Source organism: Micromonospora sp. NPDC005220, assembly GCF_040607895.1.
Taxonomy (GTDB): Bacteria; Actinomycetota; Actinomycetes; order Mycobacteriales; family Micromonosporaceae; genus Micromonospora.
This window is the reverse complement of the sequence record NZ_JBEXHP010000023.1, coordinates 1-57,671: the sequence shown is the minus strand read 5'-3', so window position 1 is coordinate 57,671 and position 57,671 is coordinate 1. Positions and strand designations below refer to the sequence as shown.

Genomic DNA, 57,671 nt, shown 5'->3' with positions numbered 1-57,671 from the left:
AGCGGTCGGTGGGCCGGTACAACCCCCACACCTCGCGCAGCGTCCCGCAGACCTCACCGACGGTCGCCCGGGCCCGCAGCGCCTCCTTCATCGGATACAGAACGTTCTCCGTGCCCTCGGCGGCGGCGCGAAGATCGGCGAGCGCTCGCGCCACCGCGTCCGCATCCCGCTCGGAGCGCAGCCGGGCCAGCCGGTCAGCCTGGGCCGCCTCGATCGCCGGGTCGACCCGGAGCGGCTCGTACGGCTCCTCCTCGTCCACGGTGAACCGGTTGAGCCCGACCACCACCCGCTCCCCCGAGTCGATCTCCTGGGCGATCCGGTACGCGGACTGCTCGATCTCCCGCTTCTGGAACCCGGCCTCGATCGCGTCCACCGCCGAGCCGTGGTCGGCCACCCGCTCCATCAACTCGACGGCGGCGGCCTCGATCTCGGCGGTCATCGCCTCCACCACGTACGAGCCGGCGAACGGGTCGACGGTGCTGGTCAGGTCCGTCTCGTAGGCCAGCACCTGCTGGGTACGCAGCGCGAGCCGGGCCGCCTTCTCGGTGGGCAGCGCGATCGCCTCGTCGAAGCTGTTGGTGTGCAGCGACTGGGTGCCGCCGAGCACGGCGGCCAACCCCTGCACCGCCACCCGGACCAGGTTCACCTCCGGCTGCTGGGCGGTGAGCTGCACGCCAGCGGTCTGGGTGTGGAACCGCAGCATCATCGACTTTGGATCCTTGGCGCCGAAGTCGTCCCGCATCAGCCGGGCCCAGATCCGCCGGGCGGCGCGGAACTTGGCCACCTCCTCCAGCAGGGTGGTGCGGGCCACGAAGAAGAACGACAGCCGGGGCGCGAAGTCGTCGACGGCCAGCCCGGCGGCCAACGCCGCCCGCACGTACTCCACCCCGTTGGCCAGGGTGAACGCGATCTCCTGCGCGGGCGTCGCGCCGGCCTCCGCCATGTGGTAGCCGGAGATGGAGATCGTGTTCCACTTCGGCACCTCCTTGCGGCAGTACGCGAACGTGTCGGCCACCAGGCGCAGCGACGGCTTCGGCGGGAAGATGTACGTCCCCCGGGCGATGTACTCCTTGAGGATGTCGTTCTGGATGGTGCCGTTGAGCGCCGTCCCCGGCACCCCGTTCTCCTCGGCGACCAGTTGGTAGAGCAGCAGCAGCACCGAGCCGGGCGCGTTGATGGTCATCGAGGTGGACACCTTGTCCAGTGGGATGTCGGCGAAGAGCAGCCGCATGTCCTCGATGGAGTCGATCGCGACACCCACCTTGCCGACCTCACCGTGCGCGATCGGCTCGTCGGAGTCGTAGCCCATCTGGGTCGGCAGGTCGAACGCGACCGAGAGGCCCATCGTGCCGGCCCGCAACAGCTGGTGGTACCGCGCGTTGGACTCGGTGGCGGTGCCGAAGCCGGCGTACTGGCGCATGGTCCACGGACGGGAGGTGTACATGGTGGGGTAGACACCCCGGGTGTACGGGAACTCGCCGGGGCTGCCGAGCCGGGAGTCCAGGTCTTCCGGAAGGTCGGCCTCCGTGTAGACGCCGTTGATCGGGAAACCGGACTCGCTTGACCGCCGTTGGTTCATCCCCGGATGGTAGGACGCCTGGCCACGTCGTCGGGTGAGGGATACCGCACAGTGCGTCCCGACCGGTCGACACCAGGTGAACGACAGGGCACGTTCTGTCGACTTCGATAAACGTCCGTCGCGTCGGCTTTCGCATCGGGCGTCGGAACCAGCAAGATAGGGGGGTTGTGTCCCAGCCCCCCTCGATTTCCCCGGTGGCTTTTCTGTGACTCAGATCCCGACGTGGAGCGGCGGACCAGTCAGTCCCGCCAACGGACGAGCGGCGCCCGGCACCACCATTGGTGGCCGGTACTCGCTGCGGTCCTCGGTGGGCAACGGCGGCATGGGCACGGTGTGGCGCGCCACAGACACCCTGCTGCGCCGTGACGTGGCGGTGAAGGAGGTCGTCCTGCCCCCGGGGCTGGCCCCCAGCGACCGCGACGCGATGTACGAACGCACCCTGCGCGAGGCCCGCGCCGCCGCCGCCATCCAGCACCCGGCGGTGGTGCAGGTGTACGACGTGGTCACCGAGGCCGGCCGACCGTGGATCGTGATGGAGCTGCTGGACGCCCGCAGCCTCGCCGACATGGTGATCGAGGACGGGCCGGTCGCGCCCCGCACCGTCGCCAAGATCGGCATCGCGCTGCTCGGCGCGTTGGAGGTCGCGCACGCGATCGGCGTGCTGCACCGCGACGTCAAACCCGCCAACGTGCTGATCTGCACCGACGGGCGCTGTGTGCTGACCGACTTCGGGGTCGCCCGGATGCCCACCGACGTGCAGCTCACCACCCCCGGCATGGTGCTCGGCTCGCCGCACTTCATCTCGCCCGAGCGGGCCATGGGCCAGGAGTTCGGCCCGCCGAGCGACCTCTTCTCGCTGGGCGTGACGCTCTACACAGCGGTCGAAGGTCGGCCCCCGTTCGACAAGGGCGACCCGATCGAGACCATGCACGCCGTGGTGGAGGACCCGCCCGCCCCGCCGCAGCGCAGCGGCCCGCTGACCCGGGTGCTGATGGGTCTGCTGGAGAAGGACCCGGCGCGCCGGCTGGACGTGCACACCTCCCGGGCCATGCTGCGCGAGCTGCTCGCCGGCCCGCTGGGCAGCACGGCGACGGCTGTGCACTCGGTCACCGACCCGTACGCCGTGGTGCCTGTGCAGCAGCGCCCCGTGCCCGTCCTCCCGCCGCCCCAGCCGGAGCCGAAGCCGGACAGCCAGATCGGTGGCCCGGCGATGCTGGCCGCGGGTGAGTCGCTGACCGACCGGCTGGCCGCGCTGCGCCGGGGCGAGCGCCCCCAGGCAGCTCGCCCGGACGGCACCACCGGTGGGCTCGACGAGACCAGCGCCGACGCGTTGGCCGGTCCGCTGCACACGCCGACCGGCGCGATGCCGGCACCGGGCCGACCGGCGGCCGGGCGCACCTACGGCGGCAACGCGGACGCCACCCAGCGGGTGGATGCCGGCGGCCAACCCGACGCCACCCAGCGGGTCAGCTACGGCAGCCCGGCCGACGCCACCCAGCAGGTCGGGTACGGCGGCGCACCGGAGGCCACCCAGCGCATCGGCGGCACCTACGGCGGCGGCAACCAGTGGTCGGTGCCGGGCACCGGCCAGCCCTGGGCCTCCCCGCCCGCCGCTTCGGGCGGCAGCGCTCTGGACAAGGCCCGGGCCACCGGGGGTCAGCTCGTCACCACGGTCAAGGGCTGGCCGCGCAAGGTGCAGCTCGCCGCGGCCGGCGGGTTGGTCGTCGTGCTGCTGCTCACCGCGGTGGCGCTCTCCGGCGGCGACGACAAGACCCCGCCGAACACCCCGGCGGCGCAGCCCACCGCCTCCACCCCGGCGACCTCCACCGTCGAGATGCAGGAGCACACGGCCCGCGGGATCCAGGTCATGGTGCCGAAGGGCTGGAAGAAGGCCACCGGCGGCTCGTACACCGACTACATCGACCCGGAGGACAGCGGCCGCAAGGTTCGCATCATCACCGAGAAGTGGACCAGCAGCTCAGCCCGGTGGGCGGAGACGGCCGAGAACGGTCTCAAGACCCGGAGCACCTCCTGCGTCAAGCCGTACGCGCAGGTCAGCGCCACGGAGACGGAGCTGGCCAGCAAGCCCGCCGCGGAATTCGAGTACACCTGCGGCGAGGGCGAGGCCATGCGGCACGGCGTCTGGCGGGGCGTGGCGGAGGGCGGCAAGGCGTACTCGTTCTACCTGACCGCCACCGACGCCAAGTTCGCCGAGAGCAAGCCGATCTTCGACGAGATGGCGCGGACGTTCCAGCTCACCGGGGACGGCTGAGCCGGAGGGAACCGCCAGGGGTGATCCGCCGCCGTGCTATCAAGGGGCATGGCGGCGGACACCACTGACATCGACGACATTCGCGAACAAGCCCGGCGCTGGCTGGCCGACGACCCCGACCCGGCCAGCCGGGACGAGCTGACGGCGGTGCTGGACGGGCTGCCGGGGAGCGCCCCGGAGCTTGCCGACCGGTTCGCCGGCCCGCTGACCTTCGGCACGGCGGGGCTGCGCGGCCCGCTGCGCGCCGGCCCGAACGGCATGAACCTCGCCGTGGTCACCCAGGCCGCTGCCGGCCTGGTCACCTGGCTCGCGGCCCAGGGTGGCACCGGCCCGCTGGTGATCGGGTACGACGCTCGGCACGGCTCCCGGCAGTTCGCCGAGCGCACCGCCCAGGTGGCCACCGGCGCTGGCCGTCCGGCGCTGCTGCTGCCCCGCCCACTGCCCACCCCGGTGCTGGCGTACGCCGTGCGTCACCTCGGCGGGGTCGCCGGAGTGATGGTCACGGCCAGCCACAACCCGCCGCAGGACAACGGCTACAAGGTCTACCTCGGCGCGGAGCTGGGTGGCGAGCTGGGCGCCGGCGCGCAGATCGTGCCGCCCGCCGACGCCGGGATCGAGGCGGCCATCCGGTCGGTCGGGCCGCTGACCCAGGTGCCGCTCGGCGAGCCCGGTCAGGTGCTCGGCGACGACCTGGCCGCCTCGTACGTCGAACGGGCCGCCGCGGTGATCGACCCGGACGGGCCACGGGACCTGACTGTGGCGTACACCCCGCTGCACGGGGTGGGCGCGGCGGTGCTCACCGCCGCCTTCGCCCGCGCGGGTTTCCCAACCCCCGGTGTGGTGCCCGACCAGGCCGAGCCGGACCCGGCGTTCCCCACCGTGTCGTTCCCCAACCCGGAGGAGCCGGGTGCGGTGGACCGGCTGATCGCGCTGGCCGACTCGACCGGCGCGGACCTCGCCATCGCCAACGACCCGGACGCCGACCGTTGCGCGGTGGTCGTCCGGGACGACCGCGACGGCTGGCGGATGCTGCGCGGCGACGAGGTGGGTGTCCTGCTCGCCGATCACCTGATGCGCAGGGGGGTGACCGGGCTCTACGCCACCACCATCGTGTCGTCGTCGCTGCTGCGGGCGATGTGCGCGGCCCGGGGCCTGCCGTACGACGAGACGCTGACCGGCTTCAAGTGGATCGTGCGGGCCGGCGGCGGGAGCGCGCCGCTGGTCTTCGGCTACGAGGAGGCGCTCGGCTACTGCGTCGCCCCGGAGCACGTCCGGGACAAGGACGGCATCACCGCCGCGCTGACCGTGGCGGAGTTGGCCGCCGGCCTGAAGACGCAGGGTCGTACGTTGACCGACCGGCTGGACGAGCTGGCCGCCGAGTTCGGCGTGCACCACACCGATCAGCTCTCCGCCCGGGTGGACGACCTGCGGATCATCGCCGACGCGATGGCCCGGATCCGGGCGGCCACCCCGGCCACCCTGCTCGGGCAGCCGGTGGACAGCGTCCGGGACCTACTGCCCGAGTCGGACGTGGTGATCCTGCGTACCGCGATGGCCCGGGTGGTGATCCGCCCGTCCGGGACCGAGCCGAAGCTCAAGGCGTACCTGGAGGTGGTGGAACCGGTCGCGGACGGTGACGTGCGGACGGCCCGCAGCCGGGCGGCGTCGGCCGTCGCCGAACTGCGCGCTGAGGTCAGCGCTGCCCTGGGCATCTGAACCCCGCGGCCCCACCCCCACCCCACCCCCACCCCCACCCGCGACAAGTCCGCCCTTTGCTCTGCACCCGCGGAAGCGCCATTCACCTGTCGGTGGGTGGCGCATCGGTGGGGTGCGTCGGTGGGGTGCGTCGGTGGGGTGCGTCGGTGGGTGGTGCCTGGGCGGGTGCAGAGCAAAGGGCACGCCGAGCGAGGTGCGACCCAGCCGGCGGCGCGGACCGAGCGAGGTGCGACCCAGCCGGCGGCGCGGACCGAGCGAGGTGCGACCCAGCCGGCGGCGCGGACCGAACGGGATGCGACCCGACGATCAGCGGCGCGGGCCGAGAGCCTGGTCGACGGCGGTGGCCAGGGCGGCGACGACCAGGCCGACCGACGGGCGCACCACCGAGTCGTCGGTGCTCACCTCGCCGGAGAACCCGGCGCCGGTGGCGATCTCCGTCAACCGGCGGCGGGCGTCGGCGGCTGCCTCGCCGCTCACCCCGAGCGCGGACTCCATCCGGAGCACCACGACCAGGGTGGCCAGCGCGGCGGTCCGCTCGTCCGGGGCGGCCGCACCGGTCAGCGCTTCGGCCAGCCGCTGCCGGGTCTCCGCCTCGACGGAGGAGTCCACCACCGGGTAACGGTGCACGTGGATGAAGCCCAGTTCGGTCTCGTCGATGTCCCGGACGACGCCCTGCCGGCACAGGTCGGCGAGGATCCGGTCACGCAGGCCGTGCCGCAGACGCTGCACCCAGGACGCCGGGGTGTGCGGAGTGTCGGCGGCGATCCGGCTGAGAACGTCGTCGCTGAACGGCTCGCCGGTCGGCGTCGAGTCGATCACCGTCAGGGAGCCGTCGGCGTACGCGATCCGGCCGGCCAGGGCCAGCTCGACCAGCACCGCGGCGGCCATGCCCAGGTCCAGGCTGATCCGCGGCATGGTCGCCTTGCCGGTCGTGTCGTCGTAGGCGAGGAGCAGCAGCTCCTCGGCGAGCGCAACACCAGTCATGGCCGAGAACGGTAGCGGGTCCGCGCACCAGCGCGCGCGGACCCGCCGGATCCGGCACCGACCGGGCAACGCCTCAGAAGCGGGGCATGCCACCGAACTGGCGGTCGCCGGCGTCGCCGAGCCCGGGGACGATGAACATGCGGTCGTTGAGCCCCTCGTCGATCGAGGCGGTGACCAGGCGCAACGGGAGGCCGGAGCGCTCCAGCCGCGCGATGCCGACCGGGGCGGCGAGCACACAGAGCACGGTGATGTCGGTGCAGCCCCGGTCGGCCAGCAGCTGGCAGCAGTGCTCCAGCGAGCCGCCGGTGGCCAGCATCGGGTCGAGCACCAGCACCGGCAGCCCGGCCAGGTCGCGCGGCAGCGACTCCATGTACGCCCGAGGCTCGTAGGTGGCCTCGTCACGGGCCAGGCCCACGAAGCCCATCGAGGACTCGGGCAGCAGGCCCAGCGCGGCGTCCGCCATGCCCAGCCCGGCGCGCAGCACCGGGACCAGCAGCGGCGGGTTGGCCAGCCGGGTGCCCTCGGTGCCGGTGACCGGCGTCTCCACCGGGTACCGCTCGACGGGGAAGGAGCGCGCCGCCTCGTACACCAGCATGGTGGTCAGTTCGTGCAGCGCCGCCCGGAACGTCGAGGAATCGGTGCGCGCGTCCCGCATGGCGGTCAACCTGGACTGGGCCAGCGGGTGGTCAATGACGTGTACGTCCACGATCGCTCAACCTACCGGTCCGTAGCGCGCGGCGGTGCGGGTGCGGTCGGACCAGGGACGCCGCTCACGTCGGCGGGTCACCGAGCGGTCGTGACCAAGATCACTCGGCGGTTCCGTGCGTAGACTTCTCGGCATGACGGCGACAACGACGTCGGCCCGGTCGGAGCTCTCCGAGCTGGGACGATCCGAGACCGCTCTGCGGACCTTCCTGCACGGCCTGCCCGGCGTGGACCAGGTCGGCGCGGAGCAACGGGCGGCACAGCTCGGCACCCGATCCATCAAGACCACCGCCAAGGCCCAGGCGATCGACCTGGCGATCCGGATGGTCGACCTGACAACCCTGGAGGGGGCGGACACCCCCGGCAAGGTGCGCGCGCTAGCCGCGAAGGCGCTGCGCCCGGACCCGGCCGACCCGTCCTGCCCGCACGTCGGCGCGGTCTGCGTCTACCCGGCGATGGTCCCGCACGTGGCCGAGGTGCTGGCCGGCAGCGGCGTGCACCTGGCCAGCGTGGCGACGGCGTTCCCGTCGGGTCAGGCGCCGTTGGAGATCAAGCTGGCCGACACCCGGGCCGCCGTCGCGGCCGGCGCCGACGAGATCGACATGGTGATCAACCGGGGCGCGTTCCTGGCCGGGCGGTACAAGGAGGTCTACGACGAGATCGTGGCCACCAAGGAAGCTTCCGGGGATGCCCACCTCAAGGTGATCCTGGAGACCGGCGAGCTGGCCACCTACGACAACGTGCGCCGGGCCTCCTGGCTGGCCATGCTGGCCGGCGGTGACTTCATCAAGACCTCCACCGGCAAGGTTCCGGTCGCGGCGACGCTGCCGGTGACGCTGGTCATGCTGGAGGCCGTCCGCGACTTCCGCGCGGCGACCGGACGACAGGTGGGCGTGAAGCCGGCCGGCGGCATCAAGACCACCAAGGACGCGATCAAGTACCTGGTGATGGTCAACGAGACCGTCGGCCCGGACTGGCTCGACCCGGACTGGTTCCGCTTCGGCGCGTCCAGCCTGCTCAACGACCTGCTGATGCAGCGCACCAAGCTGACGACCGGCACCTACTCCGGTCCCGACTACTTCACCCTGGACTGATAGCCGATGTTCGAATACGCCCCCGCCCCCGAGTCCCGCTCGGTGGTGGACCTCAAACCCTCGTACGGGCTGTTCATCGACGGTACGTTCGTCGACCCGACCGACGGCGGTAGCTTCAAGTCGATCAACCCCGCCTCCGAGGAGGTGCTGGCCGAGATCGCCGAGGCCGGCGCCCAGGACGTGGAACGCGCGGTGCGCGCCGCCCGGAAGGCGTACGACAAGGTCTGGGGTCCGATGCCGGGCCGGGACCGGGCGAAGTACCTGTACCGCATCGCCCGGCTCATCCAGGAACGCTCCCGCGAGCTGGCCGTCCTGGAGTCGCTGGACAACGGCAAGCCGATCAAGGAGTCCCGCGACGTCGACCTGCCGCTGGTCGCCGCGCACTTCTTCTACTACGCCGGCTGGGCCGACAAGCTGGGCCATGCCGGCTTCGGGCCGAACCCGCAGCCGATCGGCGTGGCCGCGCAGGTCATCCCGTGGAACTTCCCGCTACTCATGCTCGCGTGGAAGATCGCCCCGGCGCTCGCCGCGGGCAACACGGTGGTGCTGAAGCCCGCCGAGACCACCCCGTTGACCGCGCTGCTGTTTGCCGAGATCTGCCAGCAGGCCGAGCTGCCCGCCGGCGTGGTCAACATCGTCACCGGCGCCGGCGACACCGGCCGGGCGCTGGTCGAGCACCCCGGCGTGGACAAGGTCGCCTTCACCGGCTCCACCGAGGTGGGCCGGGCCATCGCCCGGTCCGTCGCCGGCACCCGCAAGAAGCTGACCCTGGAGCTGGGCGGCAAGGCCGCCAACATCGTCTTCGACGACGCGCCCATCGACCAGGCCGTCGAGGGCATCGTCAACGGCATCTTCTTCAACCAGGGGCACGTCTGCTGCGCCGGCTCCCGACTGCTCGTTCAGGAGAACGTCGCCGACCGCGTGCTGGAGTCGCTCAAGCGACGGATGGCCCAGCTCCGGGTCGGCGACCCGCTGGACAAGAACACCGACGTCGGCGCGATCAACTCGGCCGCCCAGCTGGAGCGGATCCGGGAACTCTCCGACGCCGGCTCGGCCGAGGGCGCCGAGCGCTGGTCACCGCCGTGTGAGCTGCCCGACCGGGGCTTCTGGTTCGCGCCGACCATCTTCACCGGCGTCACCCAGGCGCACCGGATCGCCCGCGAGGAGATCTTCGGCCCGGTGCTGTCGGTGCTCACCTTCCGCACGCCGGCCGAGGCCGTGGAGAAGGCCAACAACACGCCGTACGGGCTGTCGGCGGGCATCTGGACCGACAAGGGCTCGCGCATCCTGTGGATGGCCGACCGGCTGCGCGCCGGCGTCGTCTGGGCCAACACGTTCAACAAGTTCGACCCCACCTCGCCGTTCGGTGGGTACAAGGAGTCGGGCTACGGTCGCGAGGGCGGCCGGCACGGGCTGGAGGGCTACCTCAATGTCTGAGCGGGTCGCGGTACGCAAGACGTACAAGCTCTTCATCGGCGGGAAGTTCCCGCGCAGCGAGTCGGGACGGTCGTATCTCGTGCAGTCCTCGAATGTGTCACTGGCCTCCCGCAAGGACGCCCGGGACGCGGTGGTCGCCGCCCGCGCCGCCGTGAAGGGCTGGGCCGGCGCGACCGCGTACAACCGGGGTCAGATCCTCTACCGCGCCGCCGAGATGCTGGAGGGCCGCCGCGAGCAGTTCGTCGCCCTGGGCATCCCCGGCGACGAGGTGGACGCCGCGGTCGACCGCTGGGTCTGGTACGCCGGCTGGGCCGACAAGCTCGCCCAGGTGTACGGCGGCGCGAACCCGGTCGCCGGCCCGTACTTCAACATCTCCGCGCCGGAGCCGACCGGCGTGGTCGCCGTGGTCGCCCCGGAGCGTCCGGCGCTGCTCGGTCTGGTCAGCGTGATCGCACCGGCGATCGTCACCGGCAACACGGTGGTGGTGGCGGCGTCGCCGTCCGAGCCGCTGGCGGCGGTGACGCTGGCCGAGGTGCTGGCCACCTCCGACCTGCCCGGCGGTGTGGTCAACATCCTCACCGGCGCGATCACCGAGACCGCGCCGACGTTGGCCGCGCACATGGACGTCAACGCGATCGACCTGACCGGGGTCACCGACGCCGCGCTCGCCACCGACCTGGAGGTCAAGGCGGCCGAGAACCTCAAGCGGGTGCTCCGACCGGCCCCGGCCGACCACGACTGGACCGCCGACCCCGGGGTGGCGCCGATGACCGCGCTGCTGGAGACCAAGACGGTGTGGCACCCCAAGGGGGTGTGATCGTCTGTCCCCGGCCTCTTGGTTGTCCAGGTTGCGCCGGGCGGTTTTCCGGGGGAGCCCGCCCACTCCGGGCGGTCAGGCTTGATCCCTGCGTGGGCGGGCTCCCCCGGAAAACCTGACGTGGGCCGGGTCCGTCGGGTGGGGTCGGCTCACGGGTCCTGCCCGACGTCGCGTCGCCGGTCAACGGGGTCTGCGGTCGGTGCGGCCGAGATCTGCGCAACTTCCGGGATGTTGCTGTCTCCAAAGCGCTGGAGGCAGCAACATCCCTGTTCTTGTGCGGATCTTGCGCCAGTCCGGCACCCTCATGATCGACATGGAGGGGTGGGTGGGGGGTCTACTACCGGGGGTAGGATTGGTTCGTGACTCGGTTGGGCGATCTTGAGCGTGCGGTGATGGACGTGCTGTGGGACGTGGTTCCCGGCACGTCGGACGGGGTGACCGTGCGCGAGGTGGCCGACGCGCTCGATGGTCGCGAGTTGGCGTACACCACGGTGATGACCGTGCTGGACCGGCTCGCCGGCAAGGGCATGGTGCAACGGGAGCGGGAGGGGCGGGCCTGGCGGTACCGTCCGGCCGCCAGCCGCGAGGCGCACATCGCCCAGCTCATGCTCGACGCCCTCGACCTCGGTGGCAGCCGGGACGCCGCGCTGGTCCGGTTCGCCCGCTCGGTGACCGGCACCGAGGCCGAGGTGTTGCGGGCGGCCCTGGGCAGCGAGGCCGGCCTGACCGGGCCGGGCTCCACCGGCGGCGACGCGGGCGGGGCCCTGACCGATCAGGTGGACAGGCAGGCGGGCCGACGACCCGCCGGCGACGCAGCGGAGCGGTAGGGCGCCCGCCATGGCCTACGCCGTGCACTTCGCCGCCACGATGCTGGCCTGCTATCTGACCGCCCAGGTGCTGGCCCGCTCCACCTGGACGTGGCGCAGCCCCCGGGTGGCGATCGTCTGCTGGCAGGCCGTCGGGCTGGCGCTGGGCCTCTCGGCGATGGGCCTGCCGATGGCGCTCGGGTTGAGCGCGTACGACCGGCCGACCGGTGGCGCACTGCTCGCCCTGGCCAACGACCTCACCCACGGCGCGCTGCCGATGGGGGTGGGCACCTTCGAGCTGGCCGGCGTCGGGGTGGGCTTCGGCATCGGGGCGGTGCTGGTCACGACGACGGTGCGCAGCATCCACGGCACCGTACGCGCCCAGCGTCGGCACCGGGACCTGCTCTCCCTGGTCGCCCGGAACGATCCGGCCGCGCCGGGCGCGTTGGTGCTGGATCATCCGAGCGCCGCCGCGTACTGCCTGCCGGGCGTGAAGCCGCAGGTGGTGGTCAGCGCCGGCACCCTGAGCCTGTTGGACCGAGCCGAGTTGGCCGCGGTGCTCAGCCACGAGCGGGCGCATGCCCAGGAGCGGCACGACCTGGTGCTGTTGCCGTTCACCGCGCTGTGCCGGGCGCTGCCGTGGTTCGGCTGGGTGCGTGACGCGCACGAGCGGGTCGCCCTGCTGGTCGAGATGCGCGCCGACGACAAGGCCCGCGAGTTGCACGCCGAGGCTCCGTTGGCGGGGGCGCTGCGCCGGTTCGCCGCCGCCGGGCACCGGATCACCCCGGCCGGCGCGCTGGGCATGGGCGACCGGGATCTCGACGTACGGGTGCAGCGCCTGCTGGTCAGTGACCGGCCGCCCCGGGTGCTCGGTGCCACCGCCCTCGCGGTCGCCAGCACGCTTGTCGCCCTGCCGATCACCCTCTTCCTGAGCTGACCCGATCCGGCAGCCGCGCCGGCCCGACGATCTTCTCCCCAGTCCCATAACTACTACGCCTTGTCGTAGACTTTATTACTACAGGACGTAGTAAACAGACATGTAGTAATCCTACGTGTAGGGTGGCTACGACAAGGCAGCCAACGCTATGGAGGGCTGGTCATGGACACCCTGCTCCTCGCCCGCCTGCAGTTCGCCACGACGACCTCGATCCACTTCCTGTTCGTGGTCGTCACGCTCGGGCTGGTCACCCTGCTGGTCGGCATGCAGACCGCCTGGGTGCTCACCGGCAACCCGAAGTGGGAGCGGCTGACGCGCTACTGGGGCCAGCTCTACGTGATCAACTACGTGCTCGGCATCGCCACCGGGATCGTGATGGAGTTCCAGTTCGGGCTGAACTGGAGTGGCCTGTCGCGCTACGTCGGCAACGTCTTCGGGGCGCCCCTGGCCATCGAGACGCTTGTGGCGTTCTTCCTGGAGTCCACCTTCCTCGGAATGTGGATCTTCGGCTGGCACCGGCTCCGCAAGGGCGTCCACCTCGCGTTGCTCTGGGGCGTGGCAATCACCGCGTACGCTTCGGCGTTCTGGATCATGGTGGCCAACTCCTGGCTGCAGAACCCGGTGGGTTACCAACTTCGCGACGGGATCGCCCACCTCACCGACTTCGGCGCGCTGCTCACCAACCCCAGCCTCGGCATGGCGTTCGGGCACGTGGTCTCGGCGGCACTGCTGGTCGGCGGGATGCTGATGGCGGCGGTCAGCGCCGAGCACCTGATCCGGCGTACCCCCGACTTCGCGCTCTTCCGCACCTCACTCCGGATCGGCCTGGTCACCGCGGCACTGGCCGTCACGATGGTGCAGGGTTTCGGTTTCGCCCAGTTCGGCCCGGTCGGCGCGGTGCAGCCGACCAAGTTCGGCGGCGACAGCCCGGAGAGCCGGGCGCTGATCGCCGAGTGGACCGCCCGGTTCGGCCCCGGCGACTACACCCCGCCGGTGCTGGCCAGCGTCGGGCTGGGCTTCATGATCCTGATCGGCTTCACTCTCGGCTGCGTCTGGTTGCTGCTGCCCCTGCTCTTCCGGGACTGGATCATCCGACTGCGCTTCCCGCTCTGGCTGATCCTGCTCGCCCTGCCGCTGCCCTTCCTCGCGGTGATCCTCGGCTGGATCTCCCGGGAGGTCGGCCGCCAACCCTGGGTGGCGTACGGGCTGCTCCCCGCCGAACAGGCCGTCTCCCCGGTCAGCGCGCCGCTGATGCTCGCCTCACTGATCGGGTTCAGCCTGCTGCTGGGCACCCTCGCCGTCACCAACTGGGTGCTGCTCGCCCGGCACGCCAGCCGCGGCGCGGCCGACCCGGCGCTCGGCCGCCCACCGGCGCCGCCCAGCGAGCCGGCGCACCCCGAACCCGCCCTCATCTGAGCACCGAGGAGTAGACAGTGGACCTCGCCTGGTACGCCCTGCTGGGCCTCTTCTTCGCCTGCTACCTGGTGCTCGCCGGCTACGACTACGGGGTCGGGTTGCTGCTCGCCCGCGGCGTCGGTCCGGCCGGGCGGCGGGAGGCGCTCACCGCCCTCGGCCCGTTCTTCCTCGGCAACGAGGCCTGGTTGGTGGCCACCATGGGCATCCTCTTCGGCGCGTTCCCCCTCCTGGAGGGCGAATTGCTCGCCGGCTGCTATCCGGCCGTCGTCGGCGCCCTGGTCGGCGTCATCCTGGTCACCGTCGGGGTGCAGTTGCGCAGCCGGCCCAGCGACGAGCGGATCCGGGCCCGCTGGGACCGCGTCGTGGTGATCGGCAGCGCCCTCGCCGCGCTGGGCTGGGGTGTGCTGCTCGCCGCGCTGCTGCAGGGCGTACCGCTCCAGGCCGACGGGCACGTCGCCGGGGTGACCCACCTGGCCACCCCGGTCGCGGCCGCCGCCGGGCTGGCCAGGGTCACAGTGGTCGCGGTGCACGGGGCGACCTTCCTCACCCTGCGGCTGTCCGCGCAGTCCGCCGCCGTGGTCGGCCGCACGGCCCGCCGGCTGGTGCCGGTGGCGCTCGCCGCGGTCGCCCTGGCCACCGTCGTGGGCCTGCTCTCCGCCCGGGTACGCGACGCCGTCCAGCGGCCGGCGGTGGCCGTACTCCTGCCGGTGCTGCTGGTGGCGGCGCTGCTGGCGGCCCGCGCGGCGCTGGCGCGGCGGCGGCCGGGGTGGGCGCTGGTCGCCACCGGCGCGGCCCTGGCGCTGCCGGTGCTGCTGGTCGGAGCCGCTCTCTGGCCCTACGTGCTGGTGTCCACGACCGACCCGGACGCCTCGCTGCGGGTGGCCGACGCCGCCGCCAGCACCCCGACGCTGCGGCTGCTGGGCTGGGTGGCGCTGCCGCTACTTCCGGCCCTACTAGGCTTCCAGGCGATGTGCTGGTGGGTTTTCCGAGGACGGACCGACGGTAGGGCACCGGTGTACTGGTGAGTCGCCGTCCGTTCGACAGGCGTCTGCTGCGCCGGGTCCCTGCGGCCCGGGGCGATCTTGCCGTGCTCGCGCTCCTGGGCGTGCTGGCCGCCGGGCTGATCGTGGCGCAGGCCACCGCGCTCGCGTCGCTGCTGGCCACCGCCATCGACGGTCGGCTGGACCGGCCGGCGCTGGCCGGCTTCGTGGTCACGGTCGCCGCCCGCTCGGCAGTGGTCTGGGCGCAGGGCACGGTCTCCGCGCGGGTCGCCGCCACGGTCAAGGCCACGCTCCGCGCCGACCTGCTCGGCGCGGTGGGCCGGCACGGGCCCGGATGGGTGGCCGGGCAGCGGGCCGGCGAGATCGCCACCCTCGCCGGGCGCGGGTTGGACGCGCTGGACGCGTACTTCACCGGATACCTGCCGCAGCTGGTGCTCAGCGTGACGGTGCCCCTGGCGGTGCTGGCCCGGGTCGTCTTCGCTGACTGGAGCTCGGCGGTGATCATCGCGCTGACCCTGCCGCTGATCCCGGTCTTCGGCGCACTGCTCGGCTGGCAGGCGCAGGCCGCCACCGAACGGCAGTGGCGGCGGCTCGCGCTGCTCGGCGGGCACTTCCTGGACATGGTCGCCGGGCTGCCCACGCTGCGCGCGTTCGGGCGGGCCCGGGCACAGACCGACGTGGTGCGCCGGATGGCCGACGGTCACCGCGTCGCCACGATGAAGACGCTGCGGATCGCGTTCCTCTCCGCGCTGGTGTTGGAGCTGGTCGCCACCCTCTCGGTGGCGCTGGTAGCGGTGCCGGTCGGCATCCGGTTGCTCGGCGGCGGGCTGGCCCTGCAGACCGCGCTGCTGGTGCTGCTGCTCACCCCGGAGGCGTACCTGCCGCTGCGGGCCGCCGGTAGCCGCTTCCACGCCAGCATGGAGGGGCTGGCCGCGCTGGACGAGGCGTTGACCGTCTCGGCCGCACCCGCCGCGCCCCGGGCCGCCGCGGGCGCCGCCGTTCCGGACGCGCGGGCCGAGATCCGGTTCGAGGGGGTGACAGTGGCGTACGAGCGGACCACCGCGCTGCGCGACGTGACACTGACCATCCGGCCCGGCGAACGGATCGCCATCATCGGCCCGAGCGGCGCCGGCAAGAGCACCCTGCTCGGCCTGCTGCTCGGCTTCGTGACCCCGACCAGTGGCCGGATCACCGTGGACGGGGTGGACCTCGCCGCCGCCGACCCGGACGCCTGGCGGCGGCAGCTCGCCTGGGTGCCGCAGCGGGCGCACCTCTTCGCCGCCTCACTGGCCGACAACATCCGCCTCGGCGCACCGGACACTCCGGCCGACGCGCTCGCCGCCGCGGTGCACGACGCCGCCCTGGACGACGTGGTGGCCGGCCTGCCCGACGGCCTGGACACCCTGCTCGGCGAGCGCGGCCACGGGCTGTCCAGCGGGCAGCGGCAGCGGGTGGCACTGGCGCGGGCGTTCCTGCGGGCCGCCCCGGTGGTGCTGCTGGACGAACCCACCGCCCGACTCGACACGGCAGCCGAGGCCATGGTGCTCGACGCCACCCGTCGCCTGGTCGCCGGGCGGACCGCGCTGCTGGTCGCGCACCGGCCGGCGTTGCTGGCCGACGCCGACCGGATCCTGCGCATCGAGGACGGTCGGGTCACCGAGTTGACGCCCGAACCGACCGGGAGGGCCGCCCGATGACCGGGGAAAACGAGCCGGTGACCGGCCGGGCCGTGCCCTGGGACGCGTACCGCAAGGCGACCGGGACCACCGCCGAGCGGGCCGTGCTGCGACTGGCCCGGCCGTACCTGGGCCGCCTGGTCGGAGCCGGGCTGCTGGCGGCCGCCACCGAGTTCGCCGGGCTCGCCCTGATGGCCACCGCCACCTGGCTGCTGATGAGCGCCGCCGGTCAGCCTCCACTGGACCGCCTCACCGTGGCGATCGTCGCGGTCCGGGCGCTGGCGATCAGCCGGGGCGTGTTCCGCTACACCGAACGGCTCGCCGGGCACGACGCGGTACTCCGCATGATCACCGACGTCCGGGCCCGGGTCTTCGCCACCCTGGCGGCCCGCCAAGGTGCCACGCACCGTTCGGGGGACGTGCTGAGCCGCCTGGTCTCCGACGTGGAGGCCGTTCAGGACCTGCTGCTGCGGGTGCTGGTCCCCGCCTCGGCGGCGGCAGTGGTCGGGGCGCTGGCGGTCGCCGTGGCGGCGCTGATCTCCGTACCGGCCGCCGGCGCGCTGGCCGTCGGGCTGCTGGTCGCCGGGGTGGCGCTGCCCGCGTTGGCCACCGTGCTCACCCGCCGCAGCGCGGCCGAGGTGGCCCCGCTGCGAGGCGCGCTGGCCACCGACGCGATCGACCTCACCCACGGCGCCGCCGACCTGGCCGCGTTCGGGGCGACCGAGGTGGCCCTGCGCGCCGCCGAGCAGCGCGCCCACCGGCTGGCCCGGCTGGAACGTCGGCTGGCCGCCACCGGGTTCGCGGTGGACGCGGCCGGCGTGCTGACCGCCGGCGTGACCGCCGCGGCGGTGGTGCTGATCGCGCTCGCCGCCGACGTGTCGGGGGTGCTGGTGGGCGTCCTGGCCGTCGGCACACTGGCCGCCGTCGAGGTGACGTTGGCGCTGGTCACGGCGGCCCGGCAGTGGACGCAGCTGCGGCCCGGCCTGGCCCGGGTGGCCGACCTGCTCGACCCGGGCCCGCCGCCCGCGCCGCCCGCGACCGGTCCTCCGGACCTGACCGGCCCGCACGAGTTGCGCTTCGTCGACGTGACAGTGCGGTACCGGGCCGGCGCGGCACCCGCCCTGGACGGCGTCAGCCTGGACCTGCCGGCGGGACGCCGGATCGCGGTCGTCGGCCCGAGTGGCGCCGGCAAGAGCACAGTGGCAGCCGTGCTGACCGGCACCGTCCGGCCCGCGTCCGGCCGGGTCACAGTGGACGGTCACGACCTCTCGGCGTACGCCGAGGAGGCGCTGCCCCGGGCGATCGGCGGGCTGCTGGCCGAGGCGTACGTCTTCCACGCCACGGTGCGGGAGAACCTGCTGCTCGGGCGGGCCGGGGCAGACGAGGAGGAGCTGGCCGGGGCCACCGCCGCCGCCGGCCTGCTGGACTGGGTGCGCGCCCAGCCGGCGGGCTGGGACACGCTGGTCGGCGAGGAGGGCGGGCAGCTCTCCGGTGGGCAGCGGCAGCGGCTGGCGCTCGCCCGGGCCCTGCTCGCCGCGCCGCCGGTGCTGGTGCTCGACGAGCCCACCGAAGGTCTGGACCCGACCGCCGCGGACGCGGTGCTCGCGTCCGTCCTCGCCGCCACTCCCGCCGGGCACTCGGTGCTGCTGATCACCCACCGGCTCAGTGGGCTGGACGAGCTGGACGAGATCGTGGTGCTGGACGGCGGCCGGGTGATCCAGCGCGGTCGGCACGCCGAGCTGGTCGCCGCCCCGGGCTGGTACCGGGACCAGTGGCTGCTCCAGGCCGCCGCCGAACGGGGTTACCTGGCGCTCGCCCCCTGACCCGGCTCGGGGGTGGACCAGGGTTCTCCCGGACGTCGACCCGTCGGAGTCCATGGCAGTGTGGTGCCATGGCGCGCGCTGAGGATGTGTTGGTCGACGAGCACCTGCGGGAGCTGGCCGCTCGGTTGCGGGGGCCGGCGCGACTCAAGTCCGGCCTGTTGACCGAGGCCCGGCACGGGCTGTTGGACGCCGTCGAGGCGTACCGCGAGAGCGGGGTGCCGCCCACCGAGGCGCAGCGCCGGGCGGTGGTCGAGTTCGGCTCACCGGCGCAGCTGCTCCCCTCCTGGCAGGCCGAGCTGGCGGTGGCCGCCCTGCGCGGGCTCTCCCTGCGGATGCTGGCTGTCGCCGGGGTGGGGGTGGCCGCCGGCGATCTGACCTGGCGCGGGGCGAGCTGGAGCGACGGCCCCCGTCCGCCGGCCGGCTACCTGCTGCTCTCCAACTCGGTCGACTGGATCTGGATGAGCACGCTGCTGCTCGCGGTGGTCGGTCTGCTGGTGGTCTGGGCCAGCGCCCGTTCGCCCCGACCGGGCCTGGCCCTGATGCAACGCGCGGTGGGCGCCGGCCTGACCGGCCTGCTGGCTCTCGCCATGCTGACCGGCTGCGCCCTCTTCGCCTGGTCACTCGATCTCTGGGACGCGGCGCTGTACTGGCCCCCGATGATCATCGGGACGGTGTTGGTGGGTGGCGGCTACTTCTCGCTGACCCGTGCGGCGCGCGGCTGGCTGCTGGCCACCGCCCGCTGAGCGGCGCCAGACCGGGAGGGTCAGGCCGGGGTGGGCGGGCTGCCGGGGTCGAGGAACCGGCCGACGGTCAGTTGGAACTCGCGCCAACCGGCGCGCTCCCCGGCCAGCGCCCGCCGGCCGGAGTCGGTGAGCTGGTACGTCCGCCGTTCCCGGCCGCTGACAGTGCTCCAGGTGCTCGCCACGTGGCCGGCGCGTTCCAGCCGACGGAGCGCCGGATAGATGGTGCCGGTGGGTAGGTCCAGACTGCCGTCACTGCGGGCACGCAGCGCCTCGATGATCGCGTAGCCGTGCAGCGCGCCCTGTTCGAGCACGGCGAGCAGCAGAGCGTCGAGGTGGCCGTGCAGCGCCTGGGCCTTCATGCGTAGCTACGCTACTTGTCGAACGACCGCTTCGCCAGCGGTGACCACCAGCAGGTCGGGCCCGTGCGCCAACGGGCCTCGGGGTGCGGGCATCGGTCACCCAGGGCCGCCGACTAGGGTATGTGCCCAGAGTCACTCGCCGGTCAGAGACCCCGGTGGGTGGGCAACCCGAAGCACACGGAGGTCAGCGTGGCCCGCCAGTCGCCCCAACGGCCCGACGCCGACGAGCCCGAGCTCGACGACACCACCGGCGCCGCCGAGCCAGATGAGACCGAGGAGACCGACCGCCCGTCGGCGTCGATCGACCGCTCACTCTGGGACGAGGTGCGCATCGACCCGGTGGAGATCGCGCTGCCCGCCGGCACCGGCTTCACCCTCCGGGCGTACCGGCCGGCCAGCTCGCTGACCCCGACCGACGTGACCGAGCGCGACCAGGACGACCCGTTCCTCGCCCGCCGTCAGGCGATCGAAGAGGAGGAGGACGACGAGACCGTCGTCATCCTCGACGAGGAGCTGGCCGAGGAGTTCGCCGCCGAGGACGAGGACGAGGAGTCGACCCGTCGCCGCCGTGACGGTGCCGCCGCCGACACCGACGACGAGTCGGAGGAGGCCGTCGCGGACGAGGCGGACGACGAGGAGGTGCCGGTCTTCCTCAGCCACCGGGGCAGGCTGCTGCTCTTCAAGACCCCCGAATCGCTTGTCAGTTTCATCCGATCCGGTGCGCCCAATGATCTGTCCCAACTGGACAGCTGGAATGAATTGTCCGAACGGGTGGAGCCGGCAGATATCGCTCCGCTCGACGAGGACACCTACGAGCTCGACCTGGTCGTGGAGAACCTGCGCGGCGGGCACGACACGTGGGATTCCACCCTGCTGATCGAGGCAGGTGAGGTCGCGCGTGACCTCTCGTACGCATTGCGGCTGCCTGCGGTACTCGACATGCTCTCCGCCGGCTCCAGTCTCGACGACCTGGACGAGGCGTTGCGGGCCACCTCCAACGGTGGGATCGGCGCGTTCATGGGTCGACGACGGCTGAAGAAGATCGGTGCGCAGACCGCGAGTTTGGGTTGGCGGACCATTGTCGGCAAGATCTCTGCGGTGGTGGACTGGCGCGACTGACCCGTACCGGGGAGCATCAGTTGCTGGCAGAGGAAAGACCTGTCCCGGGAGGAGGACGACGCCGTGGCGCTCGTGCGCGTTTACTGCGGTCTGGCCTCGGCGGATCCGGCTGACCGACCGGCCTCCGCCGGTTCGACGCTGACGTCCGCTGTGGTCGACGACGCAGGCCGTCTGCTGCATGTCTACGAGATCAGCGATGACGCCGCTGGCTACGCCCAGCTCGTCGCGCTGCTCGTGGAGCGGTCGGGCGGGCCGAGCGGTGCGGCCATCGCCGCCGACAGCGACGACCACACGGTCACCTCGCTGCTGAGCGCGGCGGGGCGACCCCTGGCGATCGCTGACGACGACTCGGTGGACGACTTCGCCGAACGGTTCGCCGACGACGACTCCCTTGAGGAGATGCAGTCGCCTCCGGCCGAACGACGGGCGGTTGGCCTCGCCCGCGCGTTGCAGGCGGGTGCGCTCTCCGCCGTCACCCTGCCGGCACCCCGGGATCTCGCCGGCTACAAGCAGGTGCTCTCCGCGCACGCCGCGCTGGCCAGCGGTCGACACTCCGCCGCCGTGGCGCTGCGCGAGGTGCTGCGGGAGCTCTACCCGGCGGCCCTGCGCGCCTACCCGGACCCGGCCGAGCCGGTCTCCCTGGCGGTGCTGGACGCGCTGCCCGAGCCGGGCATGCTCGGCGGCACCGTGGCCCGGGGTCGCGAGGTGTCGGTCGCGGCTGATGCCATTGCCGCGCATCTCGCCGCGGACGGGGTCGCCGACGCCGAGGAGATCAACGAAGCGGTCACCGCGCTGCGGGTCGCCATCTCCGAGACACCGCGACGCGCTGCGGTCAATCGGGCGCTCACGTCCGCGGTGGCGGAGACGGTCCGTCAGGCCGTCGCCTCCGTACGGGCCTGCGACGCTGGGTGTGAGGCGCTGGTCAGCGCGCTCAGCTCTCGGGTCAGCTCGCCGGTCCAGGCGCCCGGCCGCCGGGCCGCCGCCCGCCGTGGCGAGTCCGTCGGTGAGCTGACCGGCCTGGCCGGCACCAACGCCGGGTTGACCGGCCTGGCCGGCACCAACGCCGGGTTGCGGTCGGTTCGACCCACCCCGCCGGCCGTCGACCCGGCACCCTCCGGTGGGCGGCGCAGTCGTCCCGAGCCGGTCCCCGGTGCCGCGCCGCTGGCGTCGCCCCGCCCGCTCGGGCCACCGCCGGTCGCACCCGCGCCGGTCACGCCGCCGCCGGTCGCACCCACGCCGATGACTCCGGCGGCGATGGCTGGTCCGCCCGCGTCCACGCTGCCCAGTCGAAGCGAGCCGCTGCCCAGCCGGATCGACGGTCCGACCAACCGGCCGGTCTCCGCACCGCCGCCTCCGCCGCCCGGGATCACCCCGATCGCGCCGGCCCAGCGCGGCATGGTTCCTCCGGCCGAGGCCGGTGAGCCGTTCCGGCCGACGCTGACCACCGCCGCGATCAACAACGCGCGGGCCGAACGGCAACGGACGGTCATTCCGCCCCGGCCCAAGACCAACGGCGAGCCCCGGCCGAGCCACCTGCAACGTCCGGTCGTCGAGCCACCCACCGGCGGGTTCAGCGCCACCGATCTCAGCATTCCGGTGCCGACCCCCCGGCCCGGTCAGGAGACCGCGCCACCCGGCTCCCGGGCCAACTGGCCGCTGGTCAACAACCCGGAGGACCCGTCCGACAGCTCACCGAACAACCCGGTGGCCTACTCGTACGGCGGCAGCCGCGGTGTCGACGCCCCGACCGACCCGGGTCGGGCCGACGGTCGGGTCACCCCGCCGTGGTTGGCGGACGACCTGCCCCCGGAGCCACCGATGCTGCGGCTGGTGGAGCCGCCGCCGCTGGCCGACCGGGCGCTGCGCGAGGGGCTCAACCCTCCCGCGGACCAGCACCTGGAGACGCCGCCGCTGCGCCTGGTCGACCGCGAGCAGGCCGCTCGCAACGGTCGGGCGGCCGCCCGCACCGAGCGTGCCGCCGAGCACCGGCCGCCGCCCCCGGTCGAGCACCGTCCACCGCCGATGGAGCACCGGCCGCCGCCGATGGAGCACCGGCCGCCGCCGGTCGCCGACGAGGGCGACGGCGATCTGCTGATCTTCGCGCAGGCCAAGTCGGCCTGGTTCGTCGGGCAGCCCGAGGAGTCCGATCTGGACTGGTCGACCACTGCCGACACCGGCTGGCAGGCCGCGGAGCAGGCCGCTCGCCCGGCGGTGGGTGCGGAAACCAACGCCGGGTTGCCGAAGCGCGTACCGCAGGCCAACCTGGTGCCGGGTTCCCCACTGCGCGAGGAGCGCCCATTGCGGATAGTGCGTGATGCGGCGAGCCTCGCGGAGAACACGACCGGCTACTTCCGGGGCTGGCGCCGCGGCCAGGAGATCGGCGGTTTCGCGGTAGGTGGTCGGCCCGGTCGCGAGGCGGCCGGTGGCTGGGACTTCAGCCGCGACCACGGGGACCGCGACGACGACCGGGAGTACGAGTACCGCTCGGCGGGCTACCAGTCCTGATCCCTGTGCATACGTGAGAGCGCCCTCAGTCAGCTGACTGGGGGCGCTCTCACGTATGCCGGAGAACCCCGGACACGACAACGCCGCCTCTCCGCGATCCTGACAGCCACCGCCCCCGGGGTGCAGGGGCGGACAGCTTCCACGATCGTGCAGAAGGCGGCGTAGCGGACGCGCTGGCACCACGGGGCGCAGCGGGCAGGGTGTTACGCCCGGTGGCGGCCGGAGCCACCACCGGGGCGTACAGCGTCCCGGATCAGGCCGGGGCGACGGCGCGCGTACGGCGCATGGTCAGCACGTACTCGACCAGCGAGATCAGCACGTGCTTCGTCGACTCCCGGTTACGGGCGTCGCAGGCCACCACCGGCACGTCGCTCGAGATCGCCAAGGCGTCCCGGACGTCCTGCGGGTCGTGGTACTGCATTCCGTCGAAGCAGTTGATCGCCACCAGGTATGGCAGGCGTCGGTGCTCGAAGAAGTCGATCGCCGCGAAGCAGTCGGCCAGCCGGCGAGTGTCCACCAGCACGACCGCGCCGATCGCACCCCGCACCAGTTCGTCCCACATGAACCAGAAACGGGTCTGACCTGGCGTACCGAACAGGTACAGGATCAGGTCACGGTCGATCGAGATCCGGCCGAAGTCCATGGCCACCGTGGTCGTCGTCTTGCCCGGCACCTGCCGGGTGTCGTCGACGCCCACGCCAGCGGAGGTCATGATGGCCTCGGTGGTCAGCGGCGTGATCTCCGAGACCGAGCCGACCAGCGTCGTCTTACCGACGCCGAATCCACCGGCGATAACGATCTTCGCCGACGTCACGCGGCCGCCCGGGTTCGGCGGGCGGTGCGACATGTCAGAGCCTGCGAAGTCCACTCAGCACCCTCTCCAGCAGTTCAGTGCCCACCGCGTCGTCGGAGTCGTCCAAAATGGTCGGCTCGTGGACCGCGACCAGGCCGTCCGTCGCCATGTCGGCGATGAGCACCCGGGCCACACCGAGCGGGAGCTGCATCCGCGCCGCGATCTCTGCGAGCGATTGCACGCGTCCGTCACACAGCGCGGCGATGTACTGGTGTTCGCGGCCCTGGCCGCCGTTGCCATTGGCAAGGGCCCGGCCGCGCACCGTCGTCTCGACGAGCGCCTCCAGCGCGATGTCGAGCCGGGGACGGGTGCGACCGCGGGTCACGGCGTATGGACGGACCAACGCTCCGGTTGGTTCGTCACGATCGGCCATCTCGCCGCTCACCTCCCTCGCACCCGTTACCGGCTCCCACCGGTGAAACCCGTCGTTGTCGTTGTTGCATTCGTGCCGACCTCACGATCGGCGAGACGTCAGCCCAGCATGCCCGCAGCCGCACGCGGCTGCGGGGTCAGCGCGTCGCCGACCCGGTCGACCAGCAGCGCCATCTCGTAGCCAACCTGGCCCACGTCGGAGCTGCGGGCGGCCAGCACGGCGAAGGACGAGCCGTCCGAGATGGACATCAGGAACAGGAAGCCATTGTCCATCTCCACGACCGTCTGCAACACCGCGCCTCCCTCGAAGCAGCGGGCTGCCCCCTGGGTCAGGCTGACCAGACCCGATGAGATCGCGGCGAGCTGGTCTGCCCGGTCACGCGGCAGATCCCGTGACGACGCGAGGAGTAGGCCGTCCGCCGACACGGCGACCGCATGCGCGACGCCGGGCACCCGGTCGGCGAAGTTGGCCAGTAGCCAACCAAGATCCTGCGTAGTTGTCATCCTTCTTGCTCCTTCTGCCCGCTCCCGGCCACCGGGCCTGAGCCAGACTGCGAGGATTGCCCTCCCGGAGTCGCCTCCGGGCTGGTCGGGTTGTCCGAGGTGCTACGCCCTCGCTGCACGCCCCGGTGGTAGGCGGAGAGCAGGCCACGGACCGCCTCCGGGGAGCGCCGCTGGACCGAGGTGGTGGGCTTCTCCACCGCGCCGGGCACCAGCTGCGCCATCGGCTTGCGTTTCGGCAGACCGGTCGTCGTGGTCTCGCTCACCGGCGCCGCGCCGGCCGCCGCGGAGGCAGCACGCCAGCCGTCGTCGGCAGCGGTCTGCCAGCCGTTGCTCTGCGGTTGGGGCCGGCGGTTCGGCAGGCTCTCGGCGAGGCTGGGGCGTGTGCCCTCGTTCGCTGTGGAGCCGTTGTCCCGCGGCGCTCCTCCGACCGTCGGAGTGTCTGCCATCGGTGTGTTACCTGTCGTCCCGGGTGGTGTCTTGTGGACGGCCCGACCGGTGGCCTCGACCGTGGCGAACTGCTGGGTCGCGGAGTCGCCGTTCGTCGCTGGCTGGGCACCGGCCGCGGTCTCCTCGGAGCCCGGGCGACGGGTACGGAACCAGGCCGACTCGAGCTCCCGGAAGATCGGCAGCTCCATCGTCTCGTCCGCGTACCGCTGGCGGTTCTGCGCCTGCGGCTGCTGCGGCGCCGGCCGAGTCTGTGCAGCCGGAGCCGGAGTCGGAGCTGCTGCCGGAGTCGGAGCTGCTGCCGAGGTCGGCGCTGGGGTCGGGGGCTGGGCCGGGGCCGGCTGCTCGCCGGGTCGCGGCACCCGCGGCAGCTCCGTCGTCATGTCCAGCGCAGCGGCGAGCCGCTCGGGCACCGGCGGGGTGGCCGTGTCCCGGTCGCTACCCGGCACCGGCGGCCAGGCCGGCGGTGCCGGCGTGCTGGCTGCCTGCGCGGGCGGGGCCGACCGGGGCGCGAAGCCGCTGAACGACTGGCCGGAGGCCGGCGGCGCCGAGTACGGCTGACCCGAGTACGGCTGACCGGACGCCGGCGAGGCCGACACCGGGGACGCCGAGAACGGCGGACCGGCGTACGGCTGCCCGGAGGCCGGTGCGGCGGACACCGGCGCGCCGCCGTATGGCGCACCCGAGTAGGGCTGCCCGGAGTAGGGCTGGCCGGAGTAGGGCTGGCCGGAGTAGGGCTGGCCGGAGGCCGGCGAGGCGGAGACCGGCGCGCCGGAGTAGGGCTGCGCGGAGACCGGCGGCGCCGAGTACGGGTGCTCGGGGCTGCTCGGCAGCTGACGCGGAATGGACGGCTGCTGGCCGGTGGTCGGGGTCTCGTCCCCGGCCCGGCGCTGCGGCAGCGGGTCCGTCTCCTGGCCGTTGGCCGACCGGGGGGTGAACCCGTCGCCGCCGTTGACGCCGTTCGTCCCGGCCGCGCCGGTCAGATCGGACCAGGCCGGCATCGACCGGTACGCACCGCCGTTGGCGGGGGTGCCGGCACCGTTGCGCGACGCGGGCTCGAACGGACGACCGCCAAGGGTGACCTGGTTGCCGGACTCGCTCGGGCGAGGGCCGTTGCTCAGCGCGGGCAGCGCGCCGAAGACCGGCGCGGGCCCACCGGACTGCGGACCACCGAACTGCGGGGCACCGGCCGCCGGCAGCGCCGGCGGCTGCTGCACACGGCCGGAGAGCGCCCGGGGCACCAGCACCGAGGTGGGCAGGGTCACGTCGGCGACCGTGCCGCGTTCGTTGCCGGGGCGCAGCTCGACCCGAACACCGTGCCGGGACGCCAGCCGGGCGACCACGACCAGGCCCATCATCCGGGACACGGCCACGTCCACCTGCGGCGGCGTCGCGAGCCGCTCGTTGAGGTCGTGCAGCTGCTCGGCGCTGATGCCGATGCCGCGGTCCTCGACGTACAGCGAGGAGCGGTCACCGACCCGGCGAGCCTCGACCATGACCTGCGAGTCGGGCGGGGAGAACGCGGTGGCGTTGTCGAACAGCTCCGCGACGAGGTGCACCAGGTCGTTGACCGCGTGCGCGGCGACCTCGATGTCGCGGTCGATGACACCGAACTCGATCCGGGTGTAGTGCTCGACCTCGGACTGCGCGGCGCGCAGCACGTCGATGAGAGCGGCCGGCTCACGCTGCACACGGGTGGAGTCGGCGCCGGCGAGCACCAGCAGGTTCTCGTCGTTGCGGCGCATCCGGGTGGCCAGGTGGTCGAGCTGGAACAGCTCGGCCAGCCGGTCCGGGTCTTCTTCGCCGCGCTCCAGCCGGTCGAGGTGCCCGATCAGGCGGTCGACCAGAATCTGTGAACGGCGGGCCAGGTTGACGAACATGGTCGCGACGGAGGCGCGCAGTGCCGCCTGCTCAGCGGCGGTGCGGACGGCTTCCAGGTGGACGGCGTTGAACGCCTCGGTCACCTGGCCGAACTCGTCCTTGCTGCGCACCGGCAGCGGTTCGGCGATCTGGTTGGCCAGCTGCACCGGGGAGAGCTGCCCGACGACCTGCGGGTCGCGCAGTCGGGCCACCGCCTGCGGCAGGCCGTACTGGGCGACGGAGAGCGCGCCCTGGCGCAGCTCCCGCAGCGAACGGGCCATCGAGCGGGCGACCAGGTACGCGAAGAGGATGGCCAGCAGCAGCATGCTGAGCAGCAGGCCGGTCTCCAGGAAGACCTGGCGCTGGACGTCCGAGCGGAGGGTGTCGGCCTGGTTGACCACTTCGCCGTCGAGCTTGGTCTCGACGGTGCGGATCAGCTTGGCGTTCGCCGTCATGGCGGCTTCCCACTGGTCCGGGCCGAACGGCGCGCCGCGCATGTCGCCGGTGGTGTTGCCGTCGATCCAGCCGGTGTAGTTCTGTGCCTGCCGGCGGTCGCCGCCCGCGACCGTCTGGTCGTGGAACTTCGCGTCGTCGGGAGTGGCGACGGCCTTGAAGCTCTGCAGAGCCTGCTGCTGGCCGGTGTCACTGGCGACGTAGTCCCTGCGCAGTGCCGGGGTCAGGCGCTTTCCGCCCTTGACGCCCAGCGCGCGGTGCACCACGACCCGGCGTACGGCGAGGAACTCCTTCTCCCGGGCGACCGCCGCGGCGGCGCGCATCCGGTCGCTCAGCTGGTTGTCACCGGCGAGCTGCGTGGACGAGTCGCGGATGGCGAGCAGGTCGCTGATCAGACCCTCGTACGCCTGCACGGTCTCGGTGAGCGCGAGCTTTCCGTTGAACACCTGACTGCGGACGCCCGACAGGTCCTGAAGGTTCTGGTCGATGCCGTCGAGCAGACCCTCGAGGCTGCTCGGCAGGTCCTCGATCTCGGCCCGCTGCTGCCGGTAGGGGATCGCGTCCTGGTCCACCCGGGAGTTCACCCGGTTGTAGGCCTCCTGGTACTGCGCCGTCGGCTGTGTGCCGTCAGCGCCCAGCAGCAGCACGGCGGCGGTCCGCTCGTCCTGCAGGCTGTCGACCAGGTCACCCGAATAGCTCGACAGATTCGCCAGGTCGCCAGCTCGGTTGGCATTGTTGAGCGTCTCCACGTGGTCGATGAGACCACTGGTGCCCACGACGACCGTGGCGATGGTCGGCACGATCATGATGAGACCGAGCTTTGACCAGATCGGCATGTCCCGGAGCCGGCTGGCCGGCCGGCGCAGCCGCGACAGGAAGGAGCCCGCCGTCTTTGGCCGTTTGCTCACGTCACCGCCCTCGCGATTACAGCTTGAACGCGTTGCCCCGGGCAACGCCCAGCGACCGACCCGGCGGGTCGGACCCCCGAGATTCCATCACGCCGGTCGACAAGAAGAAAGCCCAGGTTGTCCCCGACCGAAGGTGTGATGAGATGTTGATGCGATTTGATAGCAGTCTGTCTGGCCGGAGTAACTGAAGGTAATGGAACATCCGCACCGAGTTGTCCTACTGGCCGGCCCCTCTGGGTCCGGAAAGTCGTACATAGCACAGCAAACCGGCTTGCCGGTGCTCTGCTTGGACGACTTCTACAAAGACGGCGATGACCCTACGTTGCCCAGACGAAACGGCCAGGTGGATTGGGAATCACCGCAGTCCTGGGACGCCCGCAGTGCGGTGGAAATCATTGCCCGACTTGCCCGCGAGGGTCGAGCCGATGTGCCGGTTTATGCGATCGGCGTCGATCGCCGGGTGGCCACCCGGCCATTTGATGTCGCCGGATCGCCACTTTTCGTGGCCGAAGGGATCTTCGCCGCCGAGATCGTTGAGGAGTGCCGCCGCCGTGGCCTGCTGGCCGGGGCGTACGCGCTGCGCCGCCCGCGTGGGGCGACCTTCCTGCGCCGGCTCGCCCGCGACCTGTCCGAGCAGCGCAAGGCGCCCCGGGTGCTGATTCGGCGCGGGGTGGCACTGCTGCGGGCCGAGCCCGCGGTGCTGCGTCGGCAGATGGGCCTGGGGGCGGAGGCGGCCCGGGCCCGGGAGGTGCTGCGCCGGGTGGCCGGCCTGCTCGCCGGCCACCCGCACGGCTGAACTCAGGCCAGCAACTTCGCGTACGCCGGCTTGATCACCTCATCGATGATCCGCAGCCGCTCGTCGAACGGGATGAAGGCGCTCTTCATCGCGTTGATGGTGAACCACTGCAACTCCTTCCAGCCGTAGCCGAACGTCTCCACCAGCAGCGACATCTCCCGCGACATCGAGGTGCCGCTCATCAGCCGGTTGTCGGTGTTGACCGTCACCCGGAAGCGCAGGTCCCGCAGCAGGCCGATCGGGTGGTCCGCTATCGAGTCCACCGCGCCGGTCTGCACGTTCGACGAGGGGCACAGCTCCAGCGGGATCCGCTTGTCCCGGACGTACGCGGCCAGCCGGCCGAGCGAGCCGTCGGGGGCGATGTCGTCGACGATCCGCACCCCGTGGCCGAGCCGGTCCGCCCCGCACCACTGGATGGCCTGCCAGATCGAGGGCAGACCGAACGCCTCGCCGGCGTGAATGGTGAAGTGGAAGTTCTCCCGCTGGAGGTACTCGAAGGCGTCCAGGTGCCGGGTGGGCGGGAAGCCTGCCTCGGCGCCGGCGATGTCGAAGCCGACCACCCCGGCGTCCCGGTGCCGTACCGCCAGCTCGGCGATCTCCTGTGACCGGGCGGCGTGCCGCATCGCGGTGAGCAGGGTGCCCACCCGGATGGTCAGGCCCGCCTCGACCGCCTGCGCGGTGCCCTCGGCGAACCCGGCCAACACCGCCTCGACCACCTCGTCCAGGCTCAGGTCCCGTTCCAGATGCTGCTCCGGGGCGAAGCGCACCTCGGCGTAGACCACCCCGTCGGCGGCCAGGTCGAGTGCGCACTCCCGGGCCACCCGACGCAGCGCGGGCGCGGTCTGCATGACCCCCACGGTGTGCGCGAACGTTTCGAGGTAGCGCTCCAGGGAACCGGAGTCCGCCGCGTCCGCGAACCAGCGTCCGAGCGCCTCCGGGTCGGTGGTGGGCAGTTCGTGGCCCACCTCGGCGGCCAGGTCGACGATCGTCGCCGGCCGCAGCCCGCCGTCGAGGTGGTCGTGCAGCAGCGCCTTCGGGACCTTGACGATGTCCTCGTACCGGATAGTTGCGACCATGCTCAGACCCTAGTCAGCCAGCTCAGGCCCGCCGAGCCAGGCCACTAGGCTCGACGACATGGAAGCGTTCCGGGGGTTGGACAGGCCGCAGCCCGGTATGGACCCCCGGGTCCTCGACCGGATGCGCTGCCCGGTCTGCGGCGACCCGCTTCAGCAGGCCACCGACACGAGGGCGCTGCGCTGCCCACGCCGGCACAGCTTCGACATCGCGCGCCAGGGCTACGTCAACCTGCTCACCGGTCGGGCCCCGCACGTCGGCGACACAGCCGAAATGATCGCGGCCCGCGCGGACTTCCAGGCCGCCGGGCACTACGACGTCATCTCGGCCGCCCTCGCCGCTGCCGCGACAGACGCTGTCAGCCGTCTCGGCGTGACAGACCCCCCGCACCCAGCACCTAACCCGCCCACCCTTTGCTCTGCACCCGCCGAGGCGACGGCCTCCCAGCCGAGCCGTCGCCTCGAAGGGTGCAGAGCAAAGGACCCAACAGCAGAGGTACGGGTCGAGCCCTCGCCGCCCGACATCGAGCCACCGGCGCCCGACGTCGGGGCGTACCCCCTGGTGGTGGATGCCGGCGCCGGGACGGGCCGGTACCTCGGCGCGGTGCTGGCGGCGCTGCCGGCGGCCGTGGGTCTGGCCCTGGACGTGTCCAAGCCGGCCCTGCGCCGCGCGGCCCGCGCGCATCCCCGAGCCGCCGCCGCGCTCGCCGACACCTGGCGGCGCCTGCCGCTCGCGGACGCCTCGACCGCCGTGCTGCTGAACGTCTTCGCCCCGCGCAACGGCCCGGAGTTCCACCGGGTGCTCGACCCGGCCGGCACGTTGCTGGTGGTCACCCCCACCGCCGACCACCTCGCCGAACTGGTGGACGCCCTGGACCTGCTCCGGGTCGACCCGGACAAGGCCGACCGGGTGACCGGCAGCCTGGGCGGGCACTTCACCCCGGTCAGCTCGGCCGTGCACCGGGCGGAGCTGGTGCTGACCCGCCCGGAGGTCGCCACACTGGTCGGGATGGGCCCCAGCGCCTGGCACACCGACCCGGACTCGCTCGCCACCCGGCTGGCCGCGCTGCCCGAACCGGTCCGGGTCACCGTGGCGGTCCGGCTCGACGTCCTGCGACCTCGCTGACCTCAGGTGGAGAGGTCGACCTCTTCCCAGCCGGGCGGTTCGTCGTGGTACGGCCCGCGCAGGATCACCGCCCACTCCAGCGCCCAACGCCGCTGCCCGATCGCGTTCGCGTCCACCAGACCCGGCGCCCGCCGGCCGTCGCGCTCGGTCTCCAGGTACGCCCAGTCCAAGCAGTAGTGCAGGTCGAGCAGGGCGGCCGCGTCGGCCGGGTGCTGCGGCGCCGTGAGGATCCGCGAGCGCCAGTGCGGGAAGGTCTCCCCCTCGGCGATGTGCGGCAGCCGCTCGACCAGCCGCTCGTCGACGGCCAGCGTCGGGTCGAGCTGCTTGCTCAGCCCGAGCACCCAGGCCAACGCGAAGAGCGCGTCGTGGTGCAGCACGAACGACCGGTGGTCGCCCTTGCCGCCCATCACGAACTGCCACTCCGGCGGGGTGACCATCTCGACCAGGTGCGAACCGAGCAGCCAGCTCATCGCCGCCTGCGGAGGCATCCCGAAGCAGCGGGCCAGGATCAGGTGCAGCACCGCGATCCGCGCCTCGATCTCCGCGGTCGGGCGCAGGTCGATCTGATCACCCGGCTCCCAGACGAGGGGAAACTGCGCCGGCGGCAACGGCAGGCCCAGCCGGGACAGCTCGTCCAGGCTCGCCTCACGCACCTCACGAGGGTCGGGGGCAGCAACGGTCACGGCGGATCTTCCTGTCTGCTCGCGCCGGCGCAAGGCCGGTTGTCCCCCCTTGGCCTGCGACAATAGCGCTCCCGGGTGACCGGCACCACGCCAGGGCGACAGCGGATCGATCAGCCGATACGTTCGATGACCAACGACGTCGCCGCCGGGGCCGTCGACGCGATCCGCACCGCGTCGGCAGCCTCGGTCAGCGCGGCCGGAATCCGCGTCGCGTCCTCGGCTCGCAGCTCGTAGAGCGGGTCACCGGCCCGCACCTCGTCCCCCGGCCGCTTGTGCAGCACCACACCGGCCGGCACGCTGACCGGGTCCTCCTTGCGCGCCCGACCCGCGCCGAGCCGCCACGCCGCAACCCCCATGGCGTACGCGTCGACGGCCGCGACGTAGCCGTCCCGGTCCGCGCGGACCACCTCCACCTCGGCGGCCACCGGCATCGGCGCGTCCGGGTCGCCGCCCTGCGCCCGGACCATCGCCCGCCAGGAGTCCATGGCCCGGCCGTCGCGCAGCGCCGCCGCCGGATCGGCGTCCGGCAGACCGGCCGCGTCGAGCATCTCCCGGGCCAGCGCGAGGGTCAGCTCGACCACGTCGGCGGGCCCACCGCCGGCCAGCACCTCGACCGACTCGGTCACCTCGACCGCGTTGCCGATGGCCAGGCCGAGCGGGGTGGACATGTCGGTGAGCAGGGCGACCGTCCGTACGCCGTGCGCGCCGCCCAGCTCGACCATGGTGCGCGCCAACTCGCGGGCCTGGTCGACGGACTTCATGAAGGCGCCCGAGCCGACCTTGACGTCGAGCACCAGCGCACCGGTCCCCTCGGCGATCTTCTTGCTCATGATCGAGCTGGCGATCAGCGGGATCGCCTCCACGGTGCCGGTCACGTCGCGCAACGCGTACAGCTTGCGGTCTGCGGGGGCGAGCCCGGCACCGGCCGCGCAGATCACCGCACCGACCTGGTCCAGCTGGGCGATGAACTCGTCGTTGCTCACCGTGGCCCGCCAGCCCGGGATGGACTCCAACTTGTCCAGCGTGCCGCCGGTGTGCCCGAGACCCCGGCCGCTGAGCTGCGGTACGGCCGCGCCACACGCCGCCACCAGCGGGGTGAGCGGCAGAGTGATCTTGTCGCCGACGCCGCCGGTGGAGTGCTTGTCGACGGTGGGCCGGCGCACCGCCGACAGGTCCAGCCGCTCACCGCTGGCGATCATCGCGGCGGTCCACCGGGCGATCTCCGGCCCGGTCATGCCGTTGAGCAGGATCGCCATCGCCAGCGCGGACATCTGCTCGTCGGCGACAACCCCCCGGGTGTACGCGTCAACCACCCAGTCGATCTGCGCGTCCGACAGCACTCCCCCGTCCCGCTTGACCCGAATAACGTCAACAGCAGCAAAACCACTCATCAAATGATCTTTCTTAGTCGGATGGTGGCACCGACGCACGTTCGGTGACCACGACGGGGGCGGGGCCGACCGTGCCCGGCGGAGGGATCAAGCCTGACCGCCCGGAGCCGGGCACGGTCGGCCCCGCCCCCCGGACAGCAACCACTCAAGACCAACGCACCGGGATCTCAGCCGGCGGCTCACCCTCACCAGCCCAGAAGATGGTGCCGGTGGCGTCCACCACGACCACACGCGGTGTCCGGGCCAGGCCCCAGGTGATCGCCTCGGCCGGGTCGTCCCAGCTCGGCGCCTCCTCCAGCACCCCGGTCTCGGCGCCGGCGTCGTCTCCGGCCGACCGCTCCCAGTACGCGGTCCAGACCTGCTGACCGGCGGACATGTCCGGGTGCACGAAGACGGTGCCGCGCCCGCGCCAGGCGGCCAGTCGTTCCGGGACCACCGGCACCGGCGTCTCCCCGGTGACGGCCTCCAGGTCCTCCACGCCGAAGGCGTGCGGCAGCAGCTCGGCCATCCGCAGTGGCCGGGGCTTGCTCTCGATCAGGCAGTCCGGCCCGCCGTGCTCCCAGAGCAGCTGCCGACACCGGCCGCACGGCATCAACGGCTCACCTGTCGCGTCGACGCAGGAGAGCGCGACGAGCCGACCGCCACCGGTGGCGTGCAGGCTGGACACGACCCCGCACTCGGCGCAGAGCGTCACCCCGTACGCGGCGTTCTCCACGTTGCAGCCGACCACCACCCGGCCGTCGTCGACCAGCGCGGCCGCGCCGACCGGGAACGTCGAGTACGGCGCGTACGCGTGCCGCATCGCCTCGGTGGCGGCGGCGCGCAGCCGCGCCCAGTCAATGTCGGTCATGCCGCCATTCTGCCCAAGCAGCCCAGGTCAAAAGCGGGCAGGGGCGGCTGTGCGCCGTGATCAAGTGATGAGAAGTAGGCCAGGAACGGTCCCGGCACCTACTTTTCATCACTTGATCACGGTGGGAACAGGCACGCCCCGGAGGTCAGCCCTTGATGTACGGCTTACCGTCGGCGGCCGGTGCCCGGACCCGACCGACCAGCCCGGCGACGGCCAGAATGGTCGCCAGGTAGGGCAGCATGGCCAGGAACTGGCTGGGGATGGAGCTGCTGATCGCGCCCAGGTAGGTGGCGAGCTGATCGGCGAAGCCGAAGAAGAGCGCGGCGAGCAGCGCGCCGGTCGGGTTCCACCGCCCGAAGATCAGCGCGGCCAGGGCGATGAAGCCCTTACCGCCGATCATGTTCTTGGTGAACGAGTAGAGCGCCAAAGTGTAGGACGCCCCGCCGATGCCGGCGACCACGCCGGCCAGCAGCACGTTGCGGTAGCGGACCCGGAGCACCTTGACACCGAGCGTGTCGGCGGCGATCGGGTGCTCGCCGACCGAGCGGGTCCGCAGCCCCCACCGGGTGCGGAACAGCCCGATGTGAATCACCAGCACCAGGAGCAGCCCGAGGTAGAGGAAAATGTTGCCGCGGAACAACGCCGGCCCGAGTACCGGGATGTCCTTCAGCAGTGGGATCTCCCAGTTGCTGAAGCGGGGCGCGCTGTTGTACTTCTCGGCGTTGGTCTGCATCAGCCGCTCGTAGAGGAAGCCGGTGACGCCGACCGCCAGCAGGTTCAGCACGATGCCCATGACGACCTGGTCGACCAGGTAGCGGATGGCGAAGACGGCGAGCAGCAGCGAGATGAACGCACCGCCGATGGCGGCGGCGACCAGGCCCACCCAGACGCTGCCGGAGATGCTGCCGAACAGCGCGCCGCTGAACGCGCCCATCAGCAGCTGGCCCTCGATGGCCACGTTGACCACGCCGGAGCGTTCGCAGAGCACACCGGCGAGCGCGCCGAAGATCAGCGGCAGGGCCAGGATGAAGGTGCCCCGGATGATGTTGACCAGCGGCATGAAGTTCTGCCCGGCCGGCGCGGCGGAGACCTGCCAACAGAGGAACGACAGCACGAAGCCGACGAGCCCGACGCCGAGCACGGCGAGGAACCACCGCTTCGGCACCCCGGCGAGCAGCGCCGCACCGGCGGCGATCGTGATGATCCCGAACAGGATCGCCCCGATCGTGCCGTTGATCTCCAATGCGGCACCGGCCGCGTCGTCGCTGAGCGTGAACCGGGCCTGCTGGTCGGTGGCGAGCGCGCCGAAGAGCACCGCGGACAGCAGGCCGAACCCCAGCAGGGTGAGGCCGACCTTGCGGCTACGGGTCCAGAAGCCCTCGTCGACCGGGGCGACGGCGATGTCGGGGACAGCCATGGTGGACATGAGTTACCAGCCCTTCGCCAGGCTCGTCTGCAACCGGGCGGCGCGGGCGGCCCGGAGCTGGAAGATCGCCTTCACCAGGGCCGGCGCGGCGATGAAGATGACGATCAACGCTTGGAGCACGGTCACCAGCTCCAGCGAGATCCCGGAGTACGACTGCATCCGGTTACCACCGGCCTGCAGCGCCCCGAACAGCAGCGCGGCGAGCAACACACCCCAGGGCTTCACCCGCCCCAGCAGTGCCACCAGGATGCCGTCGAAGCCGATCTGCGCGACGACCAGCGGGGTCAGCGCGCTGGCGGTGGAGCCGAGCACCATGTTCGAGCCGCCGAGGCCGGCCAGGATGCCGGCGAAGACCATGATCAGGATGTACGTCCGGGTGACGCTGATGCCGGCGGTCCGGGCGGCGTCCGGGTTGGCGCCAACCGCTCGCAGCTCGAAGCCGAGCGTCGAGCGGTTGAGCAGCCAGGCGACCGCCCAGGTGGCCAGCACGGCGAGCACGATGCCGGCGTGCACCCGCAGGTTGTCGCCGAGCAGTCGGGGCAGCTGGGCGGAGCTGTCCACCGCCTTGCTGATCGCGTCGGTACGGGTCGGGTCCTGCACGCCGTTCTGCACGATCAACCAGGTGAGGAAGTACGTGGCGACGTAGTTGAGCATGATCGTGTTGATCACCTCGTGCGCGCCGGCACGGGCCTTGAGGATGCCGGGGATGAAACCCCAGATCGCTCCACCCAGCGCGCCGGCCAGCACCGCCACCAGCAGGTGCAGGCCGGGCGGCAGCGGCAGCAGGAAGCCGGCCAGCGCCGCCATGATCACGCCGATGGTTGCCTGGCCCTGGGCGCCGATGTTGAACAGGCCGCCACGGAAGGCCAACGCCACCGACAGACCGGTGAAGACCAGCGGCGCCGCGTAGGTGAGCGTCTCCGAGATCGGTGCGAGCACAGCCTGCCAACCACCGGTGCCGTTCAGCCAGGCCGCGAACGCCTCGGGGTCGAAGATCGAGCCCTTGAACAGGTTCGCGTACGCCTCGCTGACGAGCGTCCAGCTGGAGTTGATCGCGTCGGACGGGCGGGAGGTGATGTACGAGTAGGTGGAGAGCACCGCCGGATCAGAAATGATCATCAGCACCGCGCCGACCACGATCGCCAGCACCAACGACATCAGGGTCACCGTGAAGGTGTTGGCCGCCCAGAGGTTGTCCAGGAACAACCGGCCCAGGCTCGGCTTCGGCTCCGGGCCCGGCTTCGAGCGGTCCGGCTCGGTCGCCAGCTCTGCGCGTTCGGTGTTGCCGAGCGCGTTCTGCGCGGCCTGCGCCTCGCTCGCCGGCTCCTTGTCAGGCGAGCCGGACTGCGGATTGGGGTTGGTCATGCCGTCACTCCGCTTCGCTGCGTGACGCCATGAGGCACCAACCCCCGGTAACGATGATTCGCTCGCTGGCGCTCGCTCATTCCTTGTCCTCGCTCGCGGAGCCTGCGTCGCTCGCCGGGCTCCCGTCTGCCACGCCGGAATTGTCCGCGGGGTCTGCCGGGGGCTTGTCGCCGCCGGGCGCCGCGGTGGCGTCGTGGGCCGCGTCCGGGCTGACGCCGGCCATCAGCAGGCCGATCTCCTCACGCGGGGTGTCCGGGCCGACGATGCCGATGATGCGACCGCGGTACATGACCGCGATCCGGTCGGCCAGGCCGATCACCTCGTCGAGTTCGCTGGAGACCACCATGACGGCGGTGCCGACGTCCCGTTCGTGGATGATCTGGCTGTGGATGAACTCGATCGACCCGACGTCGACGCCCCGGGTCGGCTGAGCGGCGATGAGGAGCTTCAGCGGCCGGGACAGCTCCCGGGCCACGATCACCTTCTGCTGGTTGCCGCCGGAGAGGGTGCCCACCGCCGCGTCGGCCGATGAGGTACGGACGTCGAACTGCTCGATCCGCTCCTTCGCCGAGGCGGCGATCGCGTCCGGCTTCAGCGCGAGCCCGGCACCGAACGGCGGCCGGTCGTAGATGTCCAGCACCAGGTTCTCCGCGACGCTGAACTCCTTGACCAGGCCGTCCACGCTGCGGTCCTCGGGCACGTACCCGACGCCCGCCCGGAGCACCTTCTTGGGCTTCCAGCCGTCGATCCGGTCGCCGGCCAGGCTGACCGTGCCGGCGAGCACCGGGCGCAGGCCCATGATCGCCTCAATCAGCTCGGTCTGGCCGTTGCCCTGTACGCCCGCCACGCCGAGCACCTCGCCCGCGCGCACGGTCAGGTCGATGCCGTCGACCGCGCGGATCTGCCGGTCGTCGTCGACGACCAGACCGGCCACCTCCAACACCGGGTCGCCTGGCGTGGCCGGGGACTTGTCCACGGTGAGCCGGACGTTGCGCCCGACCATCAACGCGGCCAGTTCGTCCCGGCTGGCCTCCGGCGAGGCGGTGCCGACGGTCTTTCCGCGTCGGATCACGGTGATCCGGTCGGCGATGGCCTTGACCTCGCCGAGCTTGTGGGTGATGAAGACGATCGACTTGCCGGCCGCCTTGAGCGACCGCATGACCGTCAGCAACTCCTCGGTCTCCTGGGGGGTGAGCACCGCGGTCGGCTCGTCCAGGATGAGCAGGTCGACGTCGCGGGTGAGCGCCTTGACGATCTCGACTCGTTGCTGGATGCCGACCGGCAGGTCCTCGATCACCGCGTCCGGGTCGACCCGCAGGTTGTAGCGCTCGGACACCTCGGTGACCTCGCGCCGGGCCCGCCGCCGGTCCAGGAAGCCGGCGATCCCGCCCCGGACCTGCTCAGCGCCGAGCATGATGTTCTCGGCGACGGTGAAGACCGGCACCAGCATGAAGTGCTGGTGCACCATGCCGATCCCGGCCCCGATCGCGTCGGACGGGCCCTTCAGCTTCAGCGGCTCGCCGTCGACCAGGATCTCGCCCTCGTCGGGCTGGTAGAGCCCGTAGAGCACGTTCATCAGGGTCGACTTGCCGGCGCCGTTCTCGCCGAGGAGGGCGTGAATCTCTCCAGGCTCCACCGTCAGGTCGATGTGATCGTTGGCGACCAGATCACCGAACCGCTTGGTGATGCCGCGCAGTTCGAGTCTCAGCGCAACCTCCTGGAGTGCGAGCGATGGTGCAGCCTAGCTGCCATGGGAAACCAACCGGACCGGGCCGGCCGTCGTGGTGCGCGATCGGCCGCTCCGACCCCGCGGGGCACCCGCAGAGGCCGGAGCGGCCGATCGGTCGTACCTGTCCCCCGCCGATCCTCCCGATGATCTCACCGGAGGGGCCGGCCGGTTGTCACTTGGTCGGCTGGGCCGCTGAGGTGACGGTGATGGTGCCAGCGGCGACATCCGCCTTGATCTTGTCGACCTCGGCCTTCAGCTCGGCCGGAACCTTGCTGTCGAAGTCGTGGTACGGGGCGATCGAGACGCCGGTGTTGGCCAGGGTGCCGACGAAGCCCGGCTTGGCCTCCAGCTTCTCGCCACCGGCGGCCTTCACCACGGCCTCCTTGACGGCCTCCGGGATGTTCTTGACCACGGTGGTGATGATCGCCGAGCAGTCCGGGGTGCTCTCGCAGCCGTCGACGTCCACCCAGATGGTGCTGTACTTGCCGCCCGAGGCCTTGGCCGCGGCGGTGGTGCCGAGGCCGGAGCCGCCGGCGACCGGCATGATGATGTCCGCGCCCTGGGCGACCAGCGCGTCGGAGACCTTCTTGCCCTCGTCCTGCTTGGCGAAGTCGTTGGTGAAGGAGCCCTTCTGGGTCTCCTTGTTCCAACCCAGCGCCTGGACGTTCTTGCCCTTGGTGGTGTTGTAGTACTTCACACCGTCGACGAAGCCGTCCATGAAGATGGTCACCGGCGGGATCGGCAGACCACCGTAGGTGCCCACCTTGCCGCTCTTGCTCATCCCGGCGGCCAGGTAACCGGCCTGGAACGCGGCCTGGGCGGTGTCGAACTGCATCGGGTAGACGTTGGCGTCACCCGGGTTGGCGTCGACGATGCCGAACTGCTGGTTCGGGTTCGCCTTGGCGATCTTCGAGGTGGCGTTGGCCATCAGGCCACCGACGGCCAGGATGAAGTCGCACTTCTGGTTGACGTACTGCGTCAGGTTCGGCTCGTAGTCGGGCTCGGACTTCGACGCGACGTACTTGATGTCGATGTTGTCGTTGGCGGCCTTGGCCTCCTGCAGACCCTTCCAGGCCGAAGTGTTGAACGACTTGTCGTCGATGCCGCCGACGTCGGTCACCATGCAGGCGCTGAACTTCTTGGCGCCGCTGCCGGCGTTGTTGTCATCCTTGGGGGCCTCGCCACAAGCGGCGGCGGTGAGCGCAAGCCCACCCACCGCGATAATCGAGGCGATCCGCATCCCACGCACCGAGCGCAAGACGTCTCCTTCCCATCGCACACCGCGCAAAGTGCGGTGGCTGCCCATCAGCCGACCTGCGGTATGCCGCCGGCTGTCCCACGTTACGGACGGGAGCGTACGCCCGCGCCCACCCACCGGCCGACAATCGTGCACGACTGTTGAGCGCCTGTTACCCGGGTGTAACCCTTGCGTGGGGCACGTCACTCTTCGTGCTGGTAACCGAGCGCGAAGGCGTCCGCAACGTCCGTTTTCTGGAGGCGTTTTTCCCTCCCCGGACGTTACCGCCAAAAAACGGCGACCGCCGCGTTGACCAGGGTCAGACCGACGATGGCGAGGAAGTGACCGCGGTTGACCACGTCCCGCTTCCGAGAGAAGAAGACCATGACGAAGATCAGCAGCGCGATCACCAACTTCGTCACAAGTTTTGCCGGTGCCGGCTCGTCGCCGTCGCGCAGCGGCGCGGAGAGGCCCAGCCCGGTCAGCAACTGGATCACCGCGCCCCACAGCATGGCCGCGTTGATCCGCAGCCGGCCGCTGGTGTACTGAGCGATCGAGCCGCCGAGCAGCAGGGCGAACCCGATCAGATGGACGTAGAGAAGGATGAGTCTGAGAGCTTCCACGGTCGCCATCCTCCCCTATGAACGACGGATCGTAGTAGTGGGAACCGCCGGCGGGCGCAGATCAGCCGATCAAGCGGTCGCCGTGGGGGTGGAACCCGACAGGGCCGGCTCACCCGGCTGGTCGAGCAGCGGTTGCGGCTCCGCCCGGCTGTCACCGCCGAACGCGACGGCGACCCACCCGGCAAGACTCACCGCGGCCAGGAGCAGCACCGGCAGCGTCACCCGTTGCACCGAGGTCGCCAGCCACCACTGGATGTCGTTCGGGCCGGTGAGGTAGGTCACGATCAGAACGGCCAGGTAGTAGCCGTTGGCCGCCCACACCCAGCCGTCCGCCGCCAGCCCGGCGGCACGGCGTCGCCCGCTCAGGAACAGGGTGCCGAGCAGCGCCACCACCGCGGCGCCCACCAGCACGAGGCCAACCACGTCCCACAGCGCCGCGATGGTGAACTGCAACCGCTCCACCACATCCGCACCCTGGCCACCCGAACTGCCGTTGGTGATGTCCGACTGGGCATCCAGCAGGCGGGCCAGCACCGCCCAGGCACCTCCGGCCAGCACCGGCAGCCAGACCAGCGCGGCTCGCCGCAGGTCGGCGCGGGCCCGCACGGTGACCAGCACGGCGAGACCGGCGGCGGCGATCAGCCCCTCGTTCTTGGTGAGCGCCGCAACGGTCAGCAGCAGCAGCGGCAACAGCGGGCGGCGCAGCGGATCCGGACTGAGCAGCAGGGCCACCACCGCTCCCGCGAAGGCGGCGGACCAGAGCGCGTCGGCGAGCCCGCCGGTCACCGCGTACGGGACGTTCGACCAGGTTGCCAGGCCCACCGCGATGGCCAGCGCCCAGCCCACCCGCGCGGACACCCGACTCAGCGCCCGCCGGACCAGGTACACCAGCATCGCCACCGCGGAGACGGTGACCAGCGCGCCAACGAGCTGGGCGGTACGGAAGTCCGGTTCGACGACGCTCCACACGGCAGCGACGGGCGCGGAGGCCAGTGGCGGATAGTCGGTGTGCGAGAAGACGAAGGCGGGACTGCCGATCGTGGCCCGCGCGTACTCGCTTCCGTTGGCCAAGTAGCCGGCGTGCAGCCACCAGATGGAGTGCGCGTCCCAGCGCGAGGCCGGTTCGAAGATCATGAGGCAGGGCGGGAGCAGCGGCAGCGCGATCAACAGCGCGTGCGACCACCCCCCGTACCGCGCCGGCTCGCCGGGGCGGCGCGACAGCCACCAGGCGCAGGCCGCCCCGGCGGCCAGCACCACTGCGATCCAGAGCGGCAGCGGACCGCCGACGATCAGCATCAGGACCACCGCGACCGTGCTCAGCAGCGCCGCCACCAGGGGCGCGAGAAGCAGGGCGAGGAAGGGGCTGCGCAGTACCGCGAAGGCCAGCGGGAACCCGGCGGCGAGGAGGGCGAGTACGGCGAGAATCGCTGTGGGATCCATGTCGTCAGGCGACCTTCCGTACGACCAGCCGCAAGCCCGGACTGGCCGGCCGCTTCCGCTGCACCGAGGCGACACCCACCGAGTAGTCCCCCGGCGCCCCCTGGACGACCACGCATCCGCGCAGTACGGCGAGCTCACTCAACCGCTGACGCCACAGGTCCTTGTTGGCCCGGGCCGGGGTGAGTGAGATCCGGCTGCCCGGGGGCACCTGCTCGACGAACTGGCGCTGGAGCGCCTCCAGGTCCACCTGGTGCTGGAGGGCGGGGAGGTCGTGTTCCCGGTCACTCATCAGGGCGATGCCACGGCCGGTGGCCGAAACGGCGCCCTGAGCGGTCAGGAGCAGGCAGCCCACCCCGACGAGCGCCACCACGATCCGGGCGATCGTCGTCGGGTTCCGGTGCTTGCTGAACGTCATCGGTCGGCGAGCGTCTTGGCCGCCGTGCTGTCGGGACGACGCCGGGCCCGCTCGCGGCCCAGGATCCACAACGCCTCCACCCCGTCCCGCCAGGTGATTTTCTTGCCCTCGGCGCGACCCCGCGCCCGGTAGGCGATCGGCACGTCGTACGGGCGGATCCGCCGCCGCAGCAGCTTGCCCGTCACCTCGGCCTCCATGCCGAACCCGCGGGACCGGATGTCCAGCGACCGGTACAGCTCCACCGGCATCAGCTTGAAGCAGGTCTCCAGGTCGCCGATGTAGGAATTGAACAAGACGTTCGCCGCCGTGGTCACTCCCCGGTTTCCGACCACGTACCAGAAGCTGTAGGCGCTGTGGCTGCCGAAGGTGCGGTTGCCGTAGACGACCGTCGCGTGCCCCTCCAGCACCGGCGCCAGCAGCTTCGGAATGTCCTGGGGGTCGTACTCCAGGTCGGCGTCCAGGATCACCATGTACTCGCCCCGGGCGCTGTCCACCGCGGTTTTGATCGCCGCGCCCTTGCCCGCGTTGCGCGGGTGCGTCACGACCCGCAGCCGCGCGTCATCCATCCGACCGAGGATCTCCGCGGTCCCGTCCGTACTGCCGTCGTCGACCACCACGATCTCGATGTCACACGGGTACTGCACGGCGAGGGCCTGCTTCAGGGCCTCCGCGACGCGGTCCGCTTCGTTGTAGACCGGCATCAAGATCGACAGTTGCACGAAAGTCTCCCCGGGACAGCACCGGACGGCGGATGAAGGGCGGCTCGCCACCGGCGGCTAGTGAAGCAGGCGCGCCACACGTCCGCTGGCCCGCTCTCGCTGGGCAGCATCGGCGCGGTGCCGAAGCACCCTACCGCGCGCCACCGGAGATCGACCGCCCCCCGGTCTCACCCCTTGACCGCTCCCGAGGTCAGCCCGGAGACGATGTACCGCTGGAGGAACTGGAAGACCAGCACGGTCGGGATCGCGGTCAGCAGGGTGCCGGCGGCGAAGATCCCGAAGTTGGTGTTCCGCTCCGCGCCCTGCAACATGCCCCGCATGCCGACCGCGAGGGTCTTGGCGTCCGTGTCGGTGAGGAAGACGCTCGCCATCAGGAACTCGTTGATGGTGCTGATGAAGGCGAGCAGACCGGCCACCGCGAGAATCGGCGCCACCAACGGCAGCATGATTTGGAAGAAGACCTGGGCGTGCGAGGCGCCGTCCATCGTGGCCGACTCGTCCAACTCGCGGGGCAGGGTGTCGAAGAAGCCCTTCATCAGCCAGGTGTTCACGCCCAGCGCGCCACCCAGGTAGAGCAGCAGCAGGCCCCACGGGGTGTTGAAGCCGATGGCCGGCCACCGGTCGGTGATCGTGCCGAAGATCAGGAAGATCGCCACGATCGCCAGGAACTGCGGGAACATCTGGATCAACAGCAGCGACAGCAACCCCACCCGTCGCCCCCGGAACCGCATCCGCGAGAAGGCGTACGCCGCCAGCGCGGAGAGGAAGACCGAGGCGAACGAGGCACCACCGGCGATGAGCAACGAGTTCAGGAACCAGTGGGCGAACTCGGTGCGCGCGAACAGATCCCCGAAGTTCTCCAACGACACCCCGGCGGTCGGCACCAACTCGGTGGAGGACAGGGTGCCGAGCGGGTTGAGCGCCGCCGAGACGACGAACACGAGCGGGAAGAGACTGAACAGCACGCCGAGCAGGCCGACCAGGTGCCGCCAGCCGACCTGGGCGAACCAGCGGTTCTTCCGTCTCCCCGCGTTGCGGCCGACCGCCTCCGGGCCGTTCGCGCCACCCGTGACGGTGGCACCGGTGAGCGTGGTCACGTGTACACCTCCTCCTGTTGGCGGGTCCGCCGGAAGCTGACCGCGGACACCACTGCGACGATGGCGAAGATGAACAGCGAGATCGCCGCGGCGAAGCCGAACTGGGCGGCCTGACCACCGAACGCCAGCCGGTACGTGTAGGTGATCAGCAGGTCGGTGGCGCCGTTGCTGGGGTTGTCCGCCGGGAACGGCGCGCCCTCGGTGGTCAGGTAGATCGCGTTGAAGTTGTTGAAGTTGAACGCGAACGACGAAATGAGCAGCGGCGAGAGCGCGACCAGCAGCAACGGCAGGGTGACCGCCCGGAACGACTGCCAGCGCGACGCCCCGTCGACCGAGGTGGCCTCGGTCAACTCCCGCGGAATCGCCTGCAACGCGCCGGTGGCCACCAGGAACATGTACGGGTAGCCGAGCCAGAGCTGCACCAGGATCACCGCGGCACGGGCCGACCAGTTCTGCCCGAACCAGTCGACGCTGAGCCCGAACAGGTTGTTGATCAGCCCGAAGTCGGTGTTGAACATGTCCCGCCAGACCAGCAGCATCGCGAAGGACGGCATGGCGTACGGCAGGATCAGCAGGACCCGGTAGAGGTTGGTGCCCCTCATCCGGGGCGAGTGCAGCGCCAGCGCGATCAGCATGCCGAGGATGAACGTGCCGCCGGTGGAACAGATCGCAAAGGCGAAGTTCCAGATCAGCGTGCCGAGAAACGGCCTGGAGATCCGCTCGTCGGTGAGCACCCGGGTGAAGTTGGACAGCCCGACGTTCACCTTCCAACCCTGGGCCAGCCGCTCGCCGTCGGCGGCGACGAACGCACCGACCTCGCCGTCCGCGGTCCAGGTCTTGCCGCTGTCGTTGTCCTTCACGCAGTCGCAGCCCGCGTCGTACGCCCGGACGGCCTTGCCCTCGTACGCGCGGGACAGGCCGGACGAGCGCAGCGCGCCGCCGGCGGTCGGCACCACCAGGTCGGTGATGTCCTTGCTGCGGGCGCTGGCCTGACCGAAGTTCAGCACGGTGTAGCCGTCGGCCGCGGTGACCTTGCCGCCGGGGGCGACGGTGGCCGCGCCGGATTCGAGCCGGCGCAGGCCTCCGGCGTCACCGACGGAGACCGCGCCGGTCCCCGGGTCGGTGATCAGGAAGACCAGGGCGCCGGTGGCCGGGTCGCCAGTGGTGGCGACCGACAGCGGGTACTGGGTGGAACCCGGAACCTGCTTCACCGATGAGCTCTGGATCGCGACGATCGCGTCGTCCTTGCTGCCGCGGTGGCCGTCGCCGAAGTTCGTGAAGGCCGTGCTCGCGGTGTAGAGCACCGGCACGATCTGGAAGGCGATCAGGAAGAGCGTGCCGGGGATGAGGTACTTCGCCGGGACGTGCCGGCGGCCCACGTACAGATAGAACAGCGCGGCGGTGGTCAGCACCAGCACCGCCAGCCCGACCCACATCTCGGCCTCGACGAGCGGGAAGGCCGCCCAGATCGCGATCCCGGCCACCAGGCCGAGCAGGATCACCTTCGCGGCGAGGCCGGCCGCGGTGATCGGCGCGTGGTTCCGCGCGGTACGGGACGTGTGCGGGGACCCGGTGCCGACGGGCCCCCGGCCCGGGGTCTGCTGGGCAGACCCCGGGCCGGACAGCGGTGTGCTCATTACTTGATCGAACCGGCGATCGTCTTGCCGGCCGCGGTGACCGTGCTGGTCGGGTCGGCGCCGCCGATGACGGCGGCCTCGGCCTTGCCGAACGGGTCCCAGATCGCGGCCATGGCCGGGATGGCCGGGAGCACCTGGCCGTTCCTGCCGGCCTCGACGAACTTGGCCAGGTCCGGGTCGCTGCCCTTGACCTGGTCCAGCGCGGCGGTCAGCGCTGGCGGGCGCGGGTCGGCCTGGTAGAGCGCCACGGCCAGTTCCGGCTTGGTGACGTAGTTGGCGACGAACTCCTGGGCGAGTGCCTTGTTCTTGCCCTTGGCGGCGACGTAGAAGGACTGGACGCCCACGAACGGCGCGGCCGCCTTGCCACCGGCGAAGCCGGGAACGGCGGAGACGTCGTACTTGATGCCGGCCTTCTTCACGTCCGCGGTGGCCCACGGCCCGGAGACCAGGAAGGCGCACTTCTTGCCGGTGAAGGTGGCGGTCGAGTTGGTGTCGGCGATCGAGCGCTTCAGCACGCCCTCGCCCTTCTCGCCGAGCGCGGCGATCTTCTTGAACGCGGCGATCGACTCCGGCTTGCCCACGCCCAGGTCCTTCGGGTCGTAGTCGCCGTTCGCGGTGGTGCCGAAGAGGTAACCGCCGGCCGAGGAATACAGCGGGTAGATGTGGTACGCGTCGCCCTTTTGGCCAACCTGGAGGCAGAGCGTCTCGGTGACCTTCTTCTGCGCCTTGAGCTGCTTGCCGGTGGCGACCAGTTCCTCGATCGTCTTCGGCGCCTCGGGGGCCAGGTCGGTGTTGCGGATCAGCGCCAGGTTCTCCTGGGCGTAGGGCACGCCGTAGAGCTGGCCGTTGAACGTGACGGCCTTGACGGCGGTCTCGTTGAAGGCGGCCTTCTGCTCGTCGGACAGCTGCACGGGGTCGATGGCACCGTTCTGGACCAGGTTGCCGATCCAGTCGTGCGCGCCGATCACCACGTCCGGGCCGCCGCCCTGGCTCGACACGGTCACGAAGTTGTTCTGGAGGTCCTCGTTGGGGACGGCCTGCACCTCGACGGTGACGCCGTTCTCCTGGCCGAACTTCTCCGTGAACGGCTTGAGGGCGGCCGTGCGCTTGTCGTCCGCCCAGATCACCAGTTTGCCGCCGGCAGCCTTGGGGGTGTCCTTCGCGGCCGGCTTGTCGCTGTCGCCACCACAACCCGAGGCGGCGAGCGCCAGGGCGAAGAGGGCGACCACACCCGCGGTACGGATGCGCATCGGTGCTCCTGTCGTCATGGCGGGTCCGCCGGGGGAAGGGCGGCCCGCCAGTGGAAACCTGTGGAAGTTCTTGCCAACCGGCGCATGGATGCTGCGCCGCTGCTCTCGCATGTTGCGGGGACGTTAGCAAGACATTGCAAGTAATGGAAGGGCTTGCAGGGCGCCCCGCAAAAACTTGCCGGTGGGCTAAAGTGCCGCCATGCGCGCTCGACTGTCCGACATCGCCCAACAGGCCGAAGTCAGCGAGGCCACGGTGTCGCGGGTGCTCAACGACCGCCCCGGCGTGGCCCCGGAGACGCGGCAGGCCGTCCTCACCGCCCTCGACGTGCTCGGGTACGAGCGTCCGGCCCGGCTGCGGAAGCGCAGCGCCGGGCTGGTCGGCCTGGTGGTGCCGGAGCTGGACAACCCGATCTTTCCCGCCTTCGCCCAGGTCATCGAGTCCACTTTGGCGCAGAGCGGGTTCACCCCGGTGCTCTGCACCCAGACCGCCGGCGGCGTGACCGAGGACGAGTACGTGGAGATGCTGCTGGACCGGCAGGTCTCCGGGATCGTCTTCGTCTCCGGCCTGCACGCCGACACGGCGGCCAACCACGACCGCTACCGGGCGCTGCTGGCCCGACCGCTGCCGGTCGTGATGATCAACGGGTACGTGCCCGGCATCGGCGCGCCCTTCGTCTCCTGCGACGACCGGGAGGCCGCCGAGCTGGCCGTCGCCCACCTGGTCGCGCTCGGGCACCGGCGGATCGGCCTGATCACCGGCCCGGACCGGTTCGTCCCGGTGCAGCGCAAGGTTGCCGGCTGGCGCTCCGCGATGACCCGGCTGGCCGGCGTCGCCGAGGCCGACCTGGGCCCACTGGCCGAGCTGTCACTGTTCGGAGTGGAGGGTGGCGAGGCGGCGGCCGGCCGACTGCTCGACCGTGGCGTCACCGGCGTGGTCTGCGGCTCCGACCTGATGGCGCTCGGCGCGATCCGGGCCGCCCGCCAACGCGGCCGCAACGTGCCCGACGGCCTCTCCGTGGTCGGCTACGACGACTCGCCGCTGATGGCCTTCACCGACCCGCCGCTGACCACCATGCGGCAGCCGGTCACCGCGATGGCGGTGGCCGCCGTCCGCGCCCTGGTGGACGAGATCAACGGCCACGGCGCCCCGCACTCGGAGTACCTGTTCCGCCCGGAGCTGGTGGTGCGCGGCTCCACCGCTGTCGCGCCGACCTCCGCACGCCTTTCTTACGCAAGATCTGCTTGACTCTTGCAACGACGGACCGGCATATTGCTCGAATGATCAGCACTGCCACCCCGCCGCCCGCCACCGACGACGACTGGTGGCGCGCCGCGGTCGTCTACCAGGTCTACGTCCGCAGCTTCGCCGACAGCGACGGCGACGGCACCGGCGACCTCCAGGGCATCCGGCAGCGCCTGCCGTACCTGCGCGACCTCGGGGTGGACGCGCTCTGGCTGACACCGTTCTATACCTCGCCGATGATCGACGGCGGGTACGACGTGGCCGACTACCGGAACGTCGACCCCATGTTCGGCACCCTCGACGACTTCGACGCGATGATCACCGACGCGCACGCCCACGGCCTGCGAATCATCGTCGATCTGGTGCCCAACCACACCTCCAGCGCCCACCCCTGGTTCACCGCCGCGCTCGCCGCCGGCCCCGGCTCACCGGAACGGGCCCGCTACCTCTTCGCCGACGGCCAGGGCGCGCACGGCGAGTTGCCCCCGAACGACTGGGAGAGCATCTTCGGCGGCCCCGCCTGGACCCGGATCGCGGACGGTCAGTGGTATCTGCACCTGTTCGACCCGTCGCAGCCGGACCTGAACTGGCGCCACCCGGAGGTCCGCGCCGAGTTCGAGGACGTGCTGCGGTTCTGGCTGGACCGGGGCGTGGACGGATTCCGGATCGACGTGGCACACGGCATGATCAAGGCGGAAGGGCTGCCGGACGTCGGCTTCAGCTCGATGACCACCGGCCAGCGCCAGGTCGAACTGCTCGGCAAGGGCCGGCTGCCCTACTTCGACCAGGACGAGGTGCACGAGATCTACCGGGCCTGGCGCCCCATCCTGGACAGCTACCCGGGCGGTCGGATGGCGGTCGCCGAGGCGTGGGCCGAGACGCCGCAGCGGCTGGCCCGCTACATCGGCCCGGACGAGCTGCACCAGGCGTTCAGCTTCGACTTCCTCGACGCCACCTGGTCGGCCGACTCGTTCCGCAAGGTGATCGACACGGCGTTGGCCGAGGCGGCCGTCGTCGGGGCGCCGACCACCTGGGTGTTGTCCAACCACGACAAGCAGCGGCACGTCACCCGGTACGGTGACGGCGCCGAAGGGCTGCGCCGAGCCCGTGCCGCGAGCCTGCTGATGCTCGCCCTGCCCGGCTGCGCCTACCTCTACCAGGGCGAGGAACTGGGCCTGCCGGAGGTCCTCGACCTCCCCGACGAACTGCGCCAGGACCCGGCGTTCCTGCGCACCGGCGAGAGCCGCGACGGCTGCCGGGTGCCCATCCCGTGGAGCGGCGAGTTGGCCCCGTACGGCTTCGGGCCGGCCGGGAGCGAGCTGAGCTGGCTACCCGCCCCTGCCCTCTGGCAGGCGCTGTCGGTCACCGCGCAGACCGGCGTGCCCGGCTCCACCCTTGAGCTGTACCGGGCCGCGCTGCGGATCCGCCACGTTCACCCCGCGCTCGCCCTCGGCGCCGACGGGGTCACCTGGCGGCAGAGCGAGCCGGGCGTGCTGGCCTTCTCCCGCGCCGCCGGCGCAACCCTGCTGACCTGCGTGGTCAACTTCGGCGGCGGCCCGGTCCTGATCGACGGGTACGGGCAGCCGCTGGTCGCCAGCGACGAGCTCACCGAGCAGGGCTCCGGCCACCTGCTGCCAATTGACGCGGCAGTCTGGTTGGAACAGCGCTGAACGGGTAACCCGTTCTCGACCTGGTCGTTCGTCGTGCCCCGCGCCGACGGGCGACTGGGCTACCGACCCCTTGTGGTGGGGGGTGAGGTGCCGCCGGCGCCACGCGGAGTCCGCTCCGTGTGGCGCCGGTGTCCGTTTCTGGCAAATCCCGGTCGTTACTTCGCGGTGAGCAACGCCGCGATCCGGGTGAAGCCGGCACGTACCTCGGCCTCGTTCGGCGGCTCGGCGGGCTCACCGTGGCCCGCCTCGTCGGCTGCCGCGTCCAACTCCTCGTCGATCACGTCCTCGAAGTCCCCGTACAGGTCGGCCCCCTCCACCTGGCGGGCCTCGTCCTCGGCGGCGACCTGCGCGGCGGCGATCTCGCTGCGGATCTCGTCGGCGGACAGCGCCGGCAGCAACGGCTCCACCACGGCCATCAGCTGTTCATCGGCCACCACCGCCTCGGCCAGGGCCAACGCGTGCGGCCGCTCGTACGGCCCGCAGACCACCGGCTCCCACTCGTCGAGATCACCGAGCGGACCGAAGGTGATGATCCACGGCAGGCCGAGGAGCGGCGAGTCCGCCGGCAGGTCCAGTGTCATGAGTGCGCCCACCGGCTCATCATGGTCCGCGAACGCGAGCGCCGACGTCGTTCTTCTCAGTTATCGCCCGTCCGACGGTCGATCGGCAGCCGGTCAGCCGGGGCGGACAGCGTCCAGGGCGGCGCGGACCAGGGCAAGCGCGGTGGCCGACGGCACGCCAAGCCGGGCCGCCTCCGCCGCGTACCCGGCCGCCGCCCGCTGCAACCGGTCGACGGCGTCGTCCCGCCCGGGGGCGACGAAGGTGCCGTTGCGTCCCCGGGTCTCCAGCAACCCGGCCGTCTCCAACTCCCGGTAGGCGCGGGCCACCGTGTTCGCGGCCAACCGCAGGTCGGCGGCCAGCTGCCGGACGGTGGGCAGTCGGCTGCCCACCGGCAACCGGCCGTCGCCGATCAGCTCGGCAAGCTGCACGCGCACCTGTTCGTACGGGGGCACCGACGAATCCGGGTCGACCGAGATCACCACCTGCGCATCTCCCGTCATCAGCCCGCACCGCCCGGCGTACCGGGGTCGATGCCCTCGTCGACATCCTTCGGTGGCGCGGGGGTCTCCGCCAGGTCGACGACCCGGCCGGTGGTGCTGGTCGCGAGGAGCGCCGCGCCGAACAGCACCAGCTGGTTGAGCAGGTAGAGGTAGAGCAGCAGACCGACGGCGCCGGCCACCACTGTGTACGCCGGATTCCGCTCGGTACGCACCACGTAGTACCGCCCCACCGTGTTCAGCAGCGTGATTCCGACCGCCACCAGCACCACCACCGGGCGCAGCCGGGACCGGCTCATCCGCAGCCGGGGCACGGCGAGCAGCAACGCGGTGGCCAGCACGGTGTTGACCAGCACGCTGAGCACCGCGCTGATCGTGGTCAGACCCACCGACCCGGTGCTGCGGAGCAGGAAACGCAGCAGCGACTCCAACGCGTCCACCGCCGCGACCGAGACGCCGAGCAGCACGAAGATGCCGATCATCACGCCCAAGTCGACGAGCCGCCGCACCACCAGATTGCCCGGTTGCTGGTTGAGCCGGTACATCAACCGCTGCGAGGACCGAATGGCCTCCACCCAACCGATCCCGGTGAAGACCAGGATGACCAGGCCGACCACACCCACCGTGCCGCTGGACCTGGCGATCTGCTCGGCGTCCAGGAACGGCAGGTTCTCCTTGAGGAAGCCGGCAGCAGCCGCGCTCACCTCGTCGTTGTCCTCCAGGATGGCGCCAAAGATCGAGTACGCGACCAGGGCCAGCGCGAACACCGCGAAGAAGCCGTAGTAGGCGATCGCGGCGGCCAACCGCCCGGCCAGCACCTCGGCGTACAGCGCGCCGGCCCGCCACACATGATCAAAAAGCCCCGACTGGTGGCGCGCGGCGCTCACCCAGCGGTCGATGCCCGCCTCGATCCGGCCGATCACGTTCACGCGGTCATCCTCGCCGAACTCCGACCGCTGTAGTGACAACGGCTTCCGATGCTCGCCGGCCGGCGCGTCGCCGACGGCTCAGGTGCCGAGGCAGAAGTCCCGGCGCGGCTGCCACCGGGCCTGCCCGCTGTGCGAGAACAGGGTGAACGCGTCGACCTCGAACATCGCGGAGAAGTCGGCCAGATCCTCGTACACCTTGTCCAGGGCCTCCGGTGCCACGTCCTGGGCCACGGTGACGTGCGGATGGTACGGGAACCGGAGTTCGCGGTGCAGACCCGGCGCCGAGGCGATGGCAGCGGCCAACAACTCGCATTCGCTGATCCCGGCGGCCACCGCGACGAACACCACCTGGGTGACCGGACGGAACGTGCCGGTGCCCCGCAGGTGCAGTGTGAACGGCAGGTGCGCGGCGGCGACGGCCGCCAGGTGCCGCTCGACCGCGGGCAGGTTGGCCGACCGGATCTCGGTGGGACCGAGCAACGTCACGTGCGCGGGCACCGCCAGCGGATCACCCGCCTCGACCCGCCGCCGGGTGAGCTGGGCACCCCACGGCTCAGGGATGTCCACCGCGATGCCGATCTGGATGGTGTCGCCGGTCGGCGGCACCCCGCCACTGCGATCCACGCTTCGCGCCGCCCCTCCGACCACCGACCCGTTCACCCGTACCCGGAGCTACTCGCCGCGCACGGGCGGGAAGAACCCCACCCGCTCGTACGCGGACCGCAGGGTCGTCGCGGCCACCGCACGGGCCTTCTCCGCACCGGCCGCGAGGAGCTTGTCCAGCTGCGCCGGATCGTCGAGGTAGGCGCGGGTGCGCTCCTGGATCGGACGGACGAAGTCCGTCACCACCTCGGCCAGCTCCTTCTTCAGGTCGCCGTAGCCGCGGCCCGCGTACGCGGCTACCAGCTCGTCGATGCTGCGGCCGCTGAGCGCCGAGTGGATGGTCAACAGGTTGGACACGCCAGGCTTGGTCTCGGCGTCGAAGACGATCTCCCGACCGGTGTCGGTCACCGCCGAACGGATCTTCTTGGCGGACCGGGCCGGGTCTTCGAGCAGGTCGATGATGCCGGCCGGCGAGGATGACGACTTGGACATCTTCGCGGTCGGGTCCTGCAAGTCGGTGATCTTGGCAGTGTCCTTGACGATGTGCGGCGCGGGCACCGTGAACGTCGCGCCGAACAGCGAGTTGAAGCGCTGCGCCAGATCCCGGGAGAGCTCCAGGTGCTGGCGCTGGTCCTCGCCGACCGGCACCGCGTTGGCCTGGTAGAGCAGGATGTCGGCGGCCTGCAGGACCGGATAGGTGAACAGCCCGACGCTGGCCCGCTCGTTCCCCTGCTTCTGCGACTTGTCCTTGAACTGGGTCATCCGGCTGGCCTCGCCGAAGCCGGTGATGCAGCCGAGCACCCAGGCCAGCTGCGGGTGCTCGGGCACCTGCGACTGGACGAAGAGGGTGCTGCGTTCCGGGTCGAGCCCGACCGCGAAGAGCTGGGCCGCGGCCACCCGGGTCCGCTGGCGCAGCAGCGCCGGGTCGTGCCCCGCGGTGATGGCGTGCAGGTCCACCACGCAGTAGAACGCGTCGTGGGTGTCCTGTAGTGCCACCCAGTGCCGCACCGCGCCCAGATAGTTGCCGAGATGGAACGAGTCGGCTGTCGGCTGGATGCCGGAGAAGACGCGGGGCCGGGCGGGAACGTCGGACATGGCGATAATTCTGTCAGCAAGCAACCCGGTCCGTCATGACGGGCCGGCGGGTCGGCTCCGGCCCGCCGGTGCCGGGGTGCTGACCTCGCGTGGTTCGCCCGCACCGACCCGGCGCGCCGGCCCGACCGAAAGCCGGCGATGCTGCCCGGTCATCGCCTCCCGGGCCTGCTCGGAACCGCCAGCCGCCACCGGCGCGACGTCCTGCCCGCGGCACTGCTCGGTGCGCGGCTCCCGGCGCTGCTCGGTGCTGCGGGCGGCGGAGACGGCGAGTCGGGCCACCCGGCGGCCGTCCAACGTGAGCACCCGCAGCAGCCAGCCGGCCGGCGGCTCGGCCGGATCGGCGGTGCCGACGTCGACGGGTTCACCGGGCACCGGCACCTCGTCGCCGGTCACCGGCAGCCTGCCCAGCGCGGCCATGACGAACCCGCCCACCGTCTCGTACGGTCCGGCGGGTAGTGCCACCCCGGTCCGCTCGGCGAAGTCAGCGAGGTTGAGGCGGCCGTCCACCACGGCGGGCAGGCCAGCGTGCACCGGGTCCGGGGTGGCGTCGTACTCGTCGTGGATCTCGCCGATCAACTCCTCGATGAGATCCTCCAGGGTGACGATCCCGGCCGTGCCGCCGTACTCGTCGACCACCACCGCGAGGTGCTGGCCCTCCCGGCGCATCTCGGTCAGCGCGGCGAGCACCCGTTTGCTGCCGGGGAGCCGCTTCACCTCCCGGGCCAACTCGCCGACGGTGACGCACGGGTCGGCGTCCGGGCGCAGCAGCACGTCCCGGAGGTGTACGAAGCCGACCACGTCGTCATGGGTGCCGTCGGTTACCGGGTAGCGGGTGTGCGTCTCGGCGCGGACCAGTCGGGCGGCTTCGACGATGGTCAGCCGGGCCGGGAGGAAGACCACCTCGGTGCGCGGCATCATCACCTCGCGGATCAGACTGGCGCCGGCCACCAGGACCTCGTCGATGATCCGCCGCTCGTCCGGGTCGAGCACCGTGTTCGCCGCGACCAGGTCGCGCAGATCGGCCTCGGAGATGCGCTCCCGGCCGGCCGTCGGACCGGTCCCGAGCAGATCGGTGACGAGTCGGGTGGCACCATCCGCGGCGCGGACCAGCACCCGGGCGACGGCCCGGGCGACCGGCCCGGGGTCGCGGCGGGGTTGTGCCCGCGCGCTTCGCCGGAGCCCGGTACGGGCCACTTCCCGCATGACAGAGATGGTAGACACCGTGGGCCCGCCGCACCGGGGATCGCGCGGAGCGGCCGGCAGATGTTCGGCTCTGTTTAATCATGAGAGATTATGATGGAATGGGGTTGCCGGTGGTATCGGCGAGGGTGCCGACCACCGCCCTAGTGTGATCACCGAAAGGCCACGTCCCGGGCGGGCCAGGCAGGAGGCAACGACGTGAAACTGCTCGTCACCGGGGGCGCCGGCTTCATCGGGAGCGTGGTGACCCGGATGCTGCTCGACGCGGGCCACCAGGTCGTCATCCTGGACGACCTGCGCACCGGCCACCGCGAAGCCCTCGCCCCGGACGCCACCCACGTCGAGGCGTCCATCCACGACGCCGCCCGCGTCATCACCGCGGACGCCGGCTTCGACGGGGTGCTGCACTTCGCCGCCCTGATCGCCGCCGGCGAGTCGATGGTCAAGCCGGAGCTGTACTGGCAGAACAACACCGTCGGCACGCTCGCCCTGATCGACGCGGTCCGGGCAGCCGGGGTGCCCCGGATGGTCTTCTCCTCCACCGCCGCCGTCTACGGCAACCCCACCGAGCTGCCCATCACCGAAAACGCGGTCAAGGCGCCCACCAACACGTACGGCGCCACCAAACTCGCCGTCGACATGGCACTCACCTCCGAGGCGATCGCGCACGGGCTGGCCGCCGTGTCGCTCCGCTACTTCAACGTGGCCGGGGCCCACCTCGACGGCGACATCGCCCTCGGCGAGCGGCACGACCCGGAGACGCACCTGATCCCGATCGCGCTGGACGTCGCCGCCGGCCGGCGGGAGAAGCTCCAGCTCTTCGGGGACGACTACCCGACCGTCGACGGCACCTGCGTCCGCGACTACATCCACGTCGCCGACCTGGCCCGCGCGCACCTGCTGGCGTTGGACGCGGCCACCAGCGGCCTGCACCGGATCTACAACCTGGGCAACGGCAACGGCTTCACCAACCGCCAGGTCGTCGACGTGGTCCGCGAGGTCACCGGGCACCAACTGCCCGTCGAGGTCGCCCCCCGCCGCGAGGGCGACCCGGCCGAGTTGGTCGCATCGTCCGCGCTGGCCCGCGACGAGCTGGGCTGGGTGCCGCAGAAGCCGACCCTGCACGACATGGTCGGGGATGCCTGGGCGTTCTACCGCACGCACATCCTTGGGCAGTCATGACCCACCCCACCGGCGACGTCGCCGAGCGGGCCGCGGCCGGCTTCTCCGCGCAGTTCGGCGGCCAGGCATCCGGCCGCTGGGCGGCCCCCGGCCGGGTCAACCTGATCGGCGAGCACACCGACTACAACGAAGGCTTCGTGCTGCCGTTCGCGCTGCCGATGCGTACCGTCGTCGCGGCCGACCGGCAGGACGGGGAGCACTGGACGGTCTGGTCCGAACTCACCGGCGAGGCGATCACCTTCGGCGCGGACGACGTCGCCGAGCCGGGGCGGGTCACCGGCTGGGGCGCGTACGTCGCGGGTGTGGTCTGGGCGCTGCGCGAGGCCGGGCATCCGGTGCCGGGGGCCCGGCTGGCGATCGCGTCCGACGTGCCGCTCGGTTCCGGGCTCTCCTCCTCGGCCGCGCTGGAGTCGGCCGTGCTGGCGGCCCTGCTCGACCTCGGCGGGCTGGAGCTTGCCCCGGCGCTGCAACCCCGGCTGGCTCAGCGGGCGGAGAACGTCTACGTGGGCGCGCCGACCGGCATCATGGACCAGTCCGCCGCAATCCGTTGCCGCGCGGGGCACGCCCTCTTCCTCGACTGCCGTGACGAGTCGATCGAGCACATCCCGTTCGACCTGGGCACCGCCGGGCTGGCCGTGCTGGTCATCGACAGCCGGGCGCCGCACCGCCACGCCGACGGGGAGTACGCGGCCCGCCGCCGCTCCTGCGAAGCCGGGGCCAGTGCGCTCGGCGTCGCCGCGCTGCGAGACGTGAGCATCAACCAGCTCGACGCCGCGCTGGCGCAGCTCGACGACGAGGAGACCCGGCGACGGGTCCGGCACGTGGTGACTGAGGACCAGCGCGTACTGGACACGGTCGCGCTGCTCCGCGCCGCCCGGGTGCGCGACATCGGCCCACTGCTGACGGCCTCCCACGTCTCGATGCGGGACGACTTCGCGATCACCGTGCCGGAGGTCGACACCGCGGTCGAGGCGGCGTTGGCGGCCGGCGCGCTGGGCGCCCGGATGACCGGCGGCGGCTTCGGCGGATGCGTGCTCGCGCTGGTCGAGGTTGACCGGGCCGATGCGGTAGCCGCCGCCGTGACCGACGCGTACGCGGAGCGAGGTTTCACCGCCCCCGGCACCGTGACAGTTTTCCCCTCCCCCGGGGCCACCCGCCTGCCCTAACCCCCACCCCCCACCCGGCCCCCACCCTCACCCCAGACGGTGATCAAGAAGTTTGCGTCAATTCGAGCCCGCATCCTGACGCAAACCTCTTGATCACCCGGCCGGGCCGGGGCGCGGGTGGGCCGGGGCGCGGGTGGGCCGGGCCGGGGCGCGGGTGGGCCGGGCCGGGGTGCGGGTGGGCCGGGCCGGGGCGCACGGTACGCGTGACCAAGCGTGCTCGACGCACCCGCAACTCCGTGCCCGCCGTGGCGATCGCCGGCTACACCAACGCCGGCAAGTCCAGCC

At 71.7% G+C, this 57,671-nt stretch carries 48 protein-coding genes and 2 pseudogenes (1 of these 50 running past the window's edge); 21 read left to right on the top strand and 29 right to left on the bottom strand.

Features of this window, described 5'->3' with window-relative positions; genetic code table 11:
• Positions 1–1,579, bottom strand: the 5' portion of a protein-coding gene (locus ABZU52_RS12830) for a methylmalonyl-CoA mutase family protein (protein ID WP_354971210.1). The gene continues 5 nt to the left of window position 1, outside the view; 1,579 of the gene's 1,584 nt are visible here — the first part of the coding sequence; its start codon is at positions 1,577–1,579; its stop codon lies off the left edge, out of view.
• A 205-nt stretch (positions 1,580–1,784) separates the two neighbouring features.
• On the opposite strand from ABZU52_RS12830, the gene ABZU52_RS12825 reads away from it, so the two are divergent.
• Both ABZU52_RS12825 and ABZU52_RS12820 read left to right on the top strand, forming a co-directional pair.
• Positions 1,785–3,851 carry a serine/threonine-protein kinase gene (locus ABZU52_RS12825; RefSeq protein WP_354971209.1) on the top strand — a complete coding sequence of 689 codons (2,067 nt, stop codon included), beginning with the start codon at positions 1,785–1,787 and terminating at the stop codon, positions 3,849–3,851.
• A gap of 48 nt (positions 3,852–3,899) precedes the next feature.
• Complete coding sequence (locus ABZU52_RS12820) at positions 3,900–5,567, top strand: phospho-sugar mutase (RefSeq protein ID WP_354971208.1); 1,668 nt, start codon at positions 3,900–3,902, stop codon at positions 5,565–5,567.
• Positions 5,568–5,873: 306 nt separating this feature from the next.
• Here the strand turns inward: ABZU52_RS12820 and ABZU52_RS12815 are convergent, their stop codons facing one another.
• Both ABZU52_RS12815 and upp read right to left on the bottom strand, forming a co-directional pair.
• Entirely contained in the window at positions 5,874–6,551 is a 678-nt protein-coding gene (locus ABZU52_RS12815; protein ID WP_354971207.1) for a GPP34 family phosphoprotein, read from the bottom strand.
• 73 nt (positions 6,552–6,624) lie between these two features.
• Positions 6,625–7,257 carry a uracil phosphoribosyltransferase gene (gene upp, locus ABZU52_RS12810; protein ID WP_354971206.1) on the bottom strand — a complete coding sequence of 211 codons (633 nt, stop codon included), beginning with the start codon at positions 7,255–7,257 and terminating at the stop codon, positions 6,625–6,627.
• A gap of 133 nt (positions 7,258–7,390) precedes the next feature.
• Here upp and deoC point away from each other — a divergent pair, with 133 nt between their 5' ends.
• The 10 genes from deoC to ABZU52_RS12760 all read left to right on the top strand — a co-directional run bounded on the left by deoC (position 7,391) and on the right by ABZU52_RS12760 (position 19,006).
• Positions 7,391–8,350, top strand: a complete 960-nt coding sequence (gene deoC / locus ABZU52_RS12805) for a deoxyribose-phosphate aldolase (RefSeq protein WP_354971205.1) — start codon at positions 7,391–7,393, stop codon at positions 8,348–8,350.
• A 6-nt stretch (positions 8,351–8,356) separates the two neighbouring features.
• On the top strand, positions 8,357–9,787 hold the full coding sequence (locus tag ABZU52_RS12800; RefSeq protein WP_354971204.1) for an aldehyde dehydrogenase family protein: 1,431 nt from the start codon (positions 8,357–8,359) through the stop codon (positions 9,785–9,787).
• Entirely contained in the window at positions 9,780–10,604 is an 825-nt protein-coding gene (locus ABZU52_RS12795) for an aldehyde dehydrogenase family protein (RefSeq protein WP_210818811.1), read from the top strand. Before ABZU52_RS12800 ends, ABZU52_RS12795 begins: the two co-directional genes overlap by 8 nt.
• Before the next feature lie 359 nt (positions 10,605–10,963).
• Positions 10,964–11,431: a BlaI/MecI/CopY family transcriptional regulator gene (locus ABZU52_RS12790; protein WP_354971203.1), complete on the top strand. Its 468-nt coding sequence runs from the start codon at positions 10,964–10,966 to the stop codon at positions 11,429–11,431.
• A gap of 10 nt (positions 11,432–11,441) precedes the next feature.
• Positions 11,442–12,347, top strand: a complete 906-nt coding sequence (locus ABZU52_RS12785) for a M56 family metallopeptidase (RefSeq protein ID WP_354971202.1) — start codon at positions 11,442–11,444, stop codon at positions 12,345–12,347.
• Between the two features lie 162 nt (positions 12,348–12,509).
• Positions 12,510–13,763: a cytochrome ubiquinol oxidase subunit I gene (locus ABZU52_RS12780; protein ID WP_354971201.1), complete on the top strand. Its 1,254-nt coding sequence runs from the start codon at positions 12,510–12,512 to the stop codon at positions 13,761–13,763.
• Between the two features lie 17 nt (positions 13,764–13,780).
• A complete protein-coding gene (locus tag ABZU52_RS12775; RefSeq protein WP_354971200.1) occupies positions 13,781–14,788 on the top strand; it encodes a cytochrome d ubiquinol oxidase subunit II in 1,008 nt (335 codons plus the stop codon).
• A complete protein-coding gene (gene cydD, locus ABZU52_RS12770) occupies positions 14,785–16,461 on the top strand; it encodes a thiol reductant ABC exporter subunit CydD (RefSeq protein WP_354971199.1) in 1,677 nt (558 codons plus the stop codon). Before ABZU52_RS12775 ends, cydD begins: the two co-directional genes overlap by 4 nt.
• Positions 16,458–18,263, top strand: coding sequence for a thiol reductant ABC exporter subunit CydC (gene cydC / locus ABZU52_RS12765; protein ID WP_354971198.1), 1,806 nt, complete (start codon positions 16,458–16,460; stop codon positions 18,261–18,263). The genes cydD and cydC overlap by 4 nt, the downstream gene beginning before the upstream one ends.
• 68 nt (positions 18,264–18,331) lie before the next feature.
• Positions 18,332–19,006, top strand: coding sequence for a permease prefix domain 1-containing protein (locus ABZU52_RS12760; protein WP_354971197.1), 675 nt, complete (start codon positions 18,332–18,334; stop codon positions 19,004–19,006).
• A 20-nt stretch (positions 19,007–19,026) separates the two neighbouring features.
• Here the strand turns inward: ABZU52_RS12760 and ABZU52_RS12755 are convergent, their stop codons facing one another.
• Positions 19,027–19,365 (bottom strand): helix-turn-helix transcriptional regulator, encoded by a 339-nt coding sequence (locus tag ABZU52_RS12755; RefSeq protein WP_091394524.1) that lies wholly within the window; start codon positions 19,363–19,365, stop codon positions 19,027–19,029.
• A 159-nt stretch (positions 19,366–19,524) separates the two neighbouring features.
• Here ABZU52_RS12755 and ABZU52_RS12750 point away from each other — a divergent pair, with 159 nt between their 5' ends.
• Together ABZU52_RS12750 and ABZU52_RS12745 are read left to right on the top strand one after the other, a co-directional pair.
• Positions 19,525–20,484: a DNA primase gene (locus tag ABZU52_RS12750; RefSeq protein ID WP_354971196.1), complete on the top strand. Its 960-nt coding sequence runs from the start codon at positions 19,525–19,527 to the stop codon at positions 20,482–20,484.
• 39 nt (positions 20,485–20,523) lie between these two features.
• Entirely contained in the window at positions 20,524–22,989 is a 2,466-nt protein-coding gene (locus ABZU52_RS12745) for a transposase (protein ID WP_354971228.1), read from the top strand.
• 253 nt (positions 22,990–23,242) lie between these two features.
• On the opposite strand, the gene ABZU52_RS12740 is transcribed toward ABZU52_RS12745, so the two are convergent.
• The 4 genes from ABZU52_RS12740 to ABZU52_RS12725 form a co-directional block, all read right to left on the bottom strand.
• Complete coding sequence (locus ABZU52_RS12740; protein ID WP_139581860.1) at positions 23,243–23,836, bottom strand: ATP/GTP-binding protein; 594 nt, start codon at positions 23,834–23,836, stop codon at positions 23,243–23,245.
• A 1-nt stretch (position 23,837) separates the two neighbouring features.
• Positions 23,838–24,215: a DUF742 domain-containing protein gene (locus ABZU52_RS12735; RefSeq protein ID WP_091397239.1), complete on the bottom strand. Its 378-nt coding sequence runs from the start codon at positions 24,213–24,215 to the stop codon at positions 23,838–23,840.
• Between the two features lie 98 nt (positions 24,216–24,313).
• Positions 24,314–24,718, bottom strand: a complete 405-nt coding sequence (locus ABZU52_RS12730; protein ID WP_030329023.1) for a roadblock/LC7 domain-containing protein — start codon at positions 24,716–24,718, stop codon at positions 24,314–24,316.
• Positions 24,715–28,383 carry a nitrate- and nitrite sensing domain-containing protein gene (locus tag ABZU52_RS12725; protein ID WP_354971195.1) on the bottom strand — a complete coding sequence of 1,223 codons (3,669 nt, stop codon included), beginning with the start codon at positions 28,381–28,383 and terminating at the stop codon, positions 24,715–24,717. Before ABZU52_RS12725 ends, ABZU52_RS12730 begins: the two co-directional genes overlap by 4 nt.
• Before the next feature lie 502 nt (positions 28,384–28,885).
• On the opposite strand from ABZU52_RS12725, the gene ABZU52_RS12720 reads away from it, so the two are divergent.
• Positions 28,886–29,179 (top strand): hypothetical protein, encoded by a 294-nt coding sequence (locus ABZU52_RS12720; RefSeq protein ID WP_238410792.1) that lies wholly within the window; start codon positions 28,886–28,888, stop codon positions 29,177–29,179.
• Positions 29,180–29,181: 2 nt separating this feature from the next.
• Here the strand turns inward: ABZU52_RS12720 and ABZU52_RS12715 are convergent, their stop codons facing one another.
• Positions 29,182–30,255 carry an adenosine deaminase gene (locus ABZU52_RS12715; RefSeq protein WP_354971194.1) on the bottom strand — a complete coding sequence of 358 codons (1,074 nt, stop codon included), beginning with the start codon at positions 30,253–30,255 and terminating at the stop codon, positions 29,182–29,184.
• A gap of 97 nt (positions 30,256–30,352) precedes the next feature.
• On the opposite strand from ABZU52_RS12715, the gene ABZU52_RS12710 reads away from it, so the two are divergent.
• A complete protein-coding gene (locus tag ABZU52_RS12710) occupies positions 30,353–31,378 on the top strand; it encodes a putative RNA methyltransferase (RefSeq protein ID WP_354971227.1) in 1,026 nt (341 codons plus the stop codon).
• A 2-nt stretch (positions 31,379–31,380) separates the two neighbouring features.
• Here ABZU52_RS12710 and ABZU52_RS12705 read toward each other — a convergent pair whose 3' ends face one another.
• The 14 genes from ABZU52_RS12705 to ABZU52_RS12640 all read right to left on the bottom strand — a co-directional run bounded on the left by ABZU52_RS12705 (position 31,381) and on the right by ABZU52_RS12640 (position 47,240).
• Positions 31,381–32,061, bottom strand: a complete 681-nt coding sequence (locus tag ABZU52_RS12705) for a DUF4272 domain-containing protein (protein ID WP_238648993.1) — start codon at positions 32,059–32,061, stop codon at positions 31,381–31,383.
• A 110-nt stretch (positions 32,062–32,171) separates the two neighbouring features.
• Positions 32,172–33,452 (bottom strand): thymidine phosphorylase, encoded by a 1,281-nt coding sequence (locus ABZU52_RS12700; protein ID WP_354971193.1) that lies wholly within the window; start codon positions 33,450–33,452, stop codon positions 32,172–32,174.
• Positions 33,453–33,597: 145 nt separating this feature from the next.
• Positions 33,598–34,302, bottom strand: a complete 705-nt coding sequence (locus ABZU52_RS12695; protein ID WP_354971192.1) for a cytidine deaminase — start codon at positions 34,300–34,302, stop codon at positions 33,598–33,600.
• Positions 34,303–34,447: 145 nt separating this feature from the next.
• The gene (locus ABZU52_RS12690) at positions 34,448–35,728 is read right to left on the bottom strand and encodes an ABC transporter permease (RefSeq protein WP_354971191.1); all 1,281 of its coding nucleotides are present in this window, start codon (positions 35,726–35,728) and stop codon (positions 34,448–34,450) included.
• A 3-nt stretch (positions 35,729–35,731) separates the two neighbouring features.
• On the bottom strand, positions 35,732–37,093 hold the full coding sequence (locus ABZU52_RS12685) for an ABC transporter permease (protein WP_354971190.1): 1,362 nt from the start codon (positions 37,091–37,093) through the stop codon (positions 35,732–35,734).
• 76 nt (positions 37,094–37,169) lie between these two features.
• Positions 37,170–38,741, bottom strand: a complete 1,572-nt coding sequence (locus ABZU52_RS12680) for an ABC transporter ATP-binding protein (RefSeq protein WP_354971226.1) — start codon at positions 38,739–38,741, stop codon at positions 37,170–37,172.
• A gap of 253 nt (positions 38,742–38,994) precedes the next feature.
• The gene (locus ABZU52_RS12675) at positions 38,995–40,062 is read right to left on the bottom strand and encodes a BMP family ABC transporter substrate-binding protein (protein ID WP_354971225.1); all 1,068 of its coding nucleotides are present in this window, start codon (positions 40,060–40,062) and stop codon (positions 38,995–38,997) included.
• A 278-nt stretch (positions 40,063–40,340) separates the two neighbouring features.
• Positions 40,341–40,682, bottom strand: a complete 342-nt coding sequence (locus ABZU52_RS12670) for a hypothetical protein (RefSeq protein WP_354971189.1) — start codon at positions 40,680–40,682, stop codon at positions 40,341–40,343.
• 69 nt (positions 40,683–40,751) lie between these two features.
• Positions 40,752–42,122, bottom strand: a complete 1,371-nt coding sequence (locus ABZU52_RS12665) for a hypothetical protein (RefSeq protein WP_354971188.1) — start codon at positions 42,120–42,122, stop codon at positions 40,752–40,754.
• 4 nt (positions 42,123–42,126) lie between these two features.
• A complete protein-coding gene (locus tag ABZU52_RS12660; RefSeq protein ID WP_354971187.1) occupies positions 42,127–42,537 on the bottom strand; it encodes a hypothetical protein in 411 nt (136 codons plus the stop codon).
• Positions 42,534–43,256: a glycosyltransferase family 2 protein gene (locus ABZU52_RS12655; protein ID WP_354971186.1), complete on the bottom strand. Its 723-nt coding sequence runs from the start codon at positions 43,254–43,256 to the stop codon at positions 42,534–42,536. The genes ABZU52_RS12660 and ABZU52_RS12655 overlap by 4 nt, the downstream gene beginning before the upstream one ends.
• A 167-nt stretch (positions 43,257–43,423) precedes the next feature.
• On the bottom strand, positions 43,424–44,239 hold the full coding sequence (locus ABZU52_RS12650) for an ABC transporter permease subunit (RefSeq protein WP_354971224.1): 816 nt from the start codon (positions 44,237–44,239) through the stop codon (positions 43,424–43,426).
• A 110-nt stretch (positions 44,240–44,349) separates the two neighbouring features.
• Complete coding sequence (locus tag ABZU52_RS12645; protein ID WP_354971185.1) at positions 44,350–45,990, bottom strand: ABC transporter permease subunit; 1,641 nt, start codon at positions 45,988–45,990, stop codon at positions 44,350–44,352.
• Complete coding sequence (locus ABZU52_RS12640; RefSeq protein WP_354971184.1) at positions 45,990–47,240, bottom strand: maltose ABC transporter substrate-binding protein; 1,251 nt, start codon at positions 47,238–47,240, stop codon at positions 45,990–45,992. The genes ABZU52_RS12645 and ABZU52_RS12640 overlap by 1 nt, the downstream gene beginning before the upstream one ends.
• Positions 47,241–47,439: 199 nt before the next feature.
• Between ABZU52_RS12640 and ABZU52_RS12635 the strand changes: the two genes are divergently transcribed.
• Entirely contained in the window at positions 47,440–48,486 is a 1,047-nt protein-coding gene (locus tag ABZU52_RS12635; RefSeq protein WP_354971183.1) for a LacI family DNA-binding transcriptional regulator, read from the top strand.
• A 32-nt stretch (positions 48,487–48,518) separates the two neighbouring features.
• Complete coding sequence (locus tag ABZU52_RS12630; protein ID WP_354971182.1) at positions 48,519–50,153, top strand: glycoside hydrolase family 13 protein; 1,635 nt, start codon at positions 48,519–48,521, stop codon at positions 50,151–50,153.
• A 155-nt stretch (positions 50,154–50,308) separates the two neighbouring features.
• Here ABZU52_RS12630 and ABZU52_RS12625 read toward each other — a convergent pair whose 3' ends face one another.
• The 6 genes and pseudogenes from ABZU52_RS12625 to ABZU52_RS12600 all read right to left on the bottom strand — a co-directional run.
• Positions 50,309–50,746, bottom strand: a complete 438-nt coding sequence (locus ABZU52_RS12625) for a hypothetical protein (protein WP_354971181.1) — start codon at positions 50,744–50,746, stop codon at positions 50,309–50,311.
• Positions 50,747–50,827: 81 nt separating this feature from the next.
• Positions 50,828–51,214 (bottom strand): GntR family transcriptional regulator, encoded by a 387-nt coding sequence (locus ABZU52_RS12620; RefSeq protein ID WP_354971180.1) that lies wholly within the window; start codon positions 51,212–51,214, stop codon positions 50,828–50,830.
• Positions 51,214–52,140: a YhjD/YihY/BrkB family envelope integrity protein gene (locus ABZU52_RS12615; protein WP_354971179.1), complete on the bottom strand. Its 927-nt coding sequence runs from the start codon at positions 52,138–52,140 to the stop codon at positions 51,214–51,216. Before ABZU52_RS12615 ends, ABZU52_RS12620 begins: the two co-directional genes overlap by 1 nt.
• Before the next feature lie 78 nt (positions 52,141–52,218).
• Complete coding sequence (locus ABZU52_RS12610; protein ID WP_354971178.1) at positions 52,219–52,788, bottom strand: 2'-5' RNA ligase family protein; 570 nt, start codon at positions 52,786–52,788, stop codon at positions 52,219–52,221.
• A 24-nt stretch (positions 52,789–52,812) separates the two neighbouring features.
• The gene (gene trpS, locus ABZU52_RS12605) at positions 52,813–53,838 is read right to left on the bottom strand and encodes a tryptophan--tRNA ligase (RefSeq protein WP_196920989.1); all 1,026 of its coding nucleotides are present in this window, start codon (positions 53,836–53,838) and stop codon (positions 52,813–52,815) included.
• 228 nt (positions 53,839–54,066) lie between these two features.
• Positions 54,067–55,041 (bottom strand): annotated as a pseudogene (locus ABZU52_RS12600) (hemolysin family protein); the annotation flags it as partial.
• A 195-nt stretch (positions 55,042–55,236) separates the two neighbouring features.
• On the opposite strand from ABZU52_RS12600, the gene galE reads away from it, so the two are divergent.
• The 3 genes and pseudogenes from galE to ABZU52_RS12585 form a co-directional block, all read left to right on the top strand.
• On the top strand, positions 55,237–56,220 hold the full coding sequence (gene galE, locus ABZU52_RS12595) for a UDP-glucose 4-epimerase GalE (protein ID WP_354971177.1): 984 nt from the start codon (positions 55,237–55,239) through the stop codon (positions 56,218–56,220).
• Positions 56,217–57,386: a galactokinase gene (galK, locus tag ABZU52_RS12590; RefSeq protein WP_354971176.1), complete on the top strand. Its 1,170-nt coding sequence runs from the start codon at positions 56,217–56,219 to the stop codon at positions 57,384–57,386. Before galE ends, galK begins: the two co-directional genes overlap by 4 nt.
• Positions 57,387–57,475: 89 nt before the next feature.
• Positions 57,476–57,671, top strand: a pseudogene (locus tag ABZU52_RS12585) (hypothetical protein); the annotation flags it as partial.

Coding starts and splice junctions, on each gene's coding strand:
- ABZU52_RS12710 (WP_354971227.1), top strand. CDS start 30,353: ATGGACCCCCGGGTCCTCGACCGGATGCGCTGCCCGGTCTGCGGCGAC.
- ABZU52_RS12795 (WP_210818811.1), top strand. CDS start 9,780: ATGTCTGAGCGGGTCGCGGTACGCAAGACGTACAAGCTCTTCATCGGC.
- trpS (WP_196920989.1), bottom strand. CDS start 53,838: ATGTCCGACGTTCCCGCCCGGCCCCGCGTCTTCTCCGGCATCCAGCCG.
- ABZU52_RS12690 (WP_354971191.1), bottom strand. CDS start 35,728: ATGTCCACCATGGCTGTCCCCGACATCGCCGTCGCCCCGGTCGACGAG.
- ABZU52_RS12715 (WP_354971194.1), bottom strand. CDS start 30,255: ATGGTCGCAACTATCCGGTACGAGGACATCGTCAAGGTCCCGAAGGCG.
- ABZU52_RS12620 (WP_354971180.1), bottom strand. CDS start 51,214: ATGACGGGAGATGCGCAGGTGGTGATCTCGGTCGACCCGGATTCGTCG.
- ABZU52_RS12730 (WP_030329023.1), bottom strand. CDS start 24,718: ATGACAACTACGCAGGATCTTGGTTGGCTACTGGCCAACTTCGCCGAC.
- ABZU52_RS12645 (WP_354971185.1), bottom strand. CDS start 45,990: ATGAGCACACCGCTGTCCGGCCCGGGGTCTGCCCAGCAGACCCCGGGC.
- ABZU52_RS12640 (WP_354971184.1), bottom strand. CDS start 47,240: ATGCGCATCCGTACCGCGGGTGTGGTCGCCCTCTTCGCCCTGGCGCTC.
- ABZU52_RS12635 (WP_354971183.1), top strand. CDS start 47,440: ATGCGCGCTCGACTGTCCGACATCGCCCAACAGGCCGAAGTCAGCGAG.
- ABZU52_RS12700 (WP_354971193.1), bottom strand. CDS start 33,452: ATGAGTGGTTTTGCTGCTGTTGACGTTATTCGGGTCAAGCGGGACGGG.
- cydC (WP_354971198.1), top strand. CDS start 16,458: ATGACCGGGGAAAACGAGCCGGTGACCGGCCGGGCCGTGCCCTGGGAC.
- ABZU52_RS12755 (WP_091394524.1), bottom strand. CDS start 19,365: ATGAAGGCCCAGGCGCTGCACGGCCACCTCGACGCTCTGCTGCTCGCC.
- ABZU52_RS12815 (WP_354971207.1), bottom strand. CDS start 6,551: ATGACTGGTGTTGCGCTCGCCGAGGAGCTGCTGCTCCTCGCCTACGAC.
- ABZU52_RS12685 (WP_354971190.1), bottom strand. CDS start 37,093: ATGACCAACCCCAATCCGCAGTCCGGCTCGCCTGACAAGGAGCCGGCG.
- ABZU52_RS12740 (WP_139581860.1), bottom strand. CDS start 23,836: ATGTCGCACCGCCCGCCGAACCCGGGCGGCCGCGTGACGTCGGCGAAG.
- ABZU52_RS12820 (WP_354971208.1), top strand. CDS start 3,900: ATGGCGGCGGACACCACTGACATCGACGACATTCGCGAACAAGCCCGG.
- ABZU52_RS12660 (WP_354971187.1), bottom strand. CDS start 42,537: ATGACGTTCAGCAAGCACCGGAACCCGACGACGATCGCCCGGATCGTG.
- ABZU52_RS12675 (WP_354971225.1), bottom strand. CDS start 40,062: ATGCGGATCGCCTCGATTATCGCGGTGGGTGGGCTTGCGCTCACCGCC.
- ABZU52_RS12785 (WP_354971202.1), top strand. CDS start 11,442: ATGGCCTACGCCGTGCACTTCGCCGCCACGATGCTGGCCTGCTATCTG.
- ABZU52_RS12735 (WP_091397239.1), bottom strand. CDS start 24,215: ATGGCCGATCGTGACGAACCAACCGGAGCGTTGGTCCGTCCATACGCC.
- ABZU52_RS12695 (WP_354971192.1), bottom strand. CDS start 34,302: ATGACCGACATTGACTGGGCGCGGCTGCGCGCCGCCGCCACCGAGGCG.
- ABZU52_RS12800 (WP_354971204.1), top strand. CDS start 8,357: ATGTTCGAATACGCCCCCGCCCCCGAGTCCCGCTCGGTGGTGGACCTC.
- ABZU52_RS12665 (WP_354971188.1), bottom strand. CDS start 42,122: ATGGATCCCACAGCGATTCTCGCCGTACTCGCCCTCCTCGCCGCCGGG.
- ABZU52_RS12780 (WP_354971201.1), top strand. CDS start 12,510: ATGGACACCCTGCTCCTCGCCCGCCTGCAGTTCGCCACGACGACCTCG.
- ABZU52_RS12760 (WP_354971197.1), top strand. CDS start 18,332: ATGGCGCGCGCTGAGGATGTGTTGGTCGACGAGCACCTGCGGGAGCTG.
- deoC (WP_354971205.1), top strand. CDS start 7,391: ATGACGGCGACAACGACGTCGGCCCGGTCGGAGCTCTCCGAGCTGGGA.
- galK (WP_354971176.1), top strand. CDS start 56,217: ATGACCCACCCCACCGGCGACGTCGCCGAGCGGGCCGCGGCCGGCTTC.
- ABZU52_RS12630 (WP_354971182.1), top strand. CDS start 48,519: ATGATCAGCACTGCCACCCCGCCGCCCGCCACCGACGACGACTGGTGG.